The organism is Williamsia sp. D3, assembly GCF_000506245.1.
GTDB lineage: Bacteria > Actinomycetota > Actinomycetes > Mycobacteriales > Mycobacteriaceae > Williamsia > Williamsia muralis.
Window position 1 is genome coordinate 1 of record NZ_AYTE01000010.1, and the last position, 57671, is coordinate 57671.

The following is a 57671-nucleotide window of genomic DNA, read 5'->3' on the forward strand; positions in this document are numbered from 1 at the left end:
TTCTTCGCGCCGCCGCCGATGCCCAGTCCGCCGCCGACCTTCGGCTTTTCCTTGGTGTCGGTGGCTGTCGCCGCTGCCGCCTTCGCGGGCTCGGCTGCCGGTTCCTTCTTCTCGACCGGCTTGGCCTCGGGTTCGGCCACCGGTGCGGACAACCCCAGCGACGCTGCGCCGAGGAAACGGCCGCCGCGCTTGATCTCCGGGGCACCGCGCCTGACGGAGTCGAGGATCAGCTGAGCGACGTCGAGCACCTCGACCTTGTTCTCGAGCTCGGTGCCCGAGGTCTTCGCGGTCACGCCGTCGGTCAGCATCACGCGGCAGAACGGGCAGCCGGTGGCCACCTTCTCCGGTGAGGTGCCGAGTGCTTCATCGACCCGGTCGAGGTTGATGCGCTTGCCGATGGTCTCTTCCATCCACATCCGGGCACCACCGGCGCCACAGCACATCGACCGCTCGCCGTGACGCGGCATCTCGGTCAGGTTGGCGCCGGAAGCGTCCATCAGCTCACGCGGGGCGTCGTAGACCTTGTTGTGACGGCCCAGGAAGCAGGGGTCGTGGTAGGTGATGTCCTTGTTGACCGGGGCCACCGGGATGAGCCGCTTGTCGCGGACCAGCCGGTTGAGCAGCTGGGTGTGGTGGACCACCTCGTACTTACCGCCGACCTGCGGGTACTCGTTACCCAGGGTGTTGAAGCAGTGCGGGCAGGTCACAACGATCTTCTTGGCCTGCGCGGGAGCGGTACCGAACATCTCATCGAGGGTCTCGATGTTCTGCTGCGCCAGCATCTGGAACAGGAACTCGTTGCCTGCTCGGCGAGCGGAGTCACCGTTACACGTTTCGCCCTCACCCAGGACGAGGAAGTCCACGGCGGCGATGTCGAGCAGTTCGGCAACGGCCTTGGTGGTCTTCTTCGCACGGTCCTCGTAGGCGCCGGCGCAACCGACCCAGAACAGGTACTCAAAGCCTTCGAAGCTCTCGACATCCTGGCCGTACACCGGGATCTCGATGTCCATCTCATCGATCCACTTGGTGCGGTCCTTGGAGTTCTGGCCCCACGGATTGCCCTTGTTCTCCAGGTTCTTGAACAGGCCCGCGAGCTCGGACGGGAAGTCCGACTCGATGAGCACCTGGTAGCGGCGCATGTCGATGATGTGGTCCACGTGCTCGATGTCGACCGGGCACTGTTCGACGCAGGCACCGCAGTTGGTGCAGCTCCACAGGGTCTCGGTGTCGATGACCGCGCCCGTGGTGCCTTCGCTCTCGCCGACCAGCTTGCGCTCGGCCTCGTTGCGGGCAGCCTCGGGGATCGCATCGAGCTTGTCCTGCAGCACGTTTCCGTCGGCGTCGACCAGACCGATCTCGTCGCCGCTGATGTCTTTCTTACCGCCGGCGAGGAGGTAGGGCGCCTTGGCGTAACCGTGGTCACGCAGTGAGGTGATGAGGAGCTTGGGGGAGAGCGGCTTGCCCGTGTTCCATGCCGGGCACTGGCTCTGGCAGCGACCACACTCGGTACAGGTGGTGAAGTCGAGCCAGCCCTTCCAGGTGAAGTCCTCGATCTTGCCGGCACCGAATGCGTCCACGTCCGGGTCGGCGGTCTCCATGTCGAGGACCTTGCCGCCCGATGTCATCGGCCTGGCCGCGCCGAGCGCGACCCCGCCGTCGTCCTCACGCTTGAAGTAGATGTTGAAGAAGGCCGAGAAGCGGTGCCACGCCACGCCCCACGTGATGTTGCGGCCGATGACGGCGAGCCAGATCATGCCCGACATCAGCTTGATCAGCGCGAAGACCGAGACCATGGTCGGGCTGGCCGGGAGCAGCTTGGCGACCTGCATGGTGAAGAAGTCCGAGCCGGCATGTGCGTGGCCGTAGGTGGCGATCTTGCCGGCCTTCACCATGATCATGCCCAGGCCCTCGAGCAGCACGACCACCTCGACGAAGTACGCGGCGCCGAAGCGCGAGCCGGAGAACCGGGAGAGCCGCTCGGGAACCCGCGGGTGGTTGAGCTGACGAATGATGATCAGGGTGACGATGCCGACCACGGTGCCAATGCCCAGGAGCTCATCGAGTAGATGCCAGGCGAAGGTGTCGCCGAAGTACGGCCAAGAAAACTTGGCGTCGAACGTCTGGCCATAGGCCTCGAACCACAGCAGCGAACCGAGCAGGAACCCGATCATCACCAGCCAGTGGGCCCAGCCGACGGTTCGGAACTTCGCCATCCGCGTGTGGGCGATGAACTCGATCATCATCTGCTTGAAGCGAGGGAGCACCGGCGTGAACCGGGTGTTGTCCTTCTGCCCCTTGGCGATGGTGCGGAGCATCGTCCACACCCCGCGGAAAAACAGTGCCCAGCACACCAGGCTTGCCAGAGCAGCAATGGTGCCGATGGTGATCGTCGCGGTATTCACGGCGAAACTTCCTTTCACACAGGGGCTAGGCGACGTCAGAGGAACATCCGATCTCACGTGGTTGCGGTCGACCAGTGTCGCTTCCCCGCTACAGCACTAGATGCGAGATCATTGCCCGTAGTTTCCGGACCCCGATCTACAGTCCGATGCCCTGGACCGCCCCACCTGGAATTACTAGCATAGGTAGTAGTACATCAGCGCCTGTTGGTGGAGACTTCGGCGGCCCTGCTGCCGGGGCCAGGTGGCCCTGGAGCTGTCTTCACCCGACGAGCTATGTCGCCTTCTTCTTCATGGCCGAGAATCGTACGACGGCACCTGCTGGTCCTCTTCTCACCCGAACGTCGTTTAGTGGCAGGCGTTTTAAGAGTGGTTCGAGCTCGTGGTGGTCGATGAGCCGATGGGGGGCACCTTCCAGGCGATGGAGAGCTCGAGCTGGCCAGCTGGGCAGCAAGTCGTAGCCAACCAAGGTGCCACCGGGCGCAAGAACCCTAACGGCTTCGGCGAGAGCGTCTTCCCACGCTACGGTGTGGTGGAGCATGAGGAAAGACAGCACTGCATCGAACGCGCTCTCGTTGAACGGCAGGGCGCTGGCATCCGCTTGTCGGATGGTGGTTCTGTTCGACTCCCCGGCCAGACGCTGAGCGGCCGCGGTCACCATCGTGTCGTCGAAATCGGTGACAGTCATCCGTATTCCGGGAAACCTGGCGAGGACTTCAGCCGCCATCGCTCCGCTGCCAGCACCGATTTCCAGAACGTTCCCCAGAAGATTCGCACCCTGAAGTGCCCACGGGACCACAAGGCGGCGCGTTGTCAACCGCCAGGGCGCACTGCGGCAGAACGCCGATTCGAAGCCGGACATTGTAGGCATCAGGCCAGTTCCTTACCGCTAGAGGTCAATTCGTTCACCGCCGCAGGGCGCGTGCTTTTCGAGCAGCTCATACCGCAACCTCAAGGTGCTTCTCGACGGCGGCCGCTAGTTCAGTCCGCGTGTCAAAAACTTGCGGCAACACCGCGGCGACCGACCCGTCAGCCCGGATAAGGACGGTGCACGGGTAGACCCGCGGGATGCGGAGAACGCGGGCGAGCTGGGCGTCGATATCGACAACAGCTGGCAACCTGACGCCGATGTCGGCCAACATGGTGAGCGCGCGGGTGGGATCTTGGGCGCCATCTTGTCCATGGACCGTCAGCACCTGCACCTTGCCCGTGGCAGTCGCCGCGAACTCCGCGACGACCGGCAGTTCTTTTCGACACGGCCCGCACCAGTAGGCCCAGACATTGAGCACCAGCGGCATACCCGCGGTCACGCCCGCCATCTCGATCAGCCGGCCATCTGCCAAGCAGGGCAATGAGATGCCCGCCATGGGTGAGGTGATCGGGTCAGCCAGACCCGACACCGGGCAGGAATCGAGAGCAGCATTCTGCCGTGCGCGAGTGAGCTCTTCTTGCGACACTGCATCGCCCGATCCCGCTGATACTGCGTTCCCGGGCGGTGGTTCCGTGCTCGCGTCAGGGTCAAACGCAACGCTCCCCCGAGGCCAAATGGCCACGATGAGGGCGACTGTCACCACAAGAGCACCACTCGTCCACCGTGCCGATACCGACAATCCAGCGAGCCCTCGCGTCGGTCCACTCATACACACTTCCCAGTTGACACCACCTTGGTCCAGGCAGTCGACCCTCGTCGGCTGCAACCGAGATGCAACAACACGTTCGCCAAATACTATGCACTATAGTAGCTGAATGGAACGGCGGTTTCGGATCCGGTTGCTACGCCCCACGCAGCACTGCTCGGTCACTGATGCCGTGGCATTGCAGCCCGTTCGTGGTGGGCATCTGTCCGAGCAGTCCCGGCACTCTCCCCGCGCCACGGTCCTGGGGTGTGGGCGGTTCTGCCGATGACTGCGACAGCGACTCAGTCCGCGGCACCGCCGACAGCGGGCAGGAAGCGGACCCGATTGGTGTCCTGGGTGACGCGAACAGCAGGGTGCGCTGCAAGTGGCATTCTCATGTGGGCGTCGTTTCCGCCACGCAATCTGTGGTTCCTGGCCGTCCTGTCACTGGCAGTGCTGGCACTGCAACTGCACGGGGTAGCCCGGGCCCGAACCGCGTTCTGGTGCGGGTTTGTGTTTGGTCTTGCCTACTTTCTTCCGTTGTTGCCGTGGGTGGGGATCTATGTCGGACCACTACCGTGGGTGGCCCTTGCAGTGGTGATGGCGTTGTACGCAGGGCTACTGGCGATAGTGGCTGCCCGCGTCACGGCGTTGCCGTGGTGGCCCTTATGGTTTGCCTTGGCATGGGTGGGTTTCGAGTGGGTCCGGTCCACCTTCCCATTTGGCGGGTTCCCCTGGGGGAGAGCGGCTTTTACCCAAGCTGAGGGACCCTTGCTATCGATAGCATCAACCGGTGGGGCGCCGGCAGTCTCGTTCGCCGTCGCTTTCACCGGTGGCGCGCTGGCCGCGTTGACCCGCACCCTACTGACCGGTCCGCGGCAGCGGCAGGTAGTCATGCGCCGCGCTGTTGTGGTGCTGATCATGCCTGCCTTGGCTGGCGCATTGTGGCCGTCAGTGGAGTCAGTCAACACCGGTGAGGAAGTCACCGTCGCCGTGATTCAGGGGAACGTGCCCCGTTTGGGATTGAACTTCAATGAGCAACGGCGCGCTGTTCTAGACAACCACGTACGCCAAACCCTGTTGTTAGCACAGAAGATCCAAGCTCAAGAGGTGCGGCAGCCCAGCGTGGTGTTGTGGCCGGAGAATGCCTCAGATATTGACCCCACCCTCAATCCGGATGCCGCCGAGCAGATCACAGCGGCGTCGAAGGCAGTGGGCGCACCGATCATGGTGGGTACAGTGCTACAACATTCTGACGGGCGGCCCACCAATTCTGTCCTGGTGTGGGATGGCCGCACCGCGATGCAGAAGCTGCCGGTTCGGGGCCGCTACGACAAGCAGATCATTCAACCTTTTGGCGAATATTTGCCCTGGCGCGGCTTTTTCGAGTACTTCTCACCGTATGCCGAGCAAGCAGGCAACTTCAGGCCCGGTGTGGGACCTGGGGTGGTCACAGTGTCCACTGCGCCCGGCAACGACCTCACCGTAGGAATCTCGACGTGCTGGGAAGTGGCCTTTGACCGGTCGGCGCGAAAGGCGGTTCGCGCAGGTGCGCAGCTGCTATCGGTACCGACCAACAACGCTACGTTTGGTCGCACAGAGATGACCTATCAACAACTAGCGATGTCTCAGGTGCGCGCGGTGGAGCATGGTCGCAGTGTGGTGGTCTCGGCCACCAGTGGTGTCAGTGCCGTGATCAATCCCGACGGTCAGATTACGGCCAGCACCGGCATCTTCGAACCCGGCATCATGGTCCAGACCATCGCGCTGCACACAGAACGCACCGTCGCCACCACTGTAGGTCCGTTGCCTGAGCGAATCGCGGTGGTGCTCACCGTGCTGGGGCTTATGTGGGCGTGGGTGCGTCATCGGCGAGCTTGCCGCCTCACCCAGACTCTTCAGACCCACGACTTATAAACCCACGGCACGGCGGGTGGTCGACGGACGCGTTGTCGCGCGCACCCCTTTGACCACGCCCGCTCCAGCAAACCTGCTACCCCTTTGGCGTTGCGGCACTGGGCTATTGACCCAAATCTGCCGTCACCGGAGGTCACTTCGGCGCAACGACGACGGCAAGTACGCCAACGTTCTATATGGGCAGTACGACGTTGCTCACAAATGCATCTCGGAGCCATACGACAAAAACATCCCAGGCCCCCGTCACCAGCGCACTGCCCACCACTACGAGCATGACGCCTCCGGCAACCTGGATCCTGCGGGTATGGCGCCGCAGGAACCCCACACCGCGCATCACGCGTGACGAGCCGAAAGCCAATAGAATAAAGGGCAACCCAAGACGAAGGCAGTACGCCACGATCAGTAGCGCCCCGCGGGCGGCTGTAGCTCCCTCGGTTCCGGCCGCCACAGACAAGACACCCGCTAGCGCTGGGCCAAGGCAGGGCGTCCACCCCAACCCGAACACGGCACCGAGCAATGGCGCTCCAGCCAGCGACGGGATGAGCCGAGGCTTCGCGCGCGTATCTCTCTGCAGTGCAGGCATGAACCCTAGGAACACCAGCCCCATCACAATGGTCACGACACCACCGATGCGTTGGAGCACGTCGCGATTGACCTGCAGCAGCCCGATCACTCCAAAGACCGATACCGTGCCCAGCACAAAGACCACCGTGAAGCCTCCGACGAACAGCGCTGCCGCGCCGGTCACCCGCCAACGGTGGCGCGTTCTGGAGGTCACTGCATCACCTCCGCTGCTCGAAGTCCCTTCGGCCCCAGCCACTGCCGCTAGATATGACAGGTATCCCGGCACGAGAGGAATGCAGCAGGGTGAGGTGAAAGAGACCAATCCTGCCAGCGCTGCCACCGCCAGCGCGAGCAGGATCGGCCCGGTCGCGGCGACTGATTGAAAACTCGTGCCCACAGTGTCAGTGCTCGCCCATACCGTCACTCAAGATCCTTACTCAGCGCTGCCAGGGTGCGATTTGTGGAGGTCAGCCGCCGATCGTTTAGGCGGCCCCGGCTGGCGGTGGGCGATTGCGCTCGCCCGTCCGGCACAGCGACCAGGTTTACTACTACTCGCCATAGTAGTTCACGGGGTCGGGCTGACCCGAAGCGGGTTGAAGGCGCTCACCGACCCCCGATTGTTTTAGGCAGCGACTACCATGAGGTCCACCGTCAGCAGAGCAAGGCTGGCGAGAGTGGTCCAGGTACGTCCCCGGGCGGTGTGGGGGTCGCTGCGCAGTGGGAACAAGAGTTGTCGCAGTAGGACATAGCCCAGAAGGGTTGCCACGAACAGGGAGCCCGGCCAGGGCGCCGACACCGTCAGCACCAGAACCAAGCTGATGGCCGCAAGCACCAGTGCCCCGACCGCTTCAATGAGCTGTACAGGGTAGCGACGAACTCCCAGCTGGCGATCGGACGACCACATTCCCCAGCGTGAACTGGTAGCCCGGCCGGCGCAGCATCCGGACAGAAAGCAACCCGGACGGCCAATCGCCATACCCAGGAACAAGCCCGGCGCAGTGGCGTCGAGCAGCTCGCCGACCGGTAGCCCCACCGCGAGTGCACCGACAATCACCGTCCCCACTGCAGCGACGATGAATCCCTGGATGCATGCGCCGGCGGTACGCAGAGACCGGCGGCGTTCGCGGTGCAGAACAAGAAACCACATCTTGGCACCGAGCACACCGACAAGGCACCCCAGCACTGACAACAGCGTTGCCACCCACCACCGAGAGTCGACGCGAGCGAAGAGCAGCGCCTGAGCAACAAGGGCGGTAACAGCGCCCATTCCTACCAATATCGGCCACGCCAGAACGCGGACACCTGGGCCCACTGCCAGAGGCGCGAGACGGGTCGTGGTGGTCACCGTCTGCCTCGATGCCGCGTCGTCATCGCCCACCGGTTTTCCGACCACCCGCCAGGTTCCCTTGGTGATACCGCTGACCCGTACAGACACTGTGGCGCGTCCAGTGGCAGGAATCTGGTCGAAGGACACCACACGCCCAAAGCTGTCCCCTGGATGTTCGGCCCCCTCCGCCCCCATGCGGGCACCCACAAACGCGACAGAGGACGACCGGTCTCGGTCGCGTGGTAGCTCATAGGTCGCTACCAATCCCTGCGGCTCCATCTCCTCGATCGCCGCTGCACAGCCGCGCGCCGCGACGGGTTCACTCACGTGCGGCGGTTCGGTCAACGGAACCGGGTCTGGCGCCGGCGAGAGAGTAGCCTCACCGCTCGGGGCTTCAACGTGTGTACGCCTCTCACCACCTGGCGGGCTTTGCTGAGACCGCGCGCGGGCTCTGAGTGCGACAACATTGGCCTCGGCGTCTGGGGCTACCGCGGCCGCGTCACTCGCGTTGGACGTCAACCATTGGCCGCGTGCTCCAGCAGATCCGTCAGTGCCGCTAGCCCGGCGTTTGGAACGACCAGCGGTGCGCTGGTGGCTCTTTCGTTTGGTCTTCTTGCTCATAACAGCGGCCCTCAAACCTTGGTGTGGTGCGAGCGGAAGGCAGCCGCTCAACTACTATGCACGATAGTAGTTGAAATTACTATTGTGGGTAGTAATTGAGGTGACAGGTGTTACTCAGAGATCAATGGCACTCAAGGCTCGAGCGGTCACAGACAACGGAAGGGTGCATGGTCGAGCGGTTCGCCGCTTTATCGGCGTGGTGGAAGCCGCGCCAGTTATGTGCAGCTGAAGGCATACATAGCCAAGGCAGCGACGCACCCGCCTACGAGGGGGACAGCCATGGCGCATCCAAGGAGCGTTCCTACTTGCACGCTGTGACGACGGGGGTGACGATTAGCTTCGGCGCACAGCCGCTCGAGTCGTGTGGTCACGGTTCCACTGACCATTTCCAGGATCTGACTGGGAGCGGGCGCGGGCGCGGGAATTGCGGACATGGTGCGCAGGGCCGAGGCGACAACAAGGTGCCCGTGGTCTAGTGCTGCCTCTGCGTCTGCGGCCTGTTCAGCGAGTTCACGGACCATGCTGGGACTGTGGGCGAACAGCGGCATCCAGGGCAGCGTGCGTCCGACTGATTCGGCCCACAGGATCAGGGTGTGGTGTCGAAATCGGGCGTGCGCACGCTCATGGGCCAAGACCGCGCCCACCTCGTCGGCGGTGAGGTGGTTGAACAATCCGGTCGATGCTCCCACGGTCGGATTTTTGCCCGCCACGCAGAAGGCAACGGGCGTATCGGTCTCTAACCACCACACGCCAGGGTGCTCCGGCTTTTGGGTGCCGGCCAGGTGTAGTGCCCCAACGTATTTGTCCCGCAGTGTCTTTTGCCGGACGCGTTCGCGTCGCGCCAGGTAGAAGATTCGTACCAGCACAACTCCTACCAGCAACCCTGCGCTGGCACCGGCGATTGTCTCGCTGGCCTGAGGGGATCCGTGCGCAAGGAGTTCCCAGCAACTTCCCAGCAGGGAGGCGAGGTGTTCGGCGGTGCGGGCCGGCAGCGCCAGGGCGATTGCTGCAGCGACAACCAGCAATACAAAGAGGCTCTGAGTTACCGGCCACAGAGTAAGAGCAGTATGGGGGCGTAGTCGGTGTCTGATGCGCGCGAAGAAGCGAGGCCACATCCATCCCAGCGTGCCCGCACTAGCCAAAAGCGTGAGGGCCAGATTCATCGCCGATCCGTTCGACGGTCATAGTCGCTGCGATTCGGCTGACTGCCACCTACCCAGCGCACCAGCGCACCAGTGCGTGTGGCGGTCGGCATCTGTGCAGACCACAAGGTCAGCGTCTGCCCACGCTCAGCGGCTGCCCACATCGCGACCTCCTGTCTCGCCCTGCCGTGTGCGGACAGTGTATTCCGATGCCGCTCCAGCCTGTCAGAGTTGATCCCCGACGTGATCGGCGCCCAGCGGGCGCGTCGCCGGTCGTTCACAGGTGGCACACCGCGCTGTGGCTCGCCACCGCGCCAGCACTGCTGCGCCCAGCACAGCGAGCGAGCCCAGGGCCAGTACCGGTTGAATCGGAGACCACACAGTCAGGGCGCCGGAGACACCAAGCAAGGCAACGGCAATCTTGTTGCACACCGGGCAGCCCACCGCCAGCGCTGTAACCACCACACTCGTGACGCCGACTGCATCATGCCGCCGCGCGCGCGGTGCGCCTGCAGCCCAGCCCACAGTGCAGCGAGGACAACGGTGAGGACAACCACCGGCACCTCCCACCATCGCACCGGCGTCATACGGGTGAAGTACGACGTGTCGATCACATCCGTGGGCACTCCCACAATGATGGCGGTCAGAACCCCCACTCCGACAGCCCGCCACACGTGCAGGGAGGAGCGACGCTTCGCGGGTGCCGGGCACCCGTGGTCGCGGCGCACGCTGCCCATCGACGCAGGCGCAACCGCCCCATCGAGCGCACTGTCTACTTTCGTCATGCTCACTCCAGCCACTGGACCCATGCGACCCCCCATTAACTACTATAGTGCATAGTAATACGGTAGAAGTGGTGCTCGCTACGAGATTGGATGTCCGCCCGGACACGGCGATCCGAGATCACAGCGGCACCGGCTCGACCTGGGCCAGGTGCACCACGAATGTGCACATCGACAAGGGGAAGCATGGAACTGATTGAGGTCGCCGACGCTGTGCAGTTGGGTGTGGAGCGTATGGGCGCAGGCCCTCCCGTGCTGCTCATTGGCGGACTAGGCATGCCGTCGCAAATCTGGGAGCTGTCGGGGCTGACGGCGGCCCTGGTTGATGCAGGATTTTCGGTCATCGCCTACAACGCACGGGGCGTGGCACCGTCCACCGCGACCGAACCTCCCTACAGCGTGGACGGACTCGCCAGCGATGCCGAGCACCTGCTGGAGGCATGCGGAATCACCGAAGCACTCGTCGTGGGCTACTCGCTGGGCTGTTACACCGCACAGTGCCTTGTGCGTCGACGGCCCGATATGGTCACTGGCGCAGTGTTTTTAGCTGGTTTACAACCATCTCCGATTGGCGCACTGGTTGGGCAGATGGAACTCGACCTCATTGGCCGGCTCGGGGAGATTCCTGCGCAGGTAAGGGTTTTCGAGCAACTTATGACCACACTGAGCCCTGCCATGTTGCAGGACCCCGAGACAGTGTCAATATGGCGCCAACTGCTCGCCGATGGCGATAGTCTCTGGTCCGATCGAAAAGGCCTGCACGGGCAGCTCGCTGCGTCGTTTGAATGGATCATGAACGAAGAGCCTCATCCCGAACACTTGGCTCAGATCTCTGCCCCGGTACTGGTTCTGGCCTTCGAGCACGATGTGTTTTTCCCACCACACACCTCGCATGAGACCGCACAACAGATTCCGAACTCACAGTTCAAACAAATTGACGGAGCCGCACACGGGGGATTGTTTAGCAACGAGACCAACGTCGTGGAGACGATCGCACAGTTCTGCAACGATCAGCGTCACCGCCTCGACGGCGGCGGCTCAAGGTCTGCAGCCCCATAGTCACTGCTGACGCCGATATACGGCCACTGCGCCATAGGCCAGCGCAGCGAATAAAGCTGCCACACATACCACCGCGATAATCGGTCCGGGTGCTCCATCATTGCTCACCATCAGTGCTATCACGACTGCAGCTGTATTGGCGGCGATGGCATTGCCAATCGCCACCCTCGCAACAGTGGTGGGCGGCACGCGGCCGATCACCGTGTCACTGAGCATTCTGCGGCCACCACCCCTTCGCCGACGTTGACAGCAAGGCGTACCAGCGTCGCATGGAGGTTCTCATGGCGCCTCTGCTGCTAGACGTTCAACAACAGGCTGCAACTCACTGGCGGTCACCGCACGCAAGAACACAGCAGCAGCTCGATGCTTGCGGTCAAGGACCACGGTGGTGGGAACGACCGATGTTGGTGTGGTCAATGTGGCCAATGTCCGTCCGCTGTAGTCGTAAATCGAGGGATAGGTCACCGACCGGTCAGATATGAAATCACGTGCCGAACTCCTGTTGTCGCGGAAATCGATACCTAAGAACATCACGCCCTGATCTTGCGTCGCGGAGTAGACCTGCTCGAGAGCCGGCGTCTCGATACGACACGGCGCACACCACGATCCCCACACATTGACCACTACGACCTGCCCCGCAAAGTCGCTCAGCCGTACCGTAGCGCCTTGCCTCATCACATCCGGGCCAGTCAACTCCTCGACCACTCCCCGCGACTGGGGCGGGTCATAGAAAATCACCGTCTTGCCGCCAGGTGACACGAACTCGAACGACCCTCCTTGACGTACCGCGTCATCGCCGGTGCCGCACCCCGCCACCACAATCGCCACCACTAAACCCATGATGAGGACACCGCGCCCAAACCCCTGCCGCACTACTATTTCCCCTCCTGCCCAACTACTTTCAGGTTCGCGCAGCACCACGTCGGACCGAAGTCCGACGCCGACACGTCGGTCTACCGACGGCGCACGGCCAATCAGCCGCAACTACTACTGCACATAGTAGACGGCTCGCTGGCAACCCTACCTGAGCAACTAACCTCTATAGTAGTAATCTGTGCGAGGCCAACGCCCGCCCTCTCCCCCGCGACAGGAACCTACCCACGTGGCACGACATCGCCTGCCTGAGGCGACCTTCTCGACAAGTTGTCTGGCGAGCTCCGCACCAGCCGAGCCGCTGGGTCCGTTGCCCACCTCCCCACGGGCCCGTGTAGTCGGCTCGTACACCGCTGATGATCAGCCCGGCAGAGCAGGTCGGCATCGTAAGCAGTGCCTGCACACTGAGCATGCTCATGGTGTTGTCCCCAGCCCGCCCACTTCGTTCGGGCCGCGAGAGTCTGCACGTCAGCGAACAAGACGGGGCGAGCTTAGCTACACACAGCTATGGCCTGTCGCGCAGACTGACCTCCCCTCTACTGCCGCCCTCACCGGTACAGGGGTGCGGGAAACACCGCCTCACCTACTCGATGAGCCCAGGCCAGTGCCGCTACTGGCACCCTGGGAGAGGGCAATATGCGCACAGGGCACCGAGATTGGTGCCCGCTCCAGGGTCGCGGTGAGCGCTAGCGACCTATTTGACGCACAGTACGGTCAAGGGTCACTGCGCGCTGGCTCCGGGAGCACTGGCCGGTCTAGCCGGGCCAACGCGGACACATGGAGTGCATCAGTGGCCGCCGGGGCGATGACCCTTACCGCTGCCGCTGTCACGGCGGTGGTCCTCTTACACCCTGCCGCGGGCGACGATGCCCCACGGCAGGTCTATGCCGGTGTAGTCAACGACGCGCCCGGACCGACCTCGCAGACCACAACACCCCCGTCGTCGACCGACGTGGCATCTGTGACAGCTCCGTCTGCACGACCGGCACGCCCAAGCCCCTCTCCTACTCCACTCGCGCCACCCCCCATCACGGCCATGGTGGCTGCTCCACCCACGGTGGCACCCACCGTCGGCATATTGACCTCAGGCTTCGGCGCACGTTGGGGTAGCACCCATCTTGGTCTTGATATCGCGAACGCGATCGGCACCCCTGTGGTGTCAGTGACCGCTGGCGAAGTACTCGAAGCAGGCCCGGCGAACGGCTTCGGGCTGTGGATCCGAGTCCGCTAGGACGATGGCACCATCGGCGTCTACGGGCACATTGACCAGGCTCTGGTCACTACTGGTGAGCGTGTGGAGGCCGGACAGCAGATCGCCACGATGGGGAACCGCGGCATTTCGACAGGATCGCACCTGCACTACGAAGTGCGTCAGGACGACGGCAGCAATCTTGATCCGGCGCAATGGCTCCTGGGCCGCGGCGTCTCAGTCCAGTGAGTCGTCGCTGGACGCAGCCCCATGCAGTGGTGACAATACTGTCATGAAGTCGTTGGGAACCCTTGAAGCCGACGTGATGGACGTCCTGTGGAACGCAGCGCCGGAACCACAATCGGTCCATGACATTCTCGCCGCGTTATCAGGCCGCACGCACGCCTACACCACGATCTTGACCGTCGTCACCAATCTGCACTCCAAAGGCTTCCTCGAGCGCACCAAAGTCAGTCGCGCATACCATTATTCGCCTGTTCAGACACGCCAGGAGGCGACCTCGCAAGCCCTGCGCGACATCCTTGCCAGTAGCGAAGACCCTGCTGCGGTGCTCATGCATTTCGCGCAAACCGTCACCCCCGAAGAGCAAGAGGCGTTGCGTAAGAGTCTGTCTAAGCGGTCCAAACGTCCACGCTAGAGCCATCAATTGGACGGATACAAACCACGCCGGGCGTCCCGCTGGGTGAACCTGCGCGCTCGTCTACCGGAGCGAATGTGGTGCTCACACTTCGTGTGCCCTCGCAGTGCACAGTTCTCACAGGATTGATGCCTCACGCTCGGCGAGCCACGCCACTGGGTCCACGTTCTGTCCTGAGGGGTCCTGCACCTCGAAGTGCAAGTGGGGTCCTGTGGATTGACCGCGGTTACCGACGGTGGCGATCTCCTGGCCGGCGGTGACCGATTGTCCCACCGTGACGGTGTTTTCGTTGTTGTGCCCGTAGGTAGTGATGGTCCCGTCGTTGTGTTGGATGCGAACCCACAGGCCGAATCCCTGTGCCGGGCCCGAGCTGATGACCACTCCGTCGGCGACGGCGACGATGGGTGTTCCTGTCGAGTTGGCGATGTCGATGCCTTGGTGGTTGCGGCCGTCTCCGAAGGGGGAGGTGATTGTCCCCGAGGTCGGCGCGACGTACTGCCGGCCGACGGTCGAAACCTCGGTTGGGGTCTCGTCTGGTGACGGCGGGCTCGTCGAGGTGTCCGGAGGTAGCGGCGGCGTGGTCGACGGGACGGGCGCCGCCGGAGTTGCCGGTGCGGCGGTGGCGCTGGGCACGGGGGACGCGGACCCGATAGATGTCGTCGACTCGGTGGCCTGTGTGGTGGTTGTCGATGGCGGTGGCGGCGTCAGTTCAGGAGTTGCAGGCGCGGTGGTGCTGGGTTGCCCGGTGTGTGTGGGTGATGCGGGTGCAGGTGCGAAAGAGGATGCCAGAGTGTGGACGATGGTCGGGCTGTGCGGAGTCCCGGCGGCGGTGAGAGTGGCAACGATGTCACTGAAGTGCAGCGCTCTCATTGCTTCGGTGGTCTCGCTGGGATCGAGATTGGCTAGGGGGCTCAGGCATTGGGCGAGGGCCTGGGCATCTGCGTTGGGGGCACCGAGGGTGGCGAGTGACCACTGGGCAACGCATGTGCCCACCTCGCGGCCCACTCCCGCCAGGGCAGCAACGCCGTTGTCGGTGATCATCGCCTGGGCGTTCATTACCGCCAGCTGCAGCAATTCTCGTCGGATGTGGGTGCTGTCGGCGACGGGTTGATCTCCCGACGCCACGTCGGCGACCTCGTCGGACACGAGCTGATGGGCGTTCATTAGGGAGAGCTCGGGTGCTGACGCCGGCTGTTGTTCTTGCTGTGGGTGGACAAGAACTAACGCCCCGGCTGCGGCGACCACACAGCCTGTGGAGGTTGCCGCTGTCCAACGGCGGCGTGTTCGCGGTCTGCGGGAACGAACAAATACTTCAAAGCGCACGGCAACGCTCCTTTTGGAGGTGTCGGGAAGGGGCGGACCGCACGAGTTTGACAGGGTCCCACCACCGGGGCGTAGACCCCACTATTGCACTCCTCTCCCAGATGCACCATAGGAAACAGCAGCCTCATCTGAATCACAAGGATGTGATTACAGGAGTCGGCTCAGCGCGTGAGATCGATTGTGTGCCCGTAAATTTGGTCCACACTCACTGTTCGACGCAAGTTTCCGGCGAGGTGCACTTAGTGCGGCTGCGGACGAGCGACCCCGCGTAGGCACTGGGTGGCAGACATAAGTTTCTGTCATCGGCGGGACTGTCCACTACGATGAGGGTCAATACCTCCCAGGGGTAAGTCCAGAAGACGACAGCGAGCGCAGACACATAGGGGGTGGACGATGTCAGGGTTTGTAGGCGGTCATGGCAGCACTGATGTTGTCCTGCGTCATCGGCCGGTTCGGGGTCGCTGGTTGACCGCGGCGGCGATGGCGTGCGCCGCTTTCGCTGTACTTGTGGGCGTGTTGTTGATGCATTCGGTGCCTATGGTGCACCCTCCGGCCGGGCACGGTGTGGCCGGTGTTTCCACCGCTACGGTCACGCACCCGGCTAGCCATACCCACACCGGCCTCGCCGATCTGACTGCCCTTGGGATGGACGGCGCCGGCGTGGTGATGGATATGGGTTGCGGCGACGGCTGTTCGCCGCACACCGGGATGGCGATGTGCATGGCGGTGGTCAGTGTGGTGGCTACCCTGCTGATGACACGTCGGCTAGTGGCGCATCTGCCCACCGTCGGTGGGGCTCACCAGATGACGTGGACCGGCAGGTACACCTCGCGTGCACCGCCGTGGGCGACACCCTCGTTGGAGAAGTTGTCAGTGTTGCGGATCTGACAGACGAAGTGCCCTGGGCACTTTCGTTGTGACGTTGTACGTGCTTATCGGCGCGTCGCAATTCCTGATCCCCACATCCACATTTCTTTTCCAAGGAGACGATTATGTTCTTGACCCGTTCTGCCCGACTCAAAGTTGTTGTATCCGGTGCTGGTGTCGCTGCGGCCGTGGTGTTGGCCGGCTGTAGCGGTGACGGTGGCCACGACATGGATTCGATGGGTGGCGACTCGATGTCGACGCCTGCATCCACCAGCACGACCGCTCCCTCGACTTCGACGGGGGCCACCGCCCAATTCAACGACGCCGATGTGATGTTCGCGCAGATGATGTACCCGCATCACGCCCAGGCTGTCGAGATGGCCGAGCTGGTACAGGGACGCACCACCAATCCTCAGATCATCGAGCTGGCCGCGGCGATCAAAGCCGCTCAAGGCCCGGAAATGGCGCAACTACAGCAGTGGCTGCAGCAGTGGGGTAAACCTGCTCCGAGCGCCGATATGGGCAGCATGGACCACGGCAGCGACGGCATGAGCGGCATGATGTCTGAGCAAGATATGACCGAGCTGGAAGCCAAAAACGGCGCCGAGTTCGATCAGGCGTGGCTGACAATGATGATCAAGCACCACACCGGTGCGATCGAGATGGCTAACACCGAAATCGCGGACGGCTCTAACGAGCAGGCCAAACAGATGGCTCGCACAATCGTGCAAACCCAGCAGGCCGAAATCGACACCATGAAGTCGCTACAGGCCCAGTCCTGACCTCTCAACAACTGTCGTAGGGCCGGAACCTACTGATCGCATCGGTAGGTTCCGCCCTCGACCAGGTGCCCCCTCACCCTTCTTCACCTCAGGAACGGCTCCCTCCCCCGGCCCTCTGGCCGGGGGCGCGGGGCCGCTGAGCTTTGACTTACGGAGATTTCATGCGCACCCCTCATCACGGAGGGCTCCTGGTGCTGGTGCTCGCCATGGCGACACTGGCCGCCTGTAGTTCCTCCCCCTCACCGTCGACGTTGAGTTCATCCTCACCGGCAGCAACCTCGGCGGTCGACGCGCCGCAATTGACCATCACCCCCGGCGACGGCACCACCACGGTGAAGCCCACCGACCGGGTTGAAGTTCAAACATCTATGGGCACCTTGGAATCGGTGGTGCTGACCAACGAGACCGGAGCCCAGATCGACGGGTTCTACACCCCAGACCGAATAGATTGGAAACCCGCTGTTCCCTTGGGGTATGGCCGTACTTACACGCTGACCGCCACCGCTGTTCACGAGAATCAACGCACCGTACGCACCATGTCGTTCTCGACGGTCACACCGGGTAACCAGACCAAACCGACCTTTGTCAGCACCGGCGGAAACCTGCTCACCGACGGCGCCACCTACGGGGTAGGGATGGTGGTGGTCGCCCAGTTCGACGAGCCGATCGGCGACCGGGCCGCCGCCGAACGTTCACTCGAGGTGCGCACCGATCCCCCAGTCACCGGGTCGTGGAACTGGGTCGACGAGCGAAACGTGCACTGGCGTCCTCGCGAGTACTACGCCCCCGGGACCACCGTGACCGTTAACGCGAACATCTACGGGGTTCAGTTGGGAGAGAACCTATTCGGGCAAGAGGACGTATCAACCTCGTTCACCATTGGTGATGCGCACGTCTCGATCGCCGATGACACCACCAAACAAGTATCGGTGTTCAGCAACGGTCAGCTGGTGCGCACCATGCCTACCTCGATGGGTCGCGGCGGCACCGAAACGGTCAATGGCCGCACCATCCATTTCTGGACTCAATCGGGCACGTATACCGTCCTGGACAAGGCCAACCCGGTCATCATGGATTCCTCCACTTACGGACTCCCGGTGAACTCTCGCCTGGGCTATCGCCAGTCGATCAATTACGCCACCCGCATCAGCAACGACGGCATTTACCTGCACGAGCTTGTCGACACCATCGCCCAGCAGGGCAATACCAACATGTCCGCCGGATGCCTCAATCTCAACCCGGACAATGCGCGCTGGTTTTACGACTTCTCGGTACCAGGCGACATCGTCGAAGTCCGCAATACCGGAGGCCCCCCACTGGAGCTCTGGCAGAACGGTGACTGGAGTGTGGCGTGGGGCCAGTGGCTCGATGGTAGTGCGCTGCAATGATATTCACTGCCCAACGACGCAGGGCCGCAGCAGTGGTGTTCCTGGTGGGCGCGGTGGCGGTAGCGACTGGGTGCACCTCCGCCGCCCCTGCCCCCCGCCAGAATCCCCCAGCTGGTGTCGGCGACGTCACCGAGGCGATCACACTGTCTCCGGAGCTGACGCATCTGCATGGGCTGCAGCTGTCCGCCGATCGCACGCTGCTGGCCGGAACCCACACCGGGCTGGCTGCGATCACCCCCGCCGGCGCCACCACCGCCGTGGGCACCGCCGATGACGACCTGATGGGTCTGAGCGGGATACCGGGCACTGATGTGGTCTTCGCCTCGGGGCATCCCGGCCGGTCCAGCTCGGCCCCCAATCCACTGGGGCTGCGGGCCAGTACCGACGGCGGACACACCTGGCAGGATCGCTCGCTAGTGGGCGAGGTCGACTTTCATGTGCTTGCCGCCGACGAGGGCCTCCTGATCGGCTCTGACGGGGGTGCACGCCTGCTGATCTCCACTGACGCCGGCCACACCTGGGGTGCTGGAGCGCAGTTGGTGCCACGAACGCTGGCGATCAGCGCCGACGGTATCTGGGCAGCCACCGACGACGGGATCGTGTGGCGTAGCACCGACGGCGGGCGCTCTTTTGCCCGCATCGCCGCACCGACCATAGCGCTTCTGGCAGGCAGCGGCAGCGCGCTGTGGGCGATCGATGCCGACGGGTACGCCTGGCAACACTTCGAAAACCGGCCGTGGCTCAAGCATTCGTGGATCGGTGCTCCGCACGCACTCACCGTCGCGCCCGACGGCCTTGCCTACGCGGCGTCGACCACCCAGTTGTGGGTTCTCCAACCCCTCACTTGAATACCCTAGGGGGGTATGGTAGACATGAGGTGGGCCTTGATTGGGGGTCTCCGCGCAGGGCACGACCCGTGCGGCACTGGAAAAGAAATGGGGTTGTCATGAGTACGTCCACTGTCACCGTCACCGGAATGACCTGCGGACATTGCGCTTCATCGGTCCGGGAAGAGGTCGGCGCCCTGGCGGGCGTGAGCGATGTCGATGTTGACCTGAGCACCGGCAAAGTGACCATCACCAGCACCGACACCATCGAGCCGTCGGCGGTCAAGGCAGCGGTGGCTGAGGCGGGGTACCAGGTAGCCGAGTGAAAACGGCAGACCCCCGGCGCCGGACGAATGTCGGTGCGGCGCTGGGTATCTGCCCCTTACCCGTTACATGAGCGAGGAGAACGATTGTGAACACCGCGACCCGGTTAGCTCTGTACGGTGCGGGTCTGGTGGCCGTCTTTGTCGCCGCCTTCATCGCGGCCGGTGCTGTGGTGCCTGATCGGGTCGCGAGCGACTGGACCACTTCAGCCGACCACACCGCCCATACCCCCACCACGGACGCCGCTACTGCCCCTGCACCCGAGGCCGCACCGGTACGCGGAGTGTCGATCACCGCTGACGGCTTTGCCTTGACCGCCCTGGCAGCCCCCACCCGCGTCGGTGAGAGCGGCGAGCTGGCATTCACCATCACCGGCCCCAACGGTCGCCCCGTCACCTCGTTTGCCACGTCCCACGACAAACAGCTGCACGCGATCATCGTCGCCACAGATGGCAGCCACTATCGGCACGTGCACCCCACGATGGACACCGGTGGGCGGTGGTCGTTGCCGTGGCAGTGGCCCGCTGCCGGCAGCTATCGCGTCTTCGCTGATTTCGTGCCCGCGGCCACCGGAACCGACCTCACGCTCACCAGCACGGTGACCGTGGCCGGTGAGGTAGCACCATCGTTGCCGCGGCCAGTAAGCGCGACCGATGACGTGGCTGGCTTTCAGGTTAGCCTCCAGGGAAGCCTCAGCACCGCGGGCACCTCGATGGTCACGGCCCGCATCAGCCGCGACGGCAACCCTGTGACGACCCTGCAGCCTTACCTGGGCGCCTACGGACACCTCGTTGCCCTCCGTGAGGGCGATCTGGCCTACCTGCATGTGCACCCCGAAGGCGCGGCCCCCAGTGGCCCGGACCAACTTTCAGGTCCGCACGTGCAGTTCGCGACGAGCGCACCCACCCCGGGCCGGTATCTGCTGTATTTCGATTTTCAGGTGGATGGCCAAGTCCACACCGCCGAGTTCGTCCTGCAGACCACCGGGGCGCAACCCACGGCGCCACCGGCAGGACAACCCACCCCGAACCCGTCTGCGCCCACCGACGCCCACGGTGGCCATTAACCCACCGCCGCTCGGCGCCCACACGCCAGCGCTAACCATTCCCGAGGAGCATCCATGGTCACCGCACCTGCATCCCAGCCCGAGGCTGAGATCGAACTCGAGATCGGCGGCATGACCTGCGCGTCATGCGCCAACCGGATCGAACGCAAACTCAATAAACTGCCCGGGGTGACCGCGACAGTGAACTACGCGACCGAAAAGGCGAAGGTCACCGCAGCCTCCCCGGACCTGGATCCGCACACCCTGATTGCCGCCGTCGAGGAGGCTGGCTACACCGCAGCACTTCCTACCTCCGGCCCCGCCGATGGCAGCGGCGCCGACGACGAGCAGGCGCGCCCTGATCGCGAGCTCGTCGCATTACGTCAGCGTCTATGGGTGTCGGTGGCCCTCACCGTCCCGGTCATTGCACTGGCGATGATTCCGGCGTTGCAATTCACCTATTGGCAATGGGCCTCACTCACCCTGGCCGCACCGGTAATCGTGTGGGGGGCTTGGCCGTTTCACACCGCGGCATGGACGAACCTGCGCCACGGAGCGGCCACCATGGACACCCTGGTGTCGGTCGGCACCCTGGCAGCCTTGGCCTGGTCGATTTACGCGCTGTTCTGGGGTACTGCCGGGCAACCGGGGATGACCCACGGTTTTGAGCTGACCGTTTCTCCGTCCGACGGCGCCGGCAACATCTACCTGGAAGTAGCCGCGGGAGTCACCATGTTCGTCTTGGCCGGCCGCTACTTCGAAAAGCGATCCAAACGCCAAGCCGGCGCGGCCCTGCGCGCCCTGCTTGAACTCGGCGCCAAAGAGGTGGCCGTCCTGCGCAACGGCACCGAAACGCAAATCCCGATCGCCCAGTTGCAGGTGGGCGACAGCTTTGTGGTGCGACCCGGAGAAAAGATCGCCACCGACGGCGTCATCACCACAGGAAACTCCGCGGTCGATGCGAGCATGCTGACCGGTGAATCACTGCCGGTGGAAGTCAGCGAAGGTGATGCGGTCACCGGTGCCACCGTCAACGCTGGCGGCCGGCTCATCGTGCGGGCCACCCGTGTGGGCTCCGATACCCAGTTAGCGCGAATGGCCCAACTCGTCGAAGACGCCCAATCGGGCAAAGCCCAGGTCCAGCGACTCGCTGATCGCATTTCCGGAATCTTCGTCCCCATCGTCATCGCTATCGCAGTCGCCGTTTTAGGAGGCTGGATCGGTGCCGGGTTCCCGCTCAGCGCCGCGTTCACCGCCGCCGTAGCGGTGCTGATCATCGCCTGCCCCTGCGCACTGGGGTTAGCCACTCCGACCGCATTGCTGGTGGGCACCGGCCGCGGCGCGCAACTGGGAATCCTTATCAAAGGGCCCGAAGTACTCGAATCAACCCGCGCTGTGGACACCATCGTCCTGGACAAGACCGGCACGGTGACCACCGGAACGATGACCCTGCACGACATCGTCACCACCCCCGGTACCTCTTCCGACGATATCTTGCGTCTTGCCGGCGCGCTCGAGCACGCCTCCGAACACCCGATCGCCCGGGCCATTGCCGCCGCGGCCGAACAAGCCGGCCCGCTACCGTCGGTGGAGTCGTTCACCAGCGTGGACGGTAAAGGCGTGCACGGTGTCATCGACGGTCACGCTGTACTGGTGGGCCGTGAGAGCTTGCTAGCCGACTGGTCCCTCCATCTCGACGACACCCTGTCCGCAGCCAAGACTGCAGCCGAGCAGACCGGTAAAACTGCGGTGGTCGTCGCCTGGGATGGGCACGTGCAAGGTGTGCTGGTGGTCGCCGACACGGTGAAGCCGACCAGCGCCGCCGCGATCGCGCAGTTCACTGCCCTGGGCCTGACCCCCATCCTGCTGACCGGGGACAACCGCGCCGCCGCCGATCATGTCGCCGCCCAGGTCGGTATCACCGAGGTCATCGCCGAGGTCCTGCCCCAGGACAAACTCACCGTCATCGCCGACCTGCAGAAAAAGGGCAAAACAGTGGCCATGGTGGGCGATGGGGTCAATGACGCCGCCGCCCTTGCCCAGGCCGATCTGGGCCTAGCGATGGGTACCGGCACCGACGTGGCCATCGAAGCCGCCGACATCACCCTGGTACGCGGCGATCTGCGCTCGGCCGCAGACGCCATCCGGTTGGCCCGCAGAACCCTACGGACCATCAAGATGAACTTGTTCTGGGCATTCGCCTACAACATTGCCGCAATACCCCTGGCCGCTCTTGGATTGCTCAACCCCATGCTTGCCGGTGCCGCCATGGCCTTTTCCAGTGTGTTCGTGGTCAGCAACAGCCTGCGACTACGCACATTCACCTCCCAGGCCACCTCGACCCCCTCGCTCACGCCCGACGCACCCGCCCGGTCGCTGCAGCACGCCTAACCACCCACCCACCAACAGCTGTACACCTCGACTAATACCCTCTGGGGGTATAGGATGGTAGTTATGAACGGTTCACATCACCACCACCAGGGACAGTCGATGCCCACACCGGCATCGACACCTGCTGGTGCACACCCGCCCGTATCGCGCCCCGGCCATACCGAGACCACCGAAGCTCGTGGGATGCACGGCCATACCGACCATGCGCACCCCGGCCATAACGGCGCGGGTGACCATCAGGGCCACACCGATGACCACAGCAGCCATCAGGGCCACTCCGGGCATGGTGACCATGCGGGCCAGTTCCGCCGCCTGTTCTGGATCATGCTGCTGCTGGCCATCCCCGTGGTCGGTTTTTCGAGCATGTTCGCCATGCTGGTGGGCTACGACGTGCCCGACTCTGGAGCAGTGTCGTGGATCTCGCCGATTCTGGGTACGGTGATGTTCGCCTGGGGCGGCCGCCCCTTCTTGGTCGGCGCAGCAGCGAGGTGCGATCACGGACTCCAGGCATGATGCTTCTTATCGCACTGGCGATCACGGTGGCGTTCGTGGCGTCTTGGGGTGCGAGCATTGGCCTGCTTGACCACCAGCTCGATTTTTGGTGGGAACTGGCCCTGCTGATCGTGATCATGTTGTTGGGGCACTGGATCGAAATGCGGTCGCTGGCCCAAACCACTTCCGCGCTGGACTCGCTGGCCGCGCTGTTGCCTGATGAGGCCGAGCGGGTTGAGGGTGACAGCACAGTCACCGTCTCACCTGCGCAACTACGGGTCGGCGACGTGGTCATCGTCCGTCCAGGGGCCAGTGTGCCCGCAGACGGAAAGATCGTCGAGGGCACTGCCGAGATGGATGAGTCGATGGTGACTGGTGAATCAAAAACGGTGCGCCGCAACTTCAACGACATAGTCGTTGCTGGCACTGTCGCTACCGACTCGGGTGTGCGCGTGCAGGTTACCGCCACCGGCGACGACACCGCACTGGCCGGTATCCAACGGCTGGTCTCTGAAGCTCAGAACTCGTCGTCTCGGGCCCAACGGCTCGCCGACACCGCAGCTGCCTGGCTGTTCTGGTTCGCCCTGGGTGCAGCGGTACTGACCGCCATTGTTTGGACAGTACTTGGCTATCCGGATGACGCGGTCGTGCGCACCATCACCGTTCTGGTCATCGCTTGCCCTCACGCACTGGGATTGGCGATCCCGCTGGTGGTGGCCATCGCGACCGAACGCGCCGCCCGCGGTGGCGTGTTGATCAAAGACCGCCTCGCGCTGGAAAGTATGCGCACCGTGGACACCGTGTTGTTCGACAAGACCGGCACCCTGACCAAAGGCGAGCCCACCGTGACCGCCGTGCACGCCACAGCAGGCCACACCGAAGATGAGGTGCTCGCGGCCGCGGCCGCGGCCGAAGCCGACAGTGAACACCCTTTGGGTAGAGCGATCGTGCACGCCGCCCGCACGCGCGCTCTACCCCTCAGCAGGGCACGCGAGTTCAGTTCGTCACCGGCAGTGGGTGTATCAGCCCTCGTGGACGGCCACCGCATTCAAGTCGGTGGCCCACGACTGCTGGAGCAGTACCACCATGCTGAACTCGACATCGCCGACAACTGGCGGAGCGACGGCGCCATCATCCTGCACGTGCTGGCCGACGGAAACCTGATTGGAGCACTAAAACTCGCCGATGAGATACGCGGCGAATCGCGGGAAGCCGTCGCCGCACTCCACAAGCTTGGCGTCCAAGTGGTCATGATCACCGGCGACGCGCACGCTGTGGCCCAGTCGGTGGCCACCGAACTCGGTATTGACCGCGTGTTCGCCGGCGTCCGCCCCGAAGACAAAGCCTCCAAAGTCAAAGCGCTCCAAAGCGAGGGCCGAAAAACAGCCATGGTCGGTGACGGCGTCAACGACGCCCCCGCGCTCGCCCAAGCCGATGTCGGCATCGCCATCGGCGCCGGCACCGACGTCGCAATTGGTTCAGCCGGCGTCATCTTGGCCAGCGACGACCCACGGTCGGTGCTATCGGTCATCGAGCTGTCACGGGCGAGCTACCGCAAGATGAAGCAAAACCTCTGGTGGGCCGCCGGCTATAACCTGATCTCGGTTCCCCTTGCTGCTGGGGTGCTTGCCGGTATCGGATTCGTCTTGCCCATGTCCGTCGGCGCAATCTTGATGTCGGCGTCGACGGTGGTCGTGGCGCTCAACGCCCAGCTGCTGCGGCGACTGGACCTACGACCGGAGATCAGCGCGCCCACCGCAATCAGCCGGTAGCCACCTACAATGCACACGCCCGACAACAAAGGACACCCATGGCTGCCAAAACCCCCACCCACGACGCGGATCACACCGTCCCCCACGGATACATCGACGACAAGAAAAAATATCTCGCTCGCCTCAAACGCATCGAAGGGCAAGCCCGAGGTCTACACCGCATGGTCGATGAAGAGCAATACTGCATCGACATCCTCACCCAGATCTCCGCGCTGACCAAAGCGCTCGAAGGCGTCGCCATCGGCCTGCTCGATGACCACCTCAAACACTGCGTCGTCGACGCCGCCAAAACAGGCGGCGCACAGGCCGACCTCAAACTCAAAGAAGCCTCCGACGCTATCGCCCGGCTAGTGCGCTCCTAAGAACTCGCCCCCTCGGGAAAGCTCCCTCGACAAAACTCGATTGCTCCACGACCAAAGGCCTGCCCACCCGCCATGGCACACACCACACGCCTACCCCACTGGTTTTCAATACTCGTCGTCGCCTCCGGGGCAACAATCGCCTTCACCTTGGGTCTGGTTCTCTCCGCCCCCTACGCCACCGACGTCGCCCACACCCGCCAACCACACCCACCCAACATCACCGACCCCGGATGGCCACACCTACACAACTGGGCCTGGGCAGCGACTGTAGGTGCCGTCATACTCACCATCTTGCTGCTCGGGATCCGCCGCATAGGCCGCGACTAGCGCTGGTCAACAAATGTGCAATGAGTGAAGAAACGTTCTCCCCGTTTTCCTTATGCAACTGAAGAATTGCCACCGAACCCTTGCGGCACACGGCAAAAATACCAGGCACACTCCCCAGGCATAGTCTGCGCAAACTCGCTGATCAAATCCTCAAGGGCATCGAGCGAGGAAGGAAAGTGGGACTGCAACTCTCGGATCAACGCGGTGATCTGTTCTGTTGCGTCGTCTGCACTCAAAACGCCCCTCGTCCCACTCGACGGCCCCTGTCTAAGTCACCGTAACCAGCACCTAGTCATTGCGCAGCCTCAACAGCAAACAGTGTTCACGCGAATCAGCGGGGGCTTCCGGGCCAATCCGGTTACGCAACACCCCGACAGCGACTGCCTGCGGAACCTGACCCCGACCCGGCCCACAACTCTTAAACACCGACACGCAGAAAGCCGCGACCCTGTTGGAGGGTCGCGGCTTTCGCTGTCTGGGTTGGCTAGTCGGCGAGCTTGGCGACTGCCTGAGCCCAGAGGAAGTACTTGTTGGTGCCCAGATCGCGCACGGTCTTGATGTTGAACGCATTTTTGAGGTGCTGGGCATCTCCGGGGCTCACACCTTGGAGTGCCTCGACGGGGGCGTCAGCGAGCTCACTGATCGGCTTTTCCTCGTATGCCTTGTCGAACTTGTCGGCTATTCCACCCATGACGATGACCTCCTGTGTGCGGCTCGGTGTACCGGGGTTGGCACACCGTCACCATCCTAGGAAGCGCGGCCCGAGCTCGAACCGGCGATCAACTCGCCTGGCGGCAGTCCAACAGCCGTGTGGACCGGGCCGGCCTCGGAGGTGCGCCGATAGGGTCACCCGGCCGGTCCCACTGACACCGTCAAGTGGGTTCGAGCATTCGAGCCATCAGGCACCAAGAAGCCGCGAGATTGATCGGGCAAACCCGTGTGCCAAAGCATCAACGCCAACAGTCCCGGATACACCTACCTGCACTCCAAAATGGACGCCGGGATGACCCGCCGGTGAGCCATGCGCTGCCTCAAACGTCAAGTCGCCGAGAAACTCTGGCGCACCATGTGCGACGACCACCGACGATGGCAAGCACTCCAGCAACTCGAAAGCCTAGCGATGTAAACCTCGACAGATCCCCGGCCGTCGCGGCGCAACACCCGCCTGCGACGGCTATTCCGGGGTGGCTGGCGAAGGGGCGGGGACCTGCTTCCCGCGTACCCCGAATCGGTGTGAGTGCGCCAGGTCCCCGCTCGGCTAGAGCGTACTAGGCCGCTCGAACATGCGTTCGCTGGCTGGGGTGGACGCATGAATAAGAACCCGTGGCGACCTGTTTTGGGCATGAAAAAGCCCCGTGCGTCGAATTGGGGTTCGACCACGGGGCTTGCAAGAACGCCCAGGGGGTTGGGGGGTGCGCAACCAGTGGGTGCGCGGCGCCTTACGGCGACATCAGCGTCTCCATGGTGGGGATATAGGTGTTACTTCCGTCGCCAGGCCCGCAGCGGCACAGCGAGGGCTTTGAGCAAGCGCTCGACGCGTCGGACCGGTGCGTCGCGGCCACCGAGGACCACGAGGTAGAGCAGCGGAAGAACACCCACCCCGAGCAGGGTGAGAGCGATGAGTCCCAGAGCGCAGAACGCAGAGACGTCTCCGAACATTTGATTACCCCTTAGGTGAGGTGCGCCGCGCACGCCGAAGAGACCAGCCGCCACGAGGGCGTGCCGGTCGGCGGTGCGTGACAGGGTGGTGGCCCCGATGCTGACCAGACGGTCAGCGGGCACAAAAAAACCGGCCAGTGGCCGGTTGTGCGCATAGTTCTAGCGCGTCATCAGTGTTGCACGATTTTCTGTGGATAACTCGCAGCTGCGACTCGGCGAGTCGGCACCTGCGGCCCCCCGAGGCGATGGCCGCCGCGCCAGGCAGCTCGCCACAGAGTTCACCTGTTGTTGGTTGGCAGCGCATATCGATGCCTGTCAATATTGAAGGATGTCGATACAAGAGGGATCTGCGGGCGAGGCGTGTTGTTCTCCGCTGGTGCGTGAGCCGTTGACCGAGGATTGGGCCGCTGATCTGGCGCGGATGTTCAAATCGTTGGCCGACCCGGTCCGGTTGCGGATGCTGAGCCTGATCGCCAGTCACGCGGGCGGTGAGGCGTGTGTCTGCGATCTCTCCGATTCGTTCGACCTGTCCCAGCCCACGATCTCGCATCACCTGAAGGTGCTGCGCTCAGCGGGCTTGCTCGACTGCGAACGCCGAGGCACGTGGGTTTACTACTGGGTGGTTCCGTCGGCGCTGCAGCAACTGTCGGCAGTGTTGCTGGTGGAGAGCACCATGACGGTGCCGGCCCAGGCCCAGGCGGAGGTCGGGGCATGAGCCAGAGCACCGCCGAGCATCCGGCAGTGGTGGGCAAGCTGTCGACCCTGGATCGGTTTTTGCCGGTATGGATCGGGGTGGCGATGGTGGCCGGTCTGCTGTTGGGCCGAATGATTCCGGGCTTGGACGATGTGGTGAGCGCGGTCGAGATCGATGGGATCTCACTGCCTATCGCGATCGGGTTGCTGATCATGATGTACCCGGTGTTGGCGAAAGTGCGCTACGACCGCCTCGACACTGTCACCGGTGACCGCAAGCTGCTGATCGGCTCGTTGGTGTTGAACTGGGTGCTGGGGCCGGCGTTGATGTTTGCGCTTGCCTGGCTCATGCTGCCCGACCTCCCCGAGTACCGGACCGGTTTGATCATTGTCGGTTTGGCCCGTTGCATCGCCATGGTGATCATCTGGAACGACCTGGCCTGCGGTGACCGTGAAGCCGCAGCGGTGCTGGTCGCGATCAACTCGGTGTTCCAGGTGATCATGTTTGCCATCTTGGGCTGGTTCTACCTGTCGGTCCTGCCGGGCTGGCTCGGGCTGGAACAAACCACCATCGACGCCTCCCCGTGGCAGATCGCCAAATCAGTATTGATCTTCCTGGGTGTCCCGTTGCTCGCCGGGTTCTTGACCCGCCGCTACGGCGAAAAAGCCAAGGGCCGCACCTGGTATGAGGAGACGTTCCTGCCGAAGATCGGCCCGTGGGCGCTGTACGGGTTGCTGTTCACCATCGTCATCCTCTTCGCCCTGCAGGGCGACCAGATCACTTCCAAACCGTGGGATGTGGTGCGGATCGCGCTCCCGCTGCTGGCGTACTTCGCCATCATGTGGGGCGGTGGCTACGCCCTGGGCGCCGCGATGGGGTTGGGGTACGAACGCACCACCACCCTTGCGTTTACCGCCGCCGGCAACAACTTTGAACTCGCGATCGCTGTGGCTATCGCAACCTACGGCGTCACCTCGGGCCAGGCGTTGGCCGGTGTGGTCGGCCCGCTGATCGAGGTCCCGGTCCTTGTTGGTCTGGTGTATGTCTCTCTCGCTCTGCGCAAGCGCTTCACCCCCACCCCCGCCCTCTCGTCTGTGACCAAGGAGTCCTGATGTCTGAACACCGCGCTCAACCCGAACTGTTGATGCCCCAAGCGTTGCTGTCGCGCACTGCAGCGGTGCTGTCTGAGAAGTACGAGGGTGTGTTCTCCCCGCAAACGGTGGAACGCTACGTGTTCGAGTCTTACACCGCGCTGCGCCGCACCTCCACGATTCACAACCACCTGCCGACGCTGGCCGGCCGGTTCGCTGCCGACCGGCTCACCGCTCTGGCCCAGTCCCAGGGCGACGCGCCCAAAGACGTCCCCGAGGTGTTGTTCATCTGCGTGCACAATGCCGGGCGATCACAAATGGCCGCAGCCCTTCTCAACCATTACGGCCAAGGCCGCGTCCATGTGCGCTCAGCCGGGTCGGCACCGGTCAATGCCATCAACCCGATGGTCATCGACGCCATGTCCGAGATCGGTTTGGATTTGGGTGCCGAGTACCCCAAGCCGCTGACCGACGATGTCGTGGCTGCCGCCGATGTGGTGGTGTCGATGGGGTGTGGTGATGCATGCGCGATCTACCCCGGTAAGCGCTACCTGGACTGGACGCTCGACGACCCGCAAGGACAATCCCTCGATGTGGTGCGCGCTATTCGTGACGACCTCGACACCCGGGTCCAGGAGTTGTTGCGCGAGTTGACCACTCCCGTTCCCGCCTGACCAGCTCGCCCCTCTCCCTCTGCCCTTGACGAAAGGATCTCGACTCCCATGACCACCACCCCCAGCGTCCTGTTCGTCTGCGTGCACAACGCGGGCCGTTCGCAGATGGCCGCCGGTTTCCTGGCCCACCTGGCCGGCGATGCGATCGAGGTCCGCTCCGCGGGCAGCGCCCCCGCTGACACCATCAACCCTGCCGCGGTGGAGGCGATGGCCGAGGTGGGTATCGACATCACCGCCCAAACCCCCAAGATCCTCACCACTGATGCCGTGCAGGCCTCTGATGTGGTGATCACCATGGGATGCGGCGACAGCTGCCCGATCTTCCCCGGCAAAAGCTACCGGGACTGGGTTCTCGATGACCCCGCCGGTCAAGGCGTGGAGGCGGTCCGGCCGATTCGCGACGAAATCAAAACCCGCGTCGAAGCGCTCATCGCCGAACTCACCTCCGCGTCCCCGGCCCACTGATCAGCTGATTGTTCAAGCCAGGAGAACCATGACTGACACCGTGCACGAACTGATCATCGTGGGCTCTGGGCCCGCCGGCTACACCGCCGGTATCTACGCCGGCCGCGCCGAACTGGCACCGCTGCTGTTCGAAGGCAGCCAGTTCGGTGGGGCGTTGATGACCACCACCGACGTGGAGAACTTCCCGGGCTTTCGCGCCGGGATCATGGGTCCGGAGTTGATGGAGGAGATGCGTGAGCAGGCAACACGTTTCGGTGCCGCCATCCACACTGAGGACGTCGACCAGCTCGAGCTGGCTGGGCCGATCAAGACTGTTCACGCCGGCGGGGTTGCCTACCACGCTCATGCGGTGATCCTGGCGATGGGCGCTGCGGCCCGCTACCTGAACATCCCTGGGGAACAAGAACTTTTAGGGCGGGGCGTCAGCGCGTGCGCCACCTGTGATGGCTTCTTCTTCCGGGACCAGGACATCGTGGTCGTCGGCGGCGGTGATTCAGCGATGGAAGAGGCCACGTTCTTGACCCGTTTTGCCCGCAGCGTCAGCCTGGTGCACCGCCGCACCGAGTTCCGGGCGTCGCGGATCATGCTCGAACGCGCCAGAGCCAACCCCAAGATCCGGTTTGTCACCAACGCCGAACCGGTACAGGTTCTCGGCGAGGGCAGTGTCACCGGACTGGTTGTCCGCGACACGATCACCGGCGAGCACACCACGCTCGCGGCGACCGGGATGTTCGTGGCCATCGGTCACGATCCGCGCAATGCATTGGTCGCCGGACAGGTCGACCTCGATGACGCCGGCTACGTACGGGTGCAGTCCCCCACTACCGCCACCTCGGTGGACGGGGTGTTCGCCGCGGGCGATCTGGTCGATCACACCTACCGGCAAGCGATCACCGCCGCCGGGACCGGTTGCGCTGCCGCGATCGATGCCGAACGGTGGCTCGCTGACCGCGGCGACATCACCAGCAACACCCTCGCCGCGGCCGGCCAGCCCGTCGCCGCCACCATCACCGCCTGACCACCTGTAGAAAGCCTGTGCCTGATGACTATTGAGATTTTTGAACCGGCCCTGTGTTGTGCCACCGGTATGTGCGGCGACGACGTCGATCAAGCTCTGATCAGCTTTACTGCGGACCTGGACTGGCTCCGCAGCCAGGGCGTCGACATCGCCCGATTCAATCTGGCCAGCGAGCCGATGGCCTTCGCCGATCGCGAACCGGTCACCGCATTTTTGCAGCTCTCCGGATCCCAAGGCCTGCCGTTGGTGCTGGTGGACGGTGTCACCGCGATGACCGGCCGCTACCCCACCCGCGAACAGCTGGCCTCTTGGGCCGGGCTCACCGCCTCGGGCGACACTCCCGCGACCGCACCGGCAGCAGGTGCCGGACTGCTCACCCTCACCGACACCAGCGGAAGCTGCGCTCCTGGCGCCGACGCCGCGAGCGGTTGCTGCTGACCGTGCCTTCCCCCACATTCCTCGACCAGGCACCCCGGTTTCTGTTCTTCACCGGCAAAGGCGGTGTCGGGAAAACCTCCATCGCGTGTGCTTCGGCCATCACCCTGGCCGGAGCCGGCAAGAGTGTGTTGCTGGTGAGCACCGATCCGGCCTCCAACGTCGGCCAGGTGTTCGGGCTGACGATCGGCAACACCATCACCACAATCCCTGCCGTGCCGGGCTTGTCGGCGCTGGAGATTGATCCTGAGGAGGCCGCGGCCGCCTACCGAGAACGGATCGTCGGACCGGTCCGTGGCCTGCTGCCCGAGGCCGAGCTCGCCACCATCACCGAACAGCTATCGGGCTCGTGCACCACTGAAATCGCCTCGTTCAACGAGTTCACCACTTTGCTCACCGACGTCGACGACAGGTTGGCCGGGTTCGATCACGTGTTGTTCGACACCGCACCCACCGGCCACACCATCCGCTTGCTGCAACTACCCGGATCATGGACCGACTTCCTCACAGACGGCAAAGGTGACCCGTCCTGCCTGGGACCACTGTCTGGGTTGGACAAACAACGCACCATGTATGCCGGGGCGGTCGCCGCGTTGGCTGACCCGACGCTCACCCGCCTCGTCCTCGTTGCCCGCGCCCAGCACTCCACTCTGGCCGAGATCGCCCGCACCCACACCGAACTCGCGGCCATCGGACTGACCACCCAACACGTGGTCATCAACGGCGTCCTTCCACGCCCGGACACCGATGATCGACTCGCACACGCCATCTACGACAGAGAACAACAGGCCGTCGCTGATCTGCCCCGTGAGCTCCGGGCGTTGCCGGTCGACCACATCGACCTCAAACCCACCAACATCGTCGGACTCGATGCACTCGCGAGTCTGCTGCGCCCGACCACCACTGATCGCCACGTCGGTACAGGACCGGAGATCACTGCCGACCTCGATGATGCCCCGCTTTCAGCACTGATCGACGAACTCGAGCCCCAGGGCCACGGGCTCATCATGTGCATGGGTAAAGGTGGGGTCGGCAAGACCACGATCGCCGCAGCGGTCGCGGTGGCCTTGGCCGGCCGCGGCCACCAGGTGCACCTGACGACCACGGACCCCGCCGCCCACCTCGCCGACACCCTCAGTGACGATGTGGACAACCTGACGGTCTCACGCATCGACCCCGCCGAGGCGACCGAGCAGTACCGCCAGCGGGTGTTGGCCACCAAAGGCGCTCACCTCGACGAGCGGGGCCGCGCCACCCTGGCCGAGGATTTGCGGTCACCGTGCACCGAGGAAGTCGCTGTCTTTCAAGCCTTTTCTCGTGTCATAAACCAATCGCGACGCACCTTCGTGGTCGTCGATACCGCACCCACCGGGCACTCCCTGCTACTGCTCGATGCGACCGGCTCCTACCACCGTGAGATCACCCGGCAGATGGGTGAGAACGCCTCGTTCACCACCCCGATGATGCGATTACAGAATCCGGACGACACCAAAGTGCTGGTCGTGACCCTGCCCGAGACCACCCCACGCCTGGAAGCCGAAGGCCTGCACCACGATCTGCAACGCGCCGGCATCACCCCGTGGGCGTGGGTCATCAACAACTCGCTGGCCGCCGCACACCCCACCTCGCCGCTCCTGGCCCGTCGGGCTCACGCCGAACTCGACGAGATCGCCGCCATCACCGACACGCACCATCGTGTTGCGGTCATCCCCATGCTGGCCACCGAACCCGTCGGCGTCAGCGCCCTACTGGACCTAGCAGCACCGACGCCGCACATCCGCACACCTGTCCACCACTGACGAACTATGCGCTACACCGAACGAAAAGGATTGCCTGCCATCATGAGTTCGACTCCTCGTGTTCTGTTTGTCTGCGTCAAGAACGGCGGCAAATCGCAAATGGCGGCCGGCCTGATGAGCAAGGTCGCCGGTGACTCGGTCGACGTCTTTTCCGCGGGCACCGCTCCCGGGTCGGCCATCAACGCACTCTCGGCCCGATCGCTCCTCGAGGTCGGTGTTGACATCTCCGCCAACACACCCCGCGCCATCGATCCGGACCTGCTCGCACACATGGATGTCGTGGTCACCCTCGGCCGCGAGGCCACACCTCCGGTCGTCGACGGACCCCGATACGAGAACTGGGACACCGACGAACCGTCCGAGCGTGGCATCGACGGCATCGAGCGAATGCGACTGGTCCGCGATGACATCGCCGAGCGGGTCACCGACCTCCATACCCGCCTCACCACCAACTAATTTCACCACCAGCACGCGCTCACGGACGCGGACCCGTACACACCCGAGTGGCGGGCACCCAATACCGGTGCCCCCACTCGTGTTCGACTCGTCAGCTAGCAATGCGCTAGTGGGAGGCGGCGCCAACCTGCGAGGCCTGCGCGGTGCCGCAGCACGCCGACGCCGACTCGTCAGCGACCGGAACATCGTTGTCGGCCAGCAGCTGTGGGCTGGTGCCGAAGGTGTCCGAGGCGGCCAGGACCGTGTAGACCTCCCATTTCTCGCCCGCCGGGCCGGTCACCCACACCTTGTCCTGGGTCGCGAAGCAGCACGTCGCGTTGATCTCTTCCTCGGTGAACAGGCCCTCCCCACTCAGGCGCGCGATCTCGGAATGGACCTTCTCGCTGGACTCCACCTCGACACCGAGATGGTTGATCGTTCCGCCCTTACCGGGGTTTTCCAGCAACACCAGCTTCAGTGGCGGCTCGGCCACCGCGAAGTTCGCGTATCCCGGCTTACGTTTGGCCGGAGCAACATTGAACAACTTCGAGTAGAACTCGACCGCCTGCTCCAGATCGTCGACGTTGAGTGCCAACTGCATACGGGACATAACTTCCTCCACCTGTGAGACATACATCGAACTAGCCGAGACCCAGAGTGCCGACCTCTTCGACATATGTCAATAGCGTGCGTAGGATTGAGACATGCCCAAGACGCTGCCGGTGATCGACATGACCGCACCCATCTGCTGCGCCCCAGTCTCGGCATCACCCATGGATGATGCAGCCGCCCTGGAAGTCGCGTTGCGGCTCAAAGCCCTGGCCGATCCAGTGCGCATCAAACTGATGTCCATCCTGCTCACCGACGCCGCCGGCGAAGTGTGCACCTGCGACCTGGCGGCCGCCGTCGGGCTCTCTGAGCCGACCGTCAGCCACCACCTAGGGCAGCTCAAGAAAGCCGGCATGGTCCACCCCGAACGCCGAGGCATGAACGTCTTCTACCGCGCGCATACCGACGCGCTCCAGGCGTTGCGACAGGTGTTGGACCCGACCTGCTGCCGCTAGCCAGCGCGCATCCATCAGGAGTTGTCCAACAACCTGTTGGACAACTTCTCCCCAGAACTTGACTAGTGCAGTCAAGGTTGAAAACGCCGCTACGGAAAGCGACATCGGTGGTGGTGTGCGGCTGGGATCCCGGTCCGCGCGGTGGACTTCGGGCGCTGGTGCCCCGGTGTCCCACAACCCTGCCGGCGAGCTGTGTTACATCAGGCATGTGGGTACCGGGTTCAGCGCCAAAGACCGGCGCATTCTGCGTGTGCAGCTCGAGGCGATCGAGCAACCGACCCCACCATTCAACCAATCGCTCGCGGCCGATGCTGGCTCGTCGATGCGGTGGGTCAGCGCCGTCTACGTCGGCGACATCGAGTACCGCGAGTTCACCGGCCACCTGCGCCATCCAGCTGGAAACGACTGCGGGACATACCCACATCCACTGTCGGGTGGCCCGGCGAGCATTAAGGGAGGTTATGGCCCTGCCTGCGGGCCCAGTCCCGGATCCCCTGCGTCTGCTCGGCTGCTGCCGACCGTTGGGGCTGGCGGTCGGCGGCCGCGGGCGTTCCTGGCCTGTTGACGACCTCGACGACCGTGAAGGTGGCAGCGCGCAACAGCTGCGGAGTCAGACGCAGACCGGTCAGGCTGTCGCAGAGAGCAAAGGTCGCTTCGTCGTCGTGAAACTCGGTACGTTTGACCGGCTCGTCGGGTTCGAGTTCGAACCCGCCGATCTGACGCATGATCGGCACAAGCTCATCAGGTGCCGATCCGTTCCGCTGAGAGGCGAACAGCGTTTCAAACCACGTTCGGTTCTCACCGTCGACGTACCAAAAGAAGTACGAGTTCTCGCTGCCGTGATGGACGACCACTTCCCTGCCGACTGAAAGTGGTTGCATCAGTTCCGGTGTCGCACCAACATAGCCGTTGTTTTCGTACATGATGACCCAATCGCCATGCTGGACGAGGCCGACCAAAAGATTGTTATCACCGATCTCCTCCCACGACTCTCGCGACCGCGACAGGAGCGTGTGAGGTCGCCCGCTCGGGTTGCCCGACTGTAGGCAGAGCGTTAATCACGTCGGGAACCGTCGCGTGGCGGATGAACGTCAAACAGAACCCGTAGAACAGATCCGGCGCCTTCTTGGTCCACGCGTAGTCCCGGTACGTCACATTCCCCATGGCAGCCACCATAGACAAATCAGACGCACAGTCGCAGTTGCGCACAAGGCCAATGCTTTCCAGGCTTTTTACACCCCATCGCCCCGCGCCTACTGAAATATCGAACCTAGTGTACCCCTGGGTCCCGCGCTGGGTGCCGTCGACGTAGCCGACGGGCAGCCAAACAGGCTCTTGGTGTGCGTTATTCGGGATTATCCAGTTCGTCTCTGACGTAGCGCTCCGATCGTCGCCCTGGGCGGTCGGCGGGTTGTGTCTCTGCCGAAGACTGCTGGCCTGAATCTTAATTCTCTGTCCTCACCATTCCGGGCCAGTAGTCTGCCCCTAGGGATATATCGAGCGGGGTGGGGGCGTTGGTTGTGGTCAAGTGGGTACAGGTCCTTTCCGCAATGGTCGACGGGCCCAGTGCCCCCGTGTCCGGCGTCGTTAGTCCAGAGGTGCCCGATGATCAGCGCACCTTTAACTTCGGGTGGGCCGGTCAACCACCACTGGTCGTAAACACGAACACGCCAGTACGGATGTGGAGACACGGTCACCGTCTTCGCGCCGAATTACTCAGTGGTGAACCAGCTTTCCGGACCGACGGAACTACTGCTTGGCAATTCAGCAACGGCGAGTGCGTCCGGGCCCCTCTTGGACGTGTCCTGTACGTCGGCCCCGGGGACGTGTTGATTCGAACGCGGTCGGCCAACGAATGGACTGGCTCTGACTTCACACGCCCCACAGACCGACCAATCAGGGAGATCGACTTCTTAGGACGGCACTGCTGGGAAGTTGAACTCGCTCCGCCGTCCCACAAGCCGGCGCCGATCCAGTTAGTCGTCGATGTAGCCACCGGGACGGTGCTCGAGCAACGCAACGACGCTTTCGCGATGAGGGTTTCATACATCGAGTTCGCAGTGATCGATCCGCCCTCGACGGACTTCTTTCAATGGGATGGGCCCGCCACGTCGATCGAAGAACGCGACGCGCTCATGCGGGCCGAACGAGAAAGGGCCACCCAGAACGGAGTCGAATGGTTCCGCGAGCACGTTAGCGCCGAGAAACTGCAGATCCCCGTGTCCATCGAACTGGAGGTTCAGGACGTACGCCAGTACACCGAGGATGGATCTTTCGAAGCAACCGTAGGCAGCCCCCGAAGCGGCATCCGTGGCATCCTCGCGCGACGGCCTCGGGGCTCAGAGTCGTGGCCATTGCGCTGGGAAAACGCCGAGCATTTGCCAGCGACCAGGTGGTCAACGCCTGACTATGACTGGGCCCTCGGCATGTATGAGCACATGACACTGGATACGTCGGTCCTGCACCGTCTGCAGGATCTTCTGCACCCCGGCTTTCCGGCCCAGCCGTCCACCTATCCCTCGAAACCCTGAAGCACTCACCTCGCGTGCAGCCAAGTCGCAAGACCCCACTGAGCGCGTTCGCTGTCGGTGGCCCCGGCTACGGTCCGAAACACGTGTTTAGGCCGGGCTACGAACGGAGCCACCATGTTGGTTACAACGGGTGCTCGATGCCGACGGCGGCGACACCTCGTGGACCGTGCTCGATGAGCACTACGCGGTCCTCGAGCCGGTAGATGTCTTCCTCGCTTACCTGACACGGATCGAGCGTTCTTCGACGACCGTGCGTTCGTATGCCTTCGATCTCCGCGACTACTTCACCTTCTTGCACTCGCGACAGATTGACTGACTGCGGTGGTCTCCGGAAGATCTCGGCCGCTTCGTAGCCTGGCTACGACTCACTTCGGACGCACGGCGAGGCACAGTGACTTGATTGATGCGGCGACCGGGCGTCGCCCGTGCGGTGGCACCGCGCAAGCGCCCGCTACGTCTTAGGCGCATCGGGCGTTTGTCCAACCGCCTGTTGGACAATTGCTGTGGGGCGCCGGTGCAGTGTGGCTCCTGCGGTCGCTGTGTTAGTTGGCCTCGTGGAAAGCGTCGACGATGGTGTTCGGGATGCGGCCGCGGTCGGACACTTCGTATCCGTTGGAGCGCGCCCATTCCCGGATCGCCGCCAACTGTTCCTTATTGGTGCGCGGCGCCGAGACGGTAGGCGCCTGCTTGCTGGAGCTGCGTTTGTGTCGGCCACCGATCCTGGTGGCCTTGTCGATCCACTTACCCATGTCTTTGTCGAACTTCTCCGCCGACTTCGCCCCGAGATCGAGCGAATAGTCCACACCGTTGATCGTGAACGTCTGCACAATGACCTCCGACGGGTCGAGTTCAGAGCCGTGACGTCATCGGTGATTTGTTCAATGGTCGCGCGCGCCATAGCGGTCAGCCCTGTCGTAAATGGTGGTCAGTGGCGATCGTCCACCTGTTTAAGGGGGACGTCCGGTCTGTGTTCGCTGAACATACCGTTCATTTACCGGCACCTTCCGAACCGTGGGTGGCCACGTTATGTCGCGGTGCGCGCTCACACCAGATATCCGCTCCAACGGAAGGCGTCAACGGAAGGCCTGCACCCACCTAGTCGTCTTGGGCGTCGACGCTTACACCGTTGGCGCAGAACAGTGTCGCTCGAAACGTCGGTCGACGAGTCCTCGAACAAAACCCTGTCGTCGGCCAACCCCTATCTCTCGAGAGGCCGGCATGGCTCCGGGGACAGCAGAAGTCTCTAGTTGCTCCACACGATGTTGAGCAAGTCCATAGCGTGGGTGAGGTCGGCGTTATCTGGTGTCAGGGTGGTGTGGCCGAGGTCAACGATGTGTGGGCTGATGGTGGGGTCCCCGCCTTGTTCGTAGACCGCCCACAATGTGAGGCCGTCGCCGTGGCGGGAGTCGAACTCGATACCCGAGACCGGCTCCATCCTCGGGATAAGGGTGTTGATCCAGCGGGAGATCGCTTGGGTCAGGGCGCGGGGGCGCCCGTCGCGGATCGCGGCACCATCAAGATCATCCAACCCGTACGTGATTGCGGTCCTGCGGAACAGGGTGCGTAGTGCAGCGAGGGTGACCAGATGACCGGGCAGAACATAGGTTCCGGTGATCGTGCCGTAGGCCAGCACCCGCGGATGACACCACGCCGACGGCAGCTGCCCCGGCGATGCCGACGGGTACAGTTCGGCGTCCTCGTCGTCGACCACGATGTCCTCGAGCTCAGCAAGGACCTGGGGGGCTGGGCCGCGCGAACGCTAGTACTTCCAGCAGACACGCCAGCGGTGTGGCCCCGCAGTAGAGGGTGCGCCACACCCCGTCGGGGTCGTCCCACCGGCCGGTGAACCGGCCGTCGGTAGCGTATTCCCACGGTGTCCACGTCCACGGCTGCGGCAGATACCCGACCCGGTGCACCGCTGCACTGTCGCGGCGGGCCGCGGCCACCAGGCCGGCCGGTGTCTCAAACTCGATAACTACTGGCTGGGTCATCCGATGGCAGCGAACTGCCGTGCCGCAGCCAACACAAGCGGGCCGGTCTCGGCGAGGTCACCGTCACGCAGCAACACCGCGGGGGCCCGGTCATCAAGGATGGGGTTGAGGCCCTGGAACCACGCCTGCGCCACCGCGGGAGTGTCGCGGCTGGTGATCAACCGGGCCGCCCGATACGCGATCCGCAGACGCTCCACATCGGTGTCGTTGCCAATCGTGCGAACACCGTCGGCCCACTGTCGCACCGCCCGAGTCTCTTTGACCCGCCCCAGATAGGCAACCAGCTTCACGCCCAACAGATCCCGCAACGCCGTCACCAACTCGGCCTGCGACATCCGCGCCGCCTCGTTATACGCAGCCAGATCCGGCCTAGGATGAGCAGCAGTCATACCCAACACCTCCAATCACAGTGTAAAACACAACCAGCATCCCAGCCAGGTGATCCCGTTCCGCGCTCGCCACTCGGGCTGCGAGCGCCCCCCGCCAGCGATCAACAGTCGCGGGCCCTGCGGCCGTCAGCGCGCTTCACACCTGCTCGCGGGCACTCACCCGATCTCGCTCAGGAGGTGTTCGGTGCGCGCCAGCAGTTCGCTGGTCTGGCGGTCCAGTGCGGTGAATATCTCGCCGAGGTCATCGAGTTCAGCGGTCGCGTGCCGGCGGGCAGACACTCCCTCGTCGTACGTGTCGGGCAGATCGACGACGGGAATGGTGACGCTGGCGGTGACGGTGGGTGCGGTGTGGCGGTCGGCCACGGTCTGTGCCCACAGTCCGCGGTCGGTGACGGGTCTGCCGGTCGCGCGTAGGTGGGTGTGCAGGATCGCCGAGACCGCCCGGGGTGAGAGGCCGGTGGTGGTGTCGCCGATGGGTGCAGTGGGGTTGCCCCACCTGTCGAACGCCGGCAACAGGACAGCGTCGGGATCGACAGGCTCATAGGCGACCAGGCACGGTGCTGGTGGTCGGGCGGGGGCCTGATGCAGGACCGGTGCCCAGGTCAAGGGTGAGGGCCGGCGGAGGGTGAGGTCTCGGAGCAGGGTCCAGCGGGTCCAGACCGCGTACGGCCCGTACCGATCGTGCAGGTCGGGTGCGGCGGTGATGTGGTGGTATCCGCCGACGTGCACAGTGCCGTCGACGGGGTCGGCGGTGATGTCCCCGCACCGCAACTCCCCCACCTGACCGACCGGGATCCCCAGCTGGCAGACCAGGGTGAGGATGAGGGCGTCGCGGCGGCCGAACAACCCGGCCGGCCACCCATGCGCCGGCAACCGCCCGATCGCCTGTACCGCGGTGTGGTGGTGGCGTTCTCGGTCCGACAGCAAAGTGCGGACGGCGGTGATGGTGCCCGGCGGGGTACGGCCGGTCAGGCGGTGGGCAGTGTTGATGGCCGAGACCCGACGGCGCAGCGTGGCCCGCGACAGACCCGGCTCGAAATGCAGGTACCGGGCCGTCGTGACCGGCGACGACCCCAGCGGGTCGAGATCAAAGGCGGTGCACCAGTCGGTGTAGAGCTGCCAGTCACCGCGGTAGGACCGCGGCAACCGATAGAGCATCTCATCGGCCAGTGCTGCGAGCGGTGGTTGGTGCCTGGTCATCGGGGTTACATGCCGATGGTGGTGGCGGCGTTCTGGACGTGAATGTTGTTGTCCCGGGCATAGTTCAGCAGCGATTCAACGGATTTGTGGCCGGTCTGCTTCATGATGGTGGTCGGTTCGTGGCCGGTGCGGAACGCTTCGGTGACGAACCCCGCACGCAGACTGTGCGCTCCGTAGCGGGTGATGTCCAGATCCGGGCGCGCGGCCGCCAGGCGGCGGCGCACCAGGGTGTGGATGAGTTGCCCGGCTGGGGCGGTGTCGGCGAGGTCGCTGGCCGCGGTCACCGACCGAAAGAGATCCGACTCTGCCGGCACCTCCGGAAGGACGCCGGCGCAGACGTGATGCTCATGAGGGCGGTCGGCGGCCAGGAGTCGGATCAGCCCGGCCCGCCCTAACCGGTCAAACGCATTGTGGCAGTGCAGCCACCGCACATACGCGCACGGCCCACACGTTTCCAAATGCTCCCCGGTCGGGAGGGCCTTGCGTTGACCCGTCCCATCTTGGTCGGTTTTCGACTTGCGGACGGTGATGATCCAGCCATCGCGGGTCCGCCGCACATCACCCACCGCCAGGGCGACGATTTCTGAGCGGCGCATCGCCCCCGCCCACCCGAGCACCAACGCGGCGGTGTCGCGGCGCTCCCTGAGTTTGGTGCGCCACGTGGTCGCCGACGCGCGGGCGGTGTGCACCATCGCCCGCAAATCCACCAAATCCAACGGATCTTCCGGTTGGCGGGGCCGCCGCCCTGACGCTGCGCCGCGGCGGCGGATCGCCGACAACGTGCCCGCGACCACGGGACTGAGCCACAGCGGTGTCTCATCGGGCGTCGACTGTTGCTGGGGTGCATGGGCTTTGTGGACGAACTTGATCGCCGCTGCCGCGCCCTCGATCGCCGACATCGAATACGCCGCATTCCCGCGGACGTCGACGGTGTTCTCCAGCGCGAGAAGGTAATCGGCCACCACATGCGGATGCGCCGGCAACGCCCGATGCCCATACTGGTCGCAGTACTTCTCGAACACCGACCACGCCCGCGTGTAATTCCTGCGAGTGGACGGTGCCCTGGTATCGAGCAGCGAGGTTTCCACCCGCCGCCGCACCTCCGCCGACACCTCCAACGACGCCACCGAACCTGGCGCCGGACCAGGATCAGCGGGTGACAGTAACTCCGTCACGCCACAACACCTTTCGGCTCGAGCGCATCACGTGCAGGAGGGCGCGAGAACAGGACGACCGCGCCCAAGGCCATCGAAATGACAGCCGGGGCTGTCGTCGACACCATAAAGTGTTCGCTGCCACTCGAGTACCGACACATGAGCCACCCGCCGGCACGAACCTCGGGCAGCATTGTCAGCGTGTGGTCGACGGCGTCGGCAACAACCAGCAGGTGCTCGGTGATCCAGTCCCACTCGTCCTCGGCCGCCAGCACCGTCGGCGCATCCGCGGTCGGCCATATGACTGTGTCATCGGGATACATGTCGGCAAACGCGGATTTCAGCCATGAAGGGCAATCCCCCACTACCGCATCGCGTAGCTCAGCGCGCATGCTGACCGCCACCGTCACGTCATCATCCTCCGCTGACCGAACCCCACTGTGCACCCTAGGCGACAGCGGCGAGCGAGCTGGGCGTGACGCGCCTACCACCCGCCGAACCTAACAGCGGCCACCGACAACCCCACCGGACACAGTCGGCCGTGGCAATTAAGGTTCCGTCCTTCACGAATCGGCGCTGCTGTAGCTGACGTAAACAGACATTATCGGCGTTGTATGGCCACACAGTGCGTTCTCCCACCCAGAGTCGAAGAACTCAAGCGTGCATACTCTGGCCTGCCGTCAGTGCCCCGTCGGCTCCGCGCTAACTGGTTTTGGCAGGAATACCCGGGCAACGCCGGGAACTGCACCGGCCACATCGGCGGTCGATCGGATGTCGCCAATCACCACCTCGACCGCACCGTCGGCACGCGCGAGGCGGGCCTGTTCCTCGCTCTTGACGAAAGCACGTACGGTCTCGCCTCGCTCGGCCAGCCTGCGCCACGCTGCGGCCCACTCCCGCGCCGGCTCCGGTCACCAGGATCATCTCCACCACGTCCACTCCTCTCGTCGACAACCGAACCGGCATGCGCCGTATGCGCTTTTGGACGCGACTTCATTCCGCTGCTCGTCGAGCGTCGCGCCCATGAACAGATCGCCGGCTCGTCCTACCTCGCTCCCCCGGAACTGAGCACTACCGCCCCCTGAGGTTCGCCCCGGAGAACTTCTTCCCCCGCCACTGCAGATGTGGCTCAGTGGACGCGCTCAGCGAGCACGGTGGCGATATCAACTGCAGTAGCGCAGTTCTCATCCACAACGCCAGCATTTTTGAGCGCGTACTCGAACTGGATGGTCCCACCCGATGGCACCGACACCCACAGCTGGCACGTTTGAGTGCCACTGAAGTTGCGGTCATCCTCGACGAACGCCGGCCGCCCAGCGACGGCCAGGGTGCGAAAGTTCACTTCATTGCGGTAGGCGTCCTCAAGGTCCTCGAATTGCCGCCAGATGTCGGGCAGGAAATACATCACCGCCGTAGTGGGCGCGGTGGGCAGGCTCTGCCACCGACAAAACCCGGAGCCGTCCCCGACCACACCCGGACTGACCATCCCGAACCGGGCCAGGTCGGCCTCGTCGAACACCGCGCACTGATGGTTCACCAGATCCGCCAACGTCCAGGGCGGAGACGACGGCGGCGGGGTATCAGATCCCCGAATCGTCACTGGCGTCGACGGCTGCGGCCGCGAGGAACCACCGTCGTCACCGAGATCGCACGCTGACACCACAAACCCCACCAACAGCACCACCGCGATCGCACGACTGAACCTCCTGCACCGCAACACAACATCCCCCTTACGTGCCCAACATCACTCAGTTCTCTTCCGGCACCACACGGCTAGTTTCTACCGGGTCGGCTGCGGTGGCGACCACGGCGGCGGATGGTAGTCGCCAGGCTTCGGTAGCGGAAAGGTCAAAGTCGGAGAGCTCACCGGCGGCGGCACGATGATCGTTGCTTCCGGATTCGCGTGCATCGCCTCAGTCAGCACCGTGATCGGCGGCGAACCCACGTCGCGCGCGTCCTGTTCGCTGATAGGCACATCGCCCACGACCGGGATGACCGTAAACCACCCCTTCGATTCCAAGATGCGGGCAGCGAACAAGTACCACTGACCGGGCGCGAGTGGTACGTCGCCGCCCAGGGACATGTACACCCCGGCCACTGTTCCCCCTTGCTGATTGACCAACGCGGTGCGCGCGACCGTACCTTTCACCACTACGCCGACAGTGACGTCGTACTGCGTTTCCGGACCACCTCCTAGAGATTCGGTGCCAGAGAGTGCGGCGACCTGCCCGGTGAAGATGTGGGTGGCCATAGCCACCAGGTTGCGCGGGTCGGTGGTGTCGGCGACCGGGTCATAGGGCATGACCAGAGTGGACGTTGCTGAATCGAGGGTGACAACACCGCCGGGCCACTGCGAATCACCCTTGCTGTCACCACATCCCGCCAACATCGCGACGGCCACCGCAGCCGCGCACGCCATCCGATGCGGCGACCGTCCACTTATGTTCACCACAACCCACCCTCCGCTGCCGAATCGATACCCCGCCGACAGGCCCGTCCCCGACAGTCTGCGCCCCGGCGCCTGCGTCTGCCCGAGTTACGACGTGATCGCCATGACTGGTCGGTGGTCAGACCCAGGGGTATTGCGTCGTTCGGCGGGGTTGTCGGTGATCGACGGGGTGGCGCCGGCGTGGTCGGTGGTCACCGCACCGTCGGCGATCTGATCGACCAGTGCGTGGCTGACCAGGATGTGGTCGATCAGTTCACGGCGGCCGCGGTAAATACGGGAGAACCGTTGATCCTCGGGGATGCGGGCGGCGAGGTTCCACAAGCGTTGACGATCGCCACTGTCAGGTTGGGTGTACCCGCCGGTGCCGATCTCAGATCCGGGCGGCCCCGCCAGCAGCTGGGTGGTCGCAGCATCGACGGTGTCATTGAGATCACCGAGCACCACCACCGGTGCGTCATCAGCGGCGGTGAGGATCGTTGTGGCGGCCGCACGGACCGTCGCCGCCTCCGCTGCCCGCCGGAACAACGCGTAGGTAGCGAACCGGGCCCGCTCATCCTCATCGCGAGGATTGAACCGGCCGCCAGGAAAGGTCAACAGTTTCGACTTGAGGTGGCAGGTCAGCACATGCATCCCGTCGACCACCGCATGCAAGGCGGGCCGGCCCATCGCCGTCTCCCCCACTGCGGTGTCATCGATCTGGACCGGGCGCAGCCCGTCGAGGAACGGGCCCACCTGGTACACCTGCGACAACGGGGTACGAGCTGCTATCGCCACCCTGATCCCGCGCCCGTCCGGATCAGCGGTCTCCACATGCCACGTACCGCCGACCCGGCCCAGCACGTCGTCGAGGGCTTCGGGGTCACCGATCTCCTGCAGCGCAAGAACATCCGGGTCCATAGCGGTGATCGTCGCCGCCAGCGCATCGGCCTTGGCCGCAAACTCGGCCGCACCGTCCGGGCCGCTGTCAGCGTTAGGGGTGAACAAGTTTTCCACATTCCACGTCGCGATCGAGACCATAAAGCCCACTGTCCCAAGACGTGAACGGGCAAGCGCGGAACCTCGGTGACCTCAAGCGAACGATCCGGTGAACACCTGTCATCCACCATGCGCGGGCAACGATCAGCGTGCGCAAGACTGAAGCCGACGAGTCCCGGCGGAACGGTAGCGTCGGCCTGGTGATCGTCTGGATTAACGGCACCCACGGCTCGGGAAAGACAACGACCAGCCGCCTCCTGCCGACGCTACTTCCAGATACACGAGTGCTCGACGCCGCGAACCCCGGCGATGCCCCCAATTTGATCGCGAGCTACGGGACCAACGGCGAACTCGGCTACGTGAAAGCGTTAGACCTACCGGCCACCGACCCCGGTTCGTCAACCGGACAGCGGTTCTCAAGACTCCTGTACGCCAACGATGGACAAACCGTGAAGGGTGAGTTCACCATCAGCTGATGACCCCCGGTAGTTGGCACGATCTTTTTACCCAGCGGGCCCGGCGACTCGAGACCAATAACTCGGGAACATTCGCCGGGTCAGCTGGCGTTCCGCCGACGCCAGAATGCTCCAGCGTTTGGAACGAAGTCAACCACGAGATGTCCTATCACGCGTTTACAACGAGTCTCGCCACCGTCAACCCATCGCTTACAGTAAAACCTTCCGGCGCTAAATCTGCATCCTGGGAGCGACCCATTTCCCCGGTTAGACCGGCAGCTTCCCTGCGGGGGACGTCGAGATCTCGTTCGCCAGCTCGCAGCCTGGGTAATCTGACCGATCTATAGCTACCAGATCGATCGATACCACCTCCGATCACGCAAGCGTCGATAGAAGCACCAGCTACACGTTCAGAGGACAGATCCTTTATGATCTGCGTAACCCGTTGTGTTGCAATTGGATTCGTCTCCGTTGACAAGGTAGGCATTTCGCCGACTCCTGCATCTTCTTCGCCGTCGTCGTTCTGATTCTCACTGTCCTCTTCGAACCCGGCATCAGCGGGAGCTCGAGGCGCCGCTGCTACAGGCTCCCTTGGTAACCCAGCACCGTGCCGCTCAACGGGGATGGCCGTTCATTTTGGTCGGGGCGGGTCGTGGTGGGATCGCGAAAGCAGAGATCGCGGCGGCGACGGCAGCGGCTACCGAGGTGAACAGGAAGGCTTGCTGGAAGCCGGTGTTGTTCCCGTCGGCGACGAGACTGATCGCGGCGACGCTGGAAGCGGTGGCCACACCAACGGAGGCGCCGAATTCGTGGAAGGTGCTCAACAGGCCCGAGGCTATGCCGGCTTCCTCCGGACCGATTTGGCCCAGGGCGGTGGCTGAGGCCACAACGAACAGCGCGCCGATGCCGAAGGCGGAGAAGCTGACGCCGATCGTGGTGGCCAACGTCGTGGACCAGACCGCGGGCACCAGCAATCCTATGGCGGCGACGATCATGCCCGAGGCGCCAAGTGCGCGCGCTCCGAGACGGCCGATGAGGCGTCCGACGAGGTTGGCTCCGGCCATGGTGGCCAGGGCGATCGGGAGGAATAGCAGTCCGGTGGTGAGAGGTCCGTGGCCGGCCGACTGTTGGAAGTAGAAGGTGCCCAAGAAGAACACTGCGACCATCAGTGCTGTGCCGATCATGATGACGAACACTCCAGCTCCGACCGGTCGCCGGCCCAGAAGGCTGAGTTTCATCAGCGGCGATGAAGCGGTTCTCTGACGCCAGGTGAACAGCAGGTAGAGCACCACCGCGGTCCCGGCGGCCGCGACTGTTTCACGACTGGTCCAACCAGTCTCGCCGGCAACGGTCAGAGAGTAGATGGCCGAGCCCGTGGCTGCTGTGACCAGCAGTGCGCCAAGAACGTCCAGTGACGACTGGGGCGTCCGTGCCGGGGGCAACGGTGGCAGCACACGCAGCAGGCCGATCAACACAATCAGGCCTACCGGGATGTTGATGAAGAACACCCATGGCCAGCCTGGCCCGGCGGTGATCAGTCCGCCGAGCAGAACCCCTACCGCCGCGCCCCCGCCGCCCAAGGCCGACCAGATACCCAGGGCGCGATTGCGTTCATCCCCGACGAACAATCGAATGACCACCGACAAGGCCGCAGGTGAGAGCATTGCCGCTCCGACGCCCTGCGCGACTCGGCCGCCGAGCAACCATTCGGCATTCTCGGCGAGCCCAGCTGTCAGGGATCCGGCGGTGAAGGCGACGAGGCCTGCGAAGACAAGCGGCTTGGCCCCGTACAGGTCTGCACTTCGCCCACCGAGCAGCATCAAACCGCCGAACGTCAGGGTGTATGCGGCAACCACCCACGTCAGCGCCTCGCGCGACAGGCTCAGATCCGTACCGATCTGCGGCAGCGCGATCGCCACCACGGTCACGTCGAGGATGAGCATGAACTGGGCCGTACCCAATAGGGCGAGAGCAAGCCACCGCTTCGGGTTCAGCCCCTCGCCAATTTCCGAAATGTCCGTCGCGGAATTCATCACAGCCTCCTAAGTCATACACGAGCGTTCGAGTTATTCGCTGGTACGATAACTCATACAGTCGTGTACGGGAAGTGGGGATTCATGTCGACCGCCTCTCCGCGGGTCAACGTCAAAAGGGCTGACGCTGTCCGCAACGTCGAGCGCATCCTTGACGCCGCGATTGCCTGCCTGGCCCAGCGTCACAACGCGACGATGGCCGACATCGCCAAGGAGGCCGGACTCGGGCGGGTGACCCTCTATGGTCACTTCGCTTCTCGGCCTGAGCTCATCGACGCCGTCGTCGCTCGCGTGATCGAGCGCGGCGAGCAGACGTTGGCCGAAGTCAACACCGAGGGAGACGCCCGCGAAGCGCTGGCCCGTGTGATCGAGAGCAGCTGGCAATTGGTGAATCAGTCGCGCTCGGTCATCGCCGCCGCTGCAGAGGAGCTCTCGCAGGAACGCATCCGCCAACTTCATGACAGCCCAGCAGCCAGAGTAGAATCACTGATTGAACGTGGTCGCCGCGACGGGTTGTTCAGAACCGATATGCCGACCTCATGGCAACTCGCCGTGGTCCACCAAGTCCTTCACGGCGCAGCGACCGAGATCGCCGGCCACCGCCTCGATCCCGCCGACGCGCCCCGGATCATCATCACGACCGTCTTCACGCTTCTCGACGCCCGCTGATCCGAGCCGAACTATCGCGGGCTGACGCTCCCAAACAGAATCGCCCTAAACGCATCCGAACACGTGCGGCCGGCCCTACCGCACCCCGTGTGCACACGAACACGCTGCATGCGCTGCAAAATTCTCCACGGCCGCCCAATCATGCTCGACCGGCTTAACGAACTCGAAGCAGACCTGTCACCCGCCGAACCATAGCCCAAGCAAAAGGGGCGGATCGGCGGGGTCGAAGGCCTCACCCTCACCCTGTCGTTCCTTGCCCCAGAAGCGCGCCGGCTTCGAGCGCCTGAATCCCACTACGTCTACGCAACTGGGCATTACTGCCGAAGTTTCCCCTCTAGCGCCACACCGCAGCGACTGGTTGATCGTCGGGCCAGACGGTTCATCCTTGGTGCGCTGTTGCCAGGCGCGGGCACGCTCCGTACTAACGGGCATCCCTGCTCCTGGTGTGGTCCTAGGAAGTGAACGTTGGCGGTCCGCTGTGTGGTCGTTGCACTTGCGCGAAGGCACTCGTGGCCGCCAATGTCTGTAGGGCGTCGAACAGCTCGTCACCTCGCGGTGATCGGGGATGGCTGTGAGCACCGGCCCGAAGAATCACTGTCCGTTGATGCACATGATGGGGCTACCGCTAGAGTCACCGAGATTGTCCTGGCTCTGCTGGTGTCCCACGCGCACCGCACCGTCGTAAGTCGAGTCGTCGAGACTGTCAGCTAGCTGGGGATCGAGACCGCTCTCGGAGAGTGCATCGGCCACCATTGCTGTGGACACGTCGGCGCTCTGGGGGTGCACACGCTGGCCCAGGCGGTGCAGAGCGGTCCCAGTGCGCTGTCGCCGGCCCTGCCATGCGCAGCAGCCAGGACACGGCCCAGTTGCTCGGACACTTCCATGTGGTGACGTTGCTGCTCGGAAACATCTGCGCCCTTGTTGAACACTGCCAAACCTATTTGCCGCCAATCGATCTCGATGTCGCGGCGCCGCGCGGTGTTGGCCAGGCACCGGTAGGTGGCCCACGCGAACGGGCATGCCGGGTCAAAATAGAACGTCACTGCGCTCATAGGTACTCCTTCAGGTCACGGACTGTTGGACGTGTTGGCTCACTGGGAGTCTGCCGCTTCCAATGCGGCGATAGCGGCCGAGAGTTCGGCGGACGCTTCGGTGGCCACCGGCGCAAGTTCGGCTTCTCCGGAGACCTCGACCATCAGGTCGGGGTTCATGGCCTCGATGATCGAGTTCGATGGATTGGTGGGTCAACGCGGACCACGACATTGCAGGGCAACAGCAGACCGATCTGGCGATTGACTCCCAGTGCGCGATGGGCCAGAGGTGGATTACAGGCACCGAGGATCAGGTAGTTTTCCATGTCCACATCGAGCTTTGTTTTCAGGGTGTCTTTGACGTTGATCTCGGTGAGGATCCCAAAACCTTGGTCGGCCAGTGCGGCGCGGGTTCGTGCGACTGCCTCGTCGAACGGGAGGTGGAGAACAGTGGAGATGGACAGTGCCATAATAGTTTTCCTTCCGGGCGGGGTGTACTTGATCGGATTCAGCGGAGTTCGGTGCGGCGTGGTAGTCCCAGGCGGTGCATCAGCAGGCTGGCTGGGCACCAGCCAACGGCAGCGAAGAGCAGCAGGTTCGCCGCTACGAAGGCGGTCAGCAGCAGCCACCAGGTCGACAGGCCAGTAGCCAGGGCCAGGCTCACTAGAATCATGAATCCTGCCAGAAGTGGCACTGCTCGGTCGACCGTCCACCTAGCGGAAGTTGTTCGGGTGTTCATCGGGTAGAGGCCTTTCTGGTGGGTGCTTAGTGGGAAAACGAGATGGCGGGCAGAACCTTTCGGAGCCAGATCGGTGACCACCATGCTGCCCGTCCGGAGATCCGGAGCAGTGCTGGTAGGAGCATGAGCCTGATCAGGACTACGTCGAGCAGAACGGCAACACCGAGGATGATGCCCATCTCTTTGGGCGGCAACGGGTCTGCCAGTGCGAAGGTGAAGAACACTGCGACCATCACCGCTGCCGCGGCGAAGATGATGCGTCCCGAATGAGCCATGCCGTCGATCTGCGCAGTATCGGCATCGCCGGTGCGTTCAAAGTGTTCTTTGGCCGTGGCGAGCAGGAAGACGGTGTAGTCCATGGCGATGGCAAAGATCATCGCGAAGAAGAACACCGGGCCCCAGCCGTCGAGGAACCCTTGCGGGGTGAACCCAAGCAGCCCGGACAGGTGGCCGTCCTGAAAGATTAGCTTGGCGACACCGAACGCAGCCGCCGTCGACAGGAGGCTGACGACGGTGCCGATCAAGGCGATCAGTGGGGCTTGCAGCGAGACCAACAGTAGGACGAACCCGAGGATCAAGATGATGCCGACGATCAGCGGGAAGTAGTCGTTGAGAGCCTGTTGCAGATCAAGGTTCTCGGCCGGGGCGCCGCCGACCAGCGCATTAGCGGGGAGTCCGTGGCGCAGGTCATCGACAATAGTGCCTAGTTGGGCATCGGAGGGATCAACCGCAGGCAGTGCTTGCAACAACACGTAGTCGGTGCCGTCGAGCGCCGGTAGCGCAGGGGTGACCATGCTGATACCAGGGGTCTGTGCCGCCGCCGTGGCAGCCTGCTGCGCCTGTGCTGAAGGTGCAACGATCTGGAGCATGCCGGGGGCTCCCTCCCCCATCTGCTGCTGAACCAGTTCATAACCCTGACGCACTGGTGCCTCCTCGGGGACCACCGAGATCGACGGCATAGCCACCTTGAGCCCGATGACCGGAATAGCCAGCGCGATCAACACCGCCAGCGAGCCGAGTGCGAACGGCCACGGGTGGTTGTGCAGGATCTTGCCCCACCGTTCGAACAACGGCGAACGATGTTGCTGGCGTTTGACGTACGGGAGCGAAGCAGCGTTCACCTTCGGACCCAGTGCGCCTAGCGTGGCCGGGAGCAACGTCAACGTAGCCGCGAGAACAAACGTCACCGCGAGCATGATGCCCACAGCCATCGTCCGCACCGCCGGCGCCGGCACCAGCAACACCGCCGACAAACTCACCAGCACGGTCAAACCCGACAGCACCACAGCCTTACCGGCGGTATCCATCGTTTCGGCGACCGCATGAGCCTTGCTGGTGTGATGTCTGAGAGCGTCCCGGAATCGGGAGACGATGAACAGCGCGTAATCGATGCCCAGGGCGAGGGCGAACATCATCGCAAAATTCATAGCCCACACCGAGATCGGCGTCACCTGATTAAGCAAAACGAGGCCACCGGCCGACGCGACCAGGCCCGCGATGGTGAGCAGCAACGGCAGCCCCGCGGCCACAAGCGAACCGAAAGCCAAAACCATGATCGCCAGAGTGACCGGCCACGAGAACAATTCGGCCTTGATCATCGCGTCATGGTTGGCCTTATTGAAATCGCTCCACAAGGCCGAGGCCCCTGTGGGATACACCTCGACACCATCACGCGAGAGCTTGGTGAGCTCCCCCTTGACCTCGCCGACAGCCCGAACCATGTCGTCGGTGTTCGCATTCGCGCCGGCGATCAAGATGCCGGTGTGCTGATCCGGACTGATCGTCATCCCCGGTTGTGGGGGCACCACCGCTCCGAACCGGAAGTCACCGCCGAACACTGTCGTGGCATTCGCGATCGTTTCTTGCATCACCGGGCTGTTGATGGTGTCCCGGTCAGAATGAATGACGACCTGCACCGCAGCCGACGAGTTCCCGCCGAAGTGCTGGCCCGCCAGCTCCCGCACCTGCACCGACTCAGACCCGTTGGCCTGCCATCCGGCACCGGCCAAGGAAGAAAACACCGATGGCGCAGCCGCCCCGAGACCGACGAGCACCAACAACCAGACGGCGAAGACCCAGCGGGATCGCCCGGCCATCGCCGAACCCCACCGGCCCAGCAGACCAGGCGCTGAGGTCGGTGGCGAACTGGGCTGCTGATCGGTGGTCGAGATGGCGGGCATGCAATTGATCCTTTTCTCCGAGATACCGGGGCTAGATACCCCCTGGGGTATCTATTCACAACCCGAAGGTACCCCCGGGGGTATCAATGGGTCAACCCCCGATCGGATCGCGTTCCCATACCCCCTGGGGTACCCTGGCACTTGTTACACAGACAGAGAGGCATGTCCCGTGACCGATGACGAAGAATCAATGGCGGCTGTACTGAACCGACTCCGCCGGGCACAGGGACAACTCTCCGGGGTGATCACGATGATCGAAGCAGGCCGCGACTGCAAAGACGTCGTCACCCAACTGGCTGCAGTGTCCCGAGCTCTCGACCGCGCCGGGTTCAAAATCGTTGCATCGGGGATGCGTCAATGCATCAATGGCGCCGACGGCGACCAACCGCCCCTGACTGAAGCCGAACTGGAGAAACTGTTTCTCGCCTTAGCCTGACGGCCGTGCCCATGTCCATAACCAGGCAGCGACGTCGTGGACTGGCCACGGGATAGGAGCATTCCCCTTGGACTACTGCAGTCAAGGGGCGAAATACGCTGCTACGGAATGCAACGTCGGTGGCATGCGGCTGCGATCCCGGTCCGCGCAGTGGCCACCAGGCGCTAGCGCTCGGAGCCCACAATCATGCCGGCGACCTGGTTGAGTTGGGCACGCGGGTACCGGGTTCAGTGCCAAGATCGCCGGCTTCTGTGGATGCAGCTCGAAGCGATCGAACAACCGATCCCGCCATTCACCCAACCGGGCCGATGCCGACTCGTTAATCGGTAGGTCAGCGCCGTCTACGTCGGCGATATGGGTACCGCGAGTTCACGGGCCACCTGCCACATCCCTGCCGTGAAGGGCCTGCGCGACATGCCCATCTCCACAGTCGGGAGGGCCGGGCGATCACTAGTCAGGGAGGTTGTGGTCCTGCGGGCTGGCCCCATCCCGGATCCCGTGCATCCGTTCGGCTGCTGCCGATCGTTGGGGCTGGCGGTCTAACAGACGTCGAGGGGCTGGGAGCCACCAGTTCCATTGTCCGAGTAGCCGCATGAGGGCGGGTACGAGGATGAGTCTGACCAGAATGGCGTCGATGGCTACGGCGATGGCGAGGGCGAAGCCGATCTGTTTGAGTTCGAGCATGTTTGCGGTGATGAAGCTGCCGAAGACGACGACCATGATGGCTGCGGCTGCGGTGATGGGTCGGGCGGTGTGAGCGAGACCTGCTGCCACGGCGTGTTGGTTGTCGCCGGTGGCGGCCCAGTATTCGCGCATCCGGCCGATGAGGAATACCTCGTAGTCCATCGACAGACCGAATAGGACCGCGAATACCAGTGTCGGTAGGTAGGTTTGGATGAATCCGGGGCTGGTGAAGTCGAGCAGCGATTCACCGATGCCCCACTGGAACACCACCACGGTGATGCCGAGTGCCGCTCCCGTGGCCAGCAAGTTCATCAGTATTGCCTTGAGTGGCAGTGCGATACTGCGGAAAGCAACGATCAGGAAAAGGAAGGACACGGTCAGCACCAGCCGATGACGATCGGCAATTTGGCGGTCATCTCGTTGTCGAGGTCGACGAACTCGGCAGTGCTGCCACCGATCAGGATGTCCGAGTCTGCCCCGACTTGTCGTGCGCTGCTTCGCAAGTCAGCGATGAGGTCGGTAGCTGCAGTGGAATCGAACGGCACCGACAGGATCAGCGAGGTAGCCAGTCGACCATCACTGATGGTGGAAGGTCCGAGAGCGGCTACCCGCGGATCCGCTTGTGCTTGGTCGAGGTACCGCGCGACGGCGTTGTGGCCGGCGTCGGTGAGTGGCCCGCCGGAGGTGTCAGTGGCTACGACTTCCACTGGGGACAGTGCGCCGGGAGGAAAGTGCGTGGTGAGGGTGGCTGCGGCTTGCCCCGATGGGGTATCGGACAGTGAGGTTGTACCCATGTCCAGCCCGTAGCGAATGCCTGTCAGCGGGAGCGCCGCAAGCAGCAGGATTGCTACGGCGATGCTGCCGTAGAGCGCCGGCCGTTTCATGATTCGGTAGGCCCACTGGCCCCACCGTGTCCGGGCGGCGTCGTCCAGGTCAGCTGATAGTTCGGCGGGTTGGCATCGGCGTGGCGTCTGCCCGCAGTTAATTCTGGGGCCGAGCACGGCCAACAATGCAGGCAGCAGGCATAGGCCGACGACGAGCATGGCGGTGACTGCCGTAGCGACGCCGATAGCAATCCCCCGGAAGATGGGGGCTGGGATGACGACCAGCGAGGCCAGGGAAATCATCACGATCACCCCCGACGCCAGAATCGTGCGGCCCGTGGTCGCCAGGGTGCGGGCGACGGCGGCGTCGATCCTGTCTTGGTCGGATCGGTCAACAATTGCGCCGGCGTTGAGTTCTTCGCGGTAACGGCTGACGATGAACATGGCGTAGTCGATACCTACTCCGATGCCGATCATCGTGGCCACCGACATCGTCAGCGAGTCAAAGTCGGTCACTGCGGTGAGGACAAACAACGTGCCTGCCGTGAGCAACAATCCCACCAGCGCCGCCACAACCGGCACCACCGCGGCAGTTACCGCACCCAGTGCAATGACCAGCAGAATCAAAGCCACTGGGATACCGATCATCTCTGCCCGTTGCGCGTCGCTGTTCTGGATCTCGGTGGCGTCGTTTTGGATTGGTGAGTAGCCGGTGACTGCGACCTTGATCTGCGGGCTATCAAAGCGCGACAGCTCATGTTGGAGGGTGCGTGCCACCATGGCCCGGTCCGCCATGTCACCGTCGATTCCGACCAGCGCTACAGCTACACCACGATCATTCGGCGACACCAGCTGTTGCCCACCGACGTCGTAGGGACCAGTCACCTCGCGCGCACCCTCCACCGAACGAGCTGCCGCGATCGCCTGGTCGACAACCTGACGGAACTCAGGGCTATCCACGGACACGTCGGCTCCGTCGAAGACGATGACGTCCTGCTCGGCCCCCAATTGAGGAAAGTGCTGCGCCAGGATCGCGTCGACGTGTTCGGACTCAGACCCGGCAATCCCGAAATCCATTGCCGTCAAACGCCGCTCCAGTGGCCCGAACGCCATCGCGCAGACCACGATGATCAACGCCCAGCTCACCAGGACCGGCCACCGCCGCCGGCTCACCCATCTGCCCCACCGAGACAACACCGAGCCAGGGGCTAGACCGATGCGTGGCGGCGTCGCCACTGTGACTTTCACCATATTCGGACGATAACATCGAATATCAACGATGAATAGACCTGTTGAAGATCGGCGACAACGGCTATCATCGTCGCATGGCGATTAAAAGTGATGGGTGTGCGCCGACTACAGTAGACGCGGACTCACGTGTCGATGCAGCAGTTGCGCTGTTCCACAGTCTCTCGGACGCAACACGTTTGGCTATCGTGCGGCAACTGGCCGGTGGGGAGGCCCGGGTGGCTGACTTGGTGGCCGAGCTCGGTTTGGCGCAGTCGACGGTGTCAGCCCACGTGGGGTGTCTACGTGATTGCGGCCTCGTACAGGGCCGGCCCCAGGGCCGCCAGGTGTTCTATTCACTGTCGCGCCCTGAACTGATGGATCTGCTGGCGTCAGCGGAAACCCTGCTCGCAGCAACGGGCAATGCGGTCACGTTATGCCCGAATTACGGTGTCGCATCTGGAGTGAGCGGCGATGAGTGATGCCTGCGGCTGCGGCCACGACGAAGCCCCCGAGGACGACGAAGCCGGCGCCGACCCTGCACGCTGGTGGCAGGTCCTAGAGATCAAAGCTGCGATCGTCGCTGGGATATTGCTCGTGGCAGCACTCATCACCAGCGTGATCGAAGGCCCCCAATATCTCGAAGTGGGACTGCAAGTGGGTGCGCTGGTTATCGCCGGCTACACGTTTGTGCCCTCCACACTGCGCCGACTAGCCCGAGGCAAGATCGGGGTCGGCACCTTGATGACCATCGCCGCGGTCGGGGCGGTCATGCTCGGGGAAGTCGGCGAGGCGGCCATGCTCGCTTTTCTGTTCGCGATCAGCGAAGGACTCGAGGAATACGCCGTTACCAGGACCCGCCGAGGCTTGCGGGCACTGCTCTCGCTCGTGCCGGACACCGCCACCGTGCGACGCGGTGGCCGTGAACTCCTCGTGTCCCCCACCGACCTCGTGGTCGGCGACACCATGATCGTCAAACCCGGTGAGCGTCTTGCCACGGACGGCACGATCAGTTCCGGACACACTGCGCTCGACACCTCGGCGATCACCGGTGAGTCGGTTCCAACCGAAGCGGGACCCGGTAACGAGGTCTACGCCGGCTTCATCAATGGCACCGGCGCCCTGGAAGTGACGGTCACTGCTGCTGCGCACGACAATTCTCTGGCCAAAATTGTGCGGATTGTGGAGGCCGAACAGTCCCGCAAAGGCCAGGCCCAGCGACTGGCCGACAAGATCGCCCGCCCGTTGGTTCCCTCGGTGATGATCGCTGCCGGTGTCATCGCCGGTGTTGGCAGTGCCTTCGGAGACCCGCGAGTGTGGGTT

Annotated in this window: 61 protein-coding genes and 3 pseudogenes (1 of these 64 running past the window's edge); 31 read left to right on the plus strand and 33 right to left on the minus strand. The window is 63.7% G+C overall.

Features of this window, described 5'->3' with window-relative positions:
* The 3 genes from W823_RS36520 to W823_RS36530 all read right to left on the minus strand — a co-directional run.
* The coding region (locus W823_RS36520; protein WP_031331580.1) for a (Fe-S)-binding protein at positions 1-2402 on the minus strand (2402 nt) is incomplete at its 3' end.
* Between the two features lie 271 nt (positions 2403-2673).
* Entirely contained in the window at positions 2674-3270 is a 597-nt protein-coding gene (locus tag W823_RS36525) for a class I SAM-dependent methyltransferase (RefSeq protein WP_023955751.1), read from the minus strand.
* 67 nt (positions 3271-3337) lie between these two features.
* Positions 3338-3856, minus strand: a complete 519-nt coding sequence (locus W823_RS36530) for a TlpA disulfide reductase family protein (RefSeq protein ID WP_235189422.1) — start codon at positions 3854-3856, stop codon at positions 3338-3340.
* A 555-nt stretch (positions 3857-4411) separates the two neighbouring features.
* Between W823_RS36530 and lnt the strand changes: the two genes are divergently transcribed.
* Positions 4412-5932, plus strand: coding sequence for an apolipoprotein N-acyltransferase (lnt, locus tag W823_RS36535; RefSeq protein ID WP_023955755.1), 1521 nt, complete (start codon positions 4412-4414; stop codon positions 5930-5932).
* Between the two features lie 172 nt (positions 5933-6104).
* Here the strand turns inward: lnt and W823_RS36540 are convergent, their stop codons facing one another.
* The 4 genes from W823_RS36540 to W823_RS36555 all read right to left on the minus strand — a co-directional run bounded on the left by W823_RS36540 (position 6105) and on the right by W823_RS36555 (position 10371).
* The gene (locus W823_RS36540; RefSeq protein ID WP_031331583.1) at positions 6105-6920 is read right to left on the minus strand and encodes a cytochrome c biogenesis CcdA family protein; all 816 of its coding nucleotides are present in this window, start codon (positions 6918-6920) and stop codon (positions 6105-6107) included.
* Positions 6921-7118: 198 nt separating this feature from the next.
* Positions 7119-8150, minus strand: a complete 1032-nt coding sequence (locus tag W823_RS36545) for a prolipoprotein diacylglyceryl transferase family protein (protein ID WP_161633977.1) — start codon at positions 8148-8150, stop codon at positions 7119-7121.
* 509 nt (positions 8151-8659) lie between these two features.
* A complete protein-coding gene (locus tag W823_RS36550; RefSeq protein WP_161633978.1) occupies positions 8660-9469 on the minus strand; it encodes a M56 family metallopeptidase in 810 nt (269 codons plus the stop codon).
* Between the two features lie 500 nt (positions 9470-9969).
* Positions 9970-10371, minus strand: a complete 402-nt coding sequence (locus W823_RS36555) for a hypothetical protein (RefSeq protein ID WP_200866358.1) — start codon at positions 10369-10371, stop codon at positions 9970-9972.
* A 183-nt stretch (positions 10372-10554) separates the two neighbouring features.
* Here W823_RS36555 and W823_RS36560 point away from each other — a divergent pair, with 183 nt between their 5' ends.
* Entirely contained in the window at positions 10555-11427 is an 873-nt protein-coding gene (locus W823_RS36560; RefSeq protein ID WP_023955763.1) for an alpha/beta fold hydrolase, read from the plus strand.
* Here W823_RS36560 and W823_RS57665 read toward each other — a convergent pair whose 3' ends face one another.
* Complete coding sequence (locus W823_RS57665; protein WP_133248771.1) at positions 11428-11643, minus strand: hypothetical protein; 216 nt, start codon at positions 11641-11643, stop codon at positions 11428-11430.
* A gap of 63 nt (positions 11644-11706) precedes the next feature.
* On the minus strand, positions 11707-12267 hold the full coding sequence (locus tag W823_RS36565) for a TlpA disulfide reductase family protein (protein ID WP_031331588.1): 561 nt from the start codon (positions 12265-12267) through the stop codon (positions 11707-11709).
* A 1276-nt stretch (positions 12268-13543) separates the two neighbouring features.
* On the opposite strand from W823_RS36565, the gene W823_RS58650 reads away from it, so the two are divergent.
* Both W823_RS58650 and W823_RS36575 read left to right on the plus strand, forming a co-directional pair.
* Complete coding sequence (locus W823_RS58650) at positions 13544-13738, plus strand: M23 family metallopeptidase (RefSeq protein ID WP_255326137.1); 195 nt, start codon at positions 13544-13546, stop codon at positions 13736-13738.
* A 43-nt stretch (positions 13739-13781) separates the two neighbouring features.
* Entirely contained in the window at positions 13782-14147 is a 366-nt protein-coding gene (locus W823_RS36575; RefSeq protein WP_023955771.1) for a BlaI/MecI/CopY family transcriptional regulator, read from the plus strand.
* A gap of 117 nt (positions 14148-14264) precedes the next feature.
* Here W823_RS36575 and W823_RS57085 read toward each other — a convergent pair whose 3' ends face one another.
* Complete coding sequence (locus W823_RS57085) at positions 14265-15293, minus strand: M23 family metallopeptidase (protein ID WP_235189425.1); 1029 nt, start codon at positions 15291-15293, stop codon at positions 14265-14267.
* Positions 15294-15863: 570 nt separating this feature from the next.
* Between W823_RS57085 and W823_RS36585 the strand changes: the two genes are divergently transcribed.
* The 10 genes and pseudogenes from W823_RS36585 (at position 15864) to W823_RS36630 (ending at position 26047) form a co-directional block, all read left to right on the plus strand.
* Positions 15864-16358 (plus strand): DUF6153 family protein, encoded by a 495-nt coding sequence (locus tag W823_RS36585; protein WP_152537997.1) that lies wholly within the window; start codon positions 15864-15866, stop codon positions 16356-16358.
* 104 nt (positions 16359-16462) lie between these two features.
* Entirely contained in the window at positions 16463-17119 is a 657-nt protein-coding gene (locus W823_RS36590) for a DUF305 domain-containing protein (RefSeq protein ID WP_023955777.1), read from the plus strand.
* Between the two features lie 161 nt (positions 17120-17280).
* Positions 17281-18507, plus strand: a complete 1227-nt coding sequence (locus W823_RS36595) for an Ig-like domain-containing protein (RefSeq protein ID WP_031331592.1) — start codon at positions 17281-17283, stop codon at positions 18505-18507.
* Complete coding sequence (locus W823_RS36600) at positions 18504-19355, plus strand: hypothetical protein (protein WP_081729654.1); 852 nt, start codon at positions 18504-18506, stop codon at positions 19353-19355. Before W823_RS36595 ends, W823_RS36600 begins: the two co-directional genes overlap by 4 nt.
* 98 nt (positions 19356-19453) lie before the next feature.
* Positions 19454-19660: a heavy-metal-associated domain-containing protein gene (locus tag W823_RS36605; RefSeq protein ID WP_023955784.1), complete on the plus strand. Its 207-nt coding sequence runs from the start codon at positions 19454-19456 to the stop codon at positions 19658-19660.
* A gap of 86 nt (positions 19661-19746) precedes the next feature.
* Positions 19747-20724, plus strand: coding sequence for a hypothetical protein (locus W823_RS36610; protein WP_023955786.1), 978 nt, complete (start codon positions 19747-19749; stop codon positions 20722-20724).
* A 54-nt stretch (positions 20725-20778) separates the two neighbouring features.
* Complete coding sequence (locus W823_RS36615) at positions 20779-23094, plus strand: cation-translocating P-type ATPase (RefSeq protein WP_023955788.1); 2316 nt, start codon at positions 20779-20781, stop codon at positions 23092-23094.
* A 183-nt stretch (positions 23095-23277) separates the two neighbouring features.
* A pseudogene (locus tag W823_RS36620) lies at positions 23278-25358 on the plus strand (heavy metal translocating P-type ATPase).
* A 38-nt stretch (positions 25359-25396) separates the two neighbouring features.
* On the plus strand, positions 25397-25720 hold the full coding sequence (locus W823_RS36625) for a metal-sensitive transcriptional regulator (RefSeq protein ID WP_023955792.1): 324 nt from the start codon (positions 25397-25399) through the stop codon (positions 25718-25720).
* 72 nt (positions 25721-25792) lie between these two features.
* On the plus strand, positions 25793-26047 hold the full coding sequence (locus tag W823_RS36630; RefSeq protein WP_023955794.1) for a hypothetical protein: 255 nt from the start codon (positions 25793-25795) through the stop codon (positions 26045-26047).
* Positions 26048-26531: 484 nt separating this feature from the next.
* Here the strand turns inward: W823_RS36630 and W823_RS36635 are convergent, their stop codons facing one another.
* Entirely contained in the window at positions 26532-26738 is a 207-nt protein-coding gene (locus tag W823_RS36635; RefSeq protein WP_023955796.1) for a hypothetical protein, read from the minus strand.
* Between the two features lie 788 nt (positions 26739-27526).
* Entirely contained in the window at positions 27527-27829 is a 303-nt protein-coding gene (locus W823_RS36640) for a hypothetical protein (RefSeq protein WP_023955798.1), read from the minus strand.
* A 205-nt stretch (positions 27830-28034) separates the two neighbouring features.
* Between W823_RS36640 and W823_RS36645 the strand changes: the two genes are divergently transcribed.
* The 8 genes from W823_RS36645 to W823_RS36680 are packed head-to-tail and all read left to right on the plus strand — an operon-like array spanning position 28035 to position 34338.
* Positions 28035-28421: a helix-turn-helix transcriptional regulator gene (locus tag W823_RS36645; RefSeq protein WP_023955800.1), complete on the plus strand. Its 387-nt coding sequence runs from the start codon at positions 28035-28037 to the stop codon at positions 28419-28421.
* Positions 28418-29512 carry an ACR3 family arsenite efflux transporter gene (arsB, locus tag W823_RS36650; RefSeq protein ID WP_023955802.1) on the plus strand — a complete coding sequence of 365 codons (1095 nt, stop codon included), beginning with the start codon at positions 28418-28420 and terminating at the stop codon, positions 29510-29512. The genes W823_RS36645 and arsB overlap by 4 nt, the downstream gene beginning before the upstream one ends.
* Positions 29512-30165 (plus strand): arsenate reductase ArsC, encoded by a 654-nt coding sequence (locus tag W823_RS36655; protein WP_023955804.1) that lies wholly within the window; start codon positions 29512-29514, stop codon positions 30163-30165. The genes arsB and W823_RS36655 overlap by 1 nt, the downstream gene beginning before the upstream one ends.
* A 48-nt stretch (positions 30166-30213) precedes the next feature.
* On the plus strand, positions 30214-30630 hold the full coding sequence (locus W823_RS36660) for an arsenate reductase ArsC (RefSeq protein ID WP_023955806.1): 417 nt from the start codon (positions 30214-30216) through the stop codon (positions 30628-30630).
* Positions 30631-30658: 28 nt separating this feature from the next.
* Complete coding sequence (gene trxB / locus W823_RS36665) at positions 30659-31648, plus strand: thioredoxin-disulfide reductase (protein ID WP_023955807.1); 990 nt, start codon at positions 30659-30661, stop codon at positions 31646-31648.
* A 21-nt stretch (positions 31649-31669) separates the two neighbouring features.
* Entirely contained in the window at positions 31670-32086 is a 417-nt protein-coding gene (arsD, locus tag W823_RS36670) for an arsenite efflux transporter metallochaperone ArsD (protein WP_031331597.1), read from the plus strand.
* Between the two features lie 2 nt (positions 32087-32088).
* Entirely contained in the window at positions 32089-33882 is a 1794-nt protein-coding gene (gene arsA, locus W823_RS36675) for an arsenical pump-driving ATPase (RefSeq protein WP_031331598.1), read from the plus strand.
* 42 nt (positions 33883-33924) lie between these two features.
* Positions 33925-34338 carry a low molecular weight phosphatase family protein gene (locus tag W823_RS36680; RefSeq protein ID WP_031331599.1) on the plus strand — a complete coding sequence of 138 codons (414 nt, stop codon included), beginning with the start codon at positions 33925-33927 and terminating at the stop codon, positions 34336-34338.
* A gap of 106 nt (positions 34339-34444) precedes the next feature.
* Here the strand turns inward: W823_RS36680 and W823_RS36685 are convergent, their stop codons facing one another.
* Positions 34445-34927, minus strand: a complete 483-nt coding sequence (locus W823_RS36685; RefSeq protein WP_031331600.1) for an ArsI/CadI family heavy metal resistance metalloenzyme — start codon at positions 34925-34927, stop codon at positions 34445-34447.
* Positions 34928-35021: 94 nt separating this feature from the next.
* Here W823_RS36685 and W823_RS36690 point away from each other — a divergent pair, with 94 nt between their 5' ends.
* Together W823_RS36690 and W823_RS59500 are read left to right on the plus strand one after the other, a co-directional pair.
* A complete protein-coding gene (locus W823_RS36690; RefSeq protein WP_023955812.1) occupies positions 35022-35381 on the plus strand; it encodes an Rv2640c family ArsR-like transcriptional regulator in 360 nt (119 codons plus the stop codon).
* A gap of 166 nt (positions 35382-35547) precedes the next feature.
* Positions 35548-35946, plus strand: coding sequence for a hypothetical protein (locus tag W823_RS59500; RefSeq protein ID WP_161633979.1), 399 nt, complete (start codon positions 35548-35550; stop codon positions 35944-35946).
* Here the strand turns inward: W823_RS59500 and W823_RS58660 are convergent.
* The gene (locus W823_RS58660) at positions 35831-36340 is read right to left on the minus strand and encodes a DUF6461 domain-containing protein (RefSeq protein ID WP_023955813.1); all 510 of its coding nucleotides are present in this window, start codon (positions 36338-36340) and stop codon (positions 35831-35833) included. The genes W823_RS59500 and W823_RS58660 overlap by 116 nt on opposite strands.
* Positions 36341-36350: 10 nt before the next feature.
* Positions 36351-36545 carry a DUF6461 domain-containing protein gene (locus W823_RS59230; RefSeq protein WP_152537999.1) on the minus strand — a complete coding sequence of 65 codons (195 nt, stop codon included), beginning with the start codon at positions 36543-36545 and terminating at the stop codon, positions 36351-36353.
* Positions 36546-37414: 869 nt separating this feature from the next.
* Between W823_RS59230 and W823_RS56360 the strand changes: the two genes are divergently transcribed.
* Both W823_RS56360 and W823_RS0128200 read left to right on the plus strand, forming a co-directional pair.
* Positions 37415-37912: a hypothetical protein gene (locus tag W823_RS56360; protein WP_152538000.1), complete on the plus strand. Its 498-nt coding sequence runs from the start codon at positions 37415-37417 to the stop codon at positions 37910-37912.
* A 130-nt stretch (positions 37913-38042) separates the two neighbouring features.
* Entirely contained in the window at positions 38043-38228 is a 186-nt protein-coding gene (locus W823_RS0128200) for a hypothetical protein (protein ID WP_031331602.1), read from the plus strand.
* Positions 38229-38454: 226 nt separating this feature from the next.
* Here the strand turns inward: W823_RS0128200 and W823_RS36710 are convergent, their stop codons facing one another.
* The 11 genes from W823_RS36710 to W823_RS36750 form a co-directional block, all read right to left on the minus strand.
* Positions 38455-38739, minus strand: coding sequence for an Lsr2 family protein (locus tag W823_RS36710; protein ID WP_023955816.1), 285 nt, complete (start codon positions 38737-38739; stop codon positions 38455-38457).
* A 416-nt stretch (positions 38740-39155) separates the two neighbouring features.
* Entirely contained in the window at positions 39156-39623 is a 468-nt protein-coding gene (locus W823_RS58665; protein WP_235189426.1) for a hypothetical protein, read from the minus strand.
* Positions 39624-39636: 13 nt separating this feature from the next.
* The gene (locus tag W823_RS58670) at positions 39637-39903 is read right to left on the minus strand and encodes an RES domain-containing protein (RefSeq protein ID WP_235189428.1); all 267 of its coding nucleotides are present in this window, start codon (positions 39901-39903) and stop codon (positions 39637-39639) included.
* Positions 39900-40292, minus strand: coding sequence for a hypothetical protein (locus W823_RS36720; protein WP_031331603.1), 393 nt, complete (start codon positions 40290-40292; stop codon positions 39900-39902). Before W823_RS36720 ends, W823_RS58670 begins: the two co-directional genes overlap by 4 nt.
* A 156-nt stretch (positions 40293-40448) precedes the next feature.
* Positions 40449-41492: a hypothetical protein gene (locus tag W823_RS36725; RefSeq protein ID WP_023955818.1), complete on the minus strand. Its 1044-nt coding sequence runs from the start codon at positions 41490-41492 to the stop codon at positions 40449-40451.
* A 5-nt stretch (positions 41493-41497) separates the two neighbouring features.
* Complete coding sequence (locus W823_RS36730; RefSeq protein ID WP_023955819.1) at positions 41498-42667, minus strand: integrase; 1170 nt, start codon at positions 42665-42667, stop codon at positions 41498-41500.
* Positions 42664-43056: a hypothetical protein gene (locus W823_RS36735; protein WP_023955820.1), complete on the minus strand. Its 393-nt coding sequence runs from the start codon at positions 43054-43056 to the stop codon at positions 42664-42666. The genes W823_RS36730 and W823_RS36735 overlap by 4 nt, the downstream gene beginning before the upstream one ends.
* A 270-nt stretch (positions 43057-43326) precedes the next feature.
* The gene (locus W823_RS59505; RefSeq protein WP_116917971.1) at positions 43327-43518 is read right to left on the minus strand and encodes an NAD(P)H-binding protein; all 192 of its coding nucleotides are present in this window, start codon (positions 43516-43518) and stop codon (positions 43327-43329) included.
* A gap of 257 nt (positions 43519-43775) precedes the next feature.
* On the minus strand, positions 43776-44318 hold the full coding sequence (locus tag W823_RS36740) for a DUF3558 family protein (protein WP_161633980.1): 543 nt from the start codon (positions 44316-44318) through the stop codon (positions 43776-43778).
* Between the two features lie 108 nt (positions 44319-44426).
* On the minus strand, positions 44427-45098 hold the full coding sequence (locus W823_RS36745) for a hypothetical protein (RefSeq protein WP_133248758.1): 672 nt from the start codon (positions 45096-45098) through the stop codon (positions 44427-44429).
* An 84-nt stretch (positions 45099-45182) separates the two neighbouring features.
* The gene (locus W823_RS36750; RefSeq protein WP_023955823.1) at positions 45183-46112 is read right to left on the minus strand and encodes an endonuclease/exonuclease/phosphatase family protein; all 930 of its coding nucleotides are present in this window, start codon (positions 46110-46112) and stop codon (positions 45183-45185) included.
* A 107-nt stretch (positions 46113-46219) separates the two neighbouring features.
* Here W823_RS36750 and W823_RS58675 point away from each other — a divergent pair, with 107 nt between their 5' ends.
* Positions 46220-46546, plus strand: coding sequence for a hypothetical protein (locus W823_RS58675; protein WP_023955824.1), 327 nt, complete (start codon positions 46220-46222; stop codon positions 46544-46546).
* Positions 46547-47139: 593 nt separating this feature from the next.
* Here W823_RS58675 and W823_RS36760 read toward each other — a convergent pair.
* On the minus strand, positions 47140-48558 hold the full coding sequence (locus W823_RS36760; RefSeq protein ID WP_023955825.1) for an MFS transporter: 1419 nt from the start codon (positions 48556-48558) through the stop codon (positions 47140-47142).
* Positions 48559-48642: 84 nt separating this feature from the next.
* On the opposite strand from W823_RS36760, the gene W823_RS36765 reads away from it, so the two are divergent.
* Positions 48643-49227: a TetR/AcrR family transcriptional regulator gene (locus tag W823_RS36765; protein ID WP_038252471.1), complete on the plus strand. Its 585-nt coding sequence runs from the start codon at positions 48643-48645 to the stop codon at positions 49225-49227.
* A 707-nt stretch (positions 49228-49934) separates the two neighbouring features.
* On the opposite strand, the gene W823_RS58680 is transcribed toward W823_RS36765, so the two are convergent.
* The 4 genes and pseudogenes from W823_RS58680 to W823_RS36780 all read right to left on the minus strand — a co-directional run bounded on the left by W823_RS58680 (position 49935) and on the right by W823_RS36780 (position 53177).
* A complete protein-coding gene (locus tag W823_RS58680) occupies positions 49935-50279 on the minus strand; it encodes a hypothetical protein (RefSeq protein WP_235189430.1) in 345 nt (114 codons plus the stop codon).
* Between the two features lie 39 nt (positions 50280-50318).
* Positions 50319-50728, minus strand: a pseudogene (locus tag W823_RS36775) (DUF302 domain-containing protein).
* 38 nt (positions 50729-50766) lie between these two features.
* The gene (locus W823_RS0128225; RefSeq protein WP_031331613.1) at positions 50767-50997 is read right to left on the minus strand and encodes a DUF2892 domain-containing protein; all 231 of its coding nucleotides are present in this window, start codon (positions 50995-50997) and stop codon (positions 50767-50769) included.
* A 26-nt stretch (positions 50998-51023) separates the two neighbouring features.
* The gene (locus W823_RS36780) at positions 51024-53177 is read right to left on the minus strand and encodes an MMPL family transporter (protein ID WP_023955828.1); all 2154 of its coding nucleotides are present in this window, start codon (positions 53175-53177) and stop codon (positions 51024-51026) included.
* 169 nt (positions 53178-53346) lie between these two features.
* Between W823_RS36780 and W823_RS36785 the strand changes: the two genes are divergently transcribed.
* Positions 53347-53613 (plus strand): metal-sensitive transcriptional regulator, encoded by a 267-nt coding sequence (locus W823_RS36785; protein WP_023955829.1) that lies wholly within the window; start codon positions 53347-53349, stop codon positions 53611-53613.
* Between the two features lie 450 nt (positions 53614-54063).
* Here W823_RS36785 and W823_RS58685 read toward each other — a convergent pair whose 3' ends face one another.
* Both W823_RS58685 and W823_RS36790 read right to left on the minus strand, forming a co-directional pair.
* Complete coding sequence (locus tag W823_RS58685; protein WP_235189432.1) at positions 54064-54681, minus strand: MMPL family transporter; 618 nt, start codon at positions 54679-54681, stop codon at positions 54064-54066.
* Entirely contained in the window at positions 54675-56372 is a 1698-nt protein-coding gene (locus W823_RS36790) for an efflux RND transporter permease subunit (protein ID WP_235189434.1), read from the minus strand. The genes W823_RS58685 and W823_RS36790 overlap by 7 nt, the downstream gene beginning before the upstream one ends.
* A 74-nt stretch (positions 56373-56446) precedes the next feature.
* On the opposite strand from W823_RS36790, the gene W823_RS57105 reads away from it, so the two are divergent.
* Both W823_RS57105 and W823_RS36795 read left to right on the plus strand, forming a co-directional pair.
* On the plus strand, positions 56447-56830 hold the full coding sequence (locus W823_RS57105; protein WP_023955830.1) for a helix-turn-helix transcriptional regulator: 384 nt from the start codon (positions 56447-56449) through the stop codon (positions 56828-56830).
* Positions 56823-57671, plus strand: a pseudogene (locus W823_RS36795) (heavy metal translocating P-type ATPase); it runs 1112 nt beyond the window's last position. Before W823_RS57105 ends, W823_RS36795 begins: the two are co-directional and overlap by 8 nt.

Bases quoted from the DNA above. Each gene is read 5' to 3' on its own strand.
- W823_RS36585 (WP_152537997.1), top strand. From the start codon at position 15,864: ATGTCAGGGTTTGTAGGCGGTCATGGCAGCACTGATGTTGTCCTGCGT.
- W823_RS56360 (WP_152538000.1), top strand. From the start codon at position 37,415: ATGAGGGTTTCATACATCGAGTTCGCAGTGATCGATCCGCCCTCGACG.
- W823_RS36575 (WP_023955771.1), top strand. From the start codon at position 13,782: ATGAAGTCGTTGGGAACCCTTGAAGCCGACGTGATGGACGTCCTGTGG.
- W823_RS58670 (WP_235189428.1), bottom strand. From the start codon at position 39,903: ATGACCCAGCCAGTAGTTATCGAGTTTGAGACACCGGCCGGCCTGGTG.
- lnt (WP_023955755.1), top strand. From the start codon at position 4,412: ATGTGGGCGTCGTTTCCGCCACGCAATCTGTGGTTCCTGGCCGTCCTG.
- W823_RS36630 (WP_023955794.1), top strand. From the start codon at position 25,793: ATGGCACACACCACACGCCTACCCCACTGGTTTTCAATACTCGTCGTC.
- W823_RS58680 (WP_235189430.1), bottom strand. From the start codon at position 50,279: ATGAGCGCAGTGACGTTCTATTTTGACCCGGCATGCCCGTTCGCGTGG.
- W823_RS36635 (WP_023955796.1), bottom strand. From the start codon at position 26,738: ATGGGTGGAATAGCCGACAAGTTCGACAAGGCATACGAGGAAAAGCCG.
- W823_RS36655 (WP_023955804.1), top strand. From the start codon at position 29,512: ATGTCTGAACACCGCGCTCAACCCGAACTGTTGATGCCCCAAGCGTTG.
- W823_RS36720 (WP_031331603.1), bottom strand. From the start codon at position 40,292: ATGACTGCTGCTCATCCTAGGCCGGATCTGGCTGCGTATAACGAGGCG.
- W823_RS36590 (WP_023955777.1), top strand. From the start codon at position 16,463: ATGTTCTTGACCCGTTCTGCCCGACTCAAAGTTGTTGTATCCGGTGCT.
- W823_RS36690 (WP_023955812.1), top strand. From the start codon at position 35,022: ATGCCCAAGACGCTGCCGGTGATCGACATGACCGCACCCATCTGCTGC.
- W823_RS36685 (WP_031331600.1), bottom strand. From the start codon at position 34,927: ATGTCCCGTATGCAGTTGGCACTCAACGTCGACGATCTGGAGCAGGCG.
- W823_RS36625 (WP_023955792.1), top strand. From the start codon at position 25,397: ATGGCTGCCAAAACCCCCACCCACGACGCGGATCACACCGTCCCCCAC.
- W823_RS36645 (WP_023955800.1), top strand. From the start codon at position 28,035: ATGTCGATACAAGAGGGATCTGCGGGCGAGGCGTGTTGTTCTCCGCTG.
- W823_RS36605 (WP_023955784.1), top strand. From the start codon at position 19,454: ATGAGTACGTCCACTGTCACCGTCACCGGAATGACCTGCGGACATTGC.
- trxB (WP_023955807.1), top strand. From the start codon at position 30,659: ATGACTGACACCGTGCACGAACTGATCATCGTGGGCTCTGGGCCCGCC.
- W823_RS36525 (WP_023955751.1), bottom strand. From the start codon at position 3,270: ATGCCTACAATGTCCGGCTTCGAATCGGCGTTCTGCCGCAGTGCGCCC.
- W823_RS36760 (WP_023955825.1), bottom strand. From the start codon at position 48,558: ATGAATTCCGCGACGGACATTTCGGAAATTGGCGAGGGGCTGAACCCG.
- W823_RS36615 (WP_023955788.1), top strand. From the start codon at position 20,779: ATGGTCACCGCACCTGCATCCCAGCCCGAGGCTGAGATCGAACTCGAG.
- W823_RS36560 (WP_023955763.1), top strand. From the start codon at position 10,555: ATGGAACTGATTGAGGTCGCCGACGCTGTGCAGTTGGGTGTGGAGCGT.
- W823_RS0128225 (WP_031331613.1), bottom strand. From the start codon at position 50,997: ATGAACACCCGAACAACTTCCGCTAGGTGGACGGTCGACCGAGCAGTG.
- W823_RS36780 (WP_023955828.1), bottom strand. From the start codon at position 53,177: ATGCCCGCCATCTCGACCACCGATCAGCAGCCCAGTTCGCCACCGACC.
- W823_RS57665 (WP_133248771.1), bottom strand. From the start codon at position 11,643: ATGCTCAGTGACACGGTGATCGGCCGCGTGCCGCCCACCACTGTTGCG.
- W823_RS36750 (WP_023955823.1), bottom strand. From the start codon at position 46,112: ATGGTCTCGATCGCGACGTGGAATGTGGAAAACTTGTTCACCCCTAAC.
- W823_RS36595 (WP_031331592.1), top strand. From the start codon at position 17,281: ATGCGCACCCCTCATCACGGAGGGCTCCTGGTGCTGGTGCTCGCCATG.
- W823_RS57105 (WP_023955830.1), top strand. From the start codon at position 56,447: ATGGCGATTAAAAGTGATGGGTGTGCGCCGACTACAGTAGACGCGGAC.
- W823_RS36790 (WP_235189434.1), bottom strand. From the start codon at position 56,372: ATGGTGAAAGTCACAGTGGCGACGCCGCCACGCATCGGTCTAGCCCCT.
- W823_RS59230 (WP_152537999.1), bottom strand. From the start codon at position 36,545: ATGGGGAATGTGACGTACCGGGACTACGCGTGGACCAAGAAGGCGCCG.
- arsB (WP_023955802.1), top strand. From the start codon at position 28,418: ATGAGCCAGAGCACCGCCGAGCATCCGGCAGTGGTGGGCAAGCTGTCG.
- W823_RS36765 (WP_038252471.1), top strand. From the start codon at position 48,643: ATGTCGACCGCCTCTCCGCGGGTCAACGTCAAAAGGGCTGACGCTGTC.
- W823_RS36680 (WP_031331599.1), top strand. From the start codon at position 33,925: ATGAGTTCGACTCCTCGTGTTCTGTTTGTCTGCGTCAAGAACGGCGGC.
- W823_RS36555 (WP_200866358.1), bottom strand. From the start codon at position 10,371: ATGACGAAAGTAGACAGTGCGCTCGATGGGGCGGTTGCGCCTGCGTCG.
- W823_RS36600 (WP_081729654.1), top strand. From the start codon at position 18,504: ATGATATTCACTGCCCAACGACGCAGGGCCGCAGCAGTGGTGTTCCTG.
- W823_RS36725 (WP_023955818.1), bottom strand. From the start codon at position 41,492: ATGACCAGGCACCAACCACCGCTCGCAGCACTGGCCGATGAGATGCTC.
- W823_RS36660 (WP_023955806.1), top strand. From the start codon at position 30,214: ATGACCACCACCCCCAGCGTCCTGTTCGTCTGCGTGCACAACGCGGGC.
- W823_RS36565 (WP_031331588.1), bottom strand. From the start codon at position 12,267: ATGGGTTTAGTGGTGGCGATTGTGGTGGCGGGGTGCGGCACCGGCGAT.